Source organism: Streptomyces chumphonensis (assembly GCF_014779715.1).
GTDB lineage: Bacteria > Actinomycetota > Actinomycetes > Streptomycetales > Streptomycetaceae > Streptomyces > Streptomyces chumphonensis.
Genome location: NZ_JACXYU010000009.1, coordinates 170,372 through 226,853, shown reverse-complemented (window position 1 = coordinate 226,853; position 56,482 = coordinate 170,372). Strand labels below are relative to the sequence as shown.

At 74.1% G+C, this 56,482-nt stretch carries 54 protein-coding genes and 1 riboswitch (2 of these 55 cut by a window edge); of the genes, 29 read left to right on the top strand and 25 right to left on the bottom strand.

All coding sequences use genetic code 11. From position 1 onward, the window contains the following. The 4 genes from IF129_RS18030 to IF129_RS18015 all read right to left on the bottom strand — a co-directional run. A protein-coding gene (locus IF129_RS18030; protein WP_191210722.1) for a hypothetical protein crosses the window boundary here: on the bottom strand, positions 1–355 show its 5' portion. Its footprint begins 101 nt before the window's first position; the window shows 355 of its 456 coding nt (coding positions 1–355); its start codon is at positions 353–355; the stop codon falls past the left edge of the window. 176 nt (positions 356–531) lie between these two features. Continuing rightward, a complete protein-coding gene (locus IF129_RS18025) occupies positions 532–1,377 on the bottom strand; it encodes an oxidoreductase (protein ID WP_318153816.1) in 846 nt (281 codons plus the stop codon). Then, positions 1,374–2,315: an aromatase/cyclase gene (locus tag IF129_RS18020; RefSeq protein WP_191210721.1), complete on the bottom strand. Its 942-nt coding sequence runs from the start codon at positions 2,313–2,315 to the stop codon at positions 1,374–1,376. The genes IF129_RS18025 and IF129_RS18020 overlap by 4 nt, the downstream gene beginning before the upstream one ends. Positions 2,316–2,341: 26 nt before the next feature. Next, positions 2,342–3,127: a 3-oxoacyl-ACP reductase gene (locus tag IF129_RS18015; protein ID WP_191210720.1), complete on the bottom strand. Its 786-nt coding sequence runs from the start codon at positions 3,125–3,127 to the stop codon at positions 2,342–2,344. A 232-nt stretch (positions 3,128–3,359) separates the two neighbouring features. Here IF129_RS18015 and IF129_RS18010 point away from each other — a divergent pair, with 232 nt between their 5' ends. The 14 genes from IF129_RS18010 (at position 3,360) to IF129_RS17945 (ending at position 18,190) form a co-directional block, all read left to right on the top strand. Further along, positions 3,360–4,511: a DegT/DnrJ/EryC1/StrS family aminotransferase gene (locus IF129_RS18010; protein ID WP_191210719.1), complete on the top strand. Its 1,152-nt coding sequence runs from the start codon at positions 3,360–3,362 to the stop codon at positions 4,509–4,511. Beyond that, positions 4,508–5,488 carry a dTDP-glucose 4,6-dehydratase gene (rfbB, locus tag IF129_RS18005; RefSeq protein ID WP_191210718.1) on the top strand — a complete coding sequence of 327 codons (981 nt, stop codon included), beginning with the start codon at positions 4,508–4,510 and terminating at the stop codon, positions 5,486–5,488. Before IF129_RS18010 ends, rfbB begins: the two co-directional genes overlap by 4 nt. After that, entirely contained in the window at positions 5,481–6,221 is a 741-nt protein-coding gene (locus IF129_RS18000) for a thioesterase II family protein (RefSeq protein ID WP_191210717.1), read from the top strand. The genes rfbB and IF129_RS18000 overlap by 8 nt, the downstream gene beginning before the upstream one ends. Further along, a complete protein-coding gene (locus tag IF129_RS17995) occupies positions 6,218–7,495 on the top strand; it encodes a beta-ketoacyl-[acyl-carrier-protein] synthase family protein (RefSeq protein WP_191210716.1) in 1,278 nt (425 codons plus the stop codon). Before IF129_RS18000 ends, IF129_RS17995 begins: the two co-directional genes overlap by 4 nt. Further along, positions 7,492–8,772, top strand: a complete 1,281-nt coding sequence (locus tag IF129_RS17990) for a ketosynthase chain-length factor (protein WP_191210715.1) — start codon at positions 7,492–7,494, stop codon at positions 8,770–8,772. The genes IF129_RS17995 and IF129_RS17990 overlap by 4 nt, the downstream gene beginning before the upstream one ends. A gap of 106 nt (positions 8,773–8,878) precedes the next feature. After that, positions 8,879–9,133, top strand: coding sequence for an acyl carrier protein (locus IF129_RS17985; RefSeq protein WP_191210760.1), 255 nt, complete (start codon positions 8,879–8,881; stop codon positions 9,131–9,133). A 186-nt stretch (positions 9,134–9,319) separates the two neighbouring features. Then, positions 9,320–10,252, top strand: a complete 933-nt coding sequence (locus tag IF129_RS17980) for a pseudouridine-5'-phosphate glycosidase (protein WP_191210714.1) — start codon at positions 9,320–9,322, stop codon at positions 10,250–10,252. After that, positions 10,249–10,950, top strand: a complete 702-nt coding sequence (locus IF129_RS17975; protein ID WP_191210713.1) for an HAD family hydrolase — start codon at positions 10,249–10,251, stop codon at positions 10,948–10,950. Before IF129_RS17980 ends, IF129_RS17975 begins: the two co-directional genes overlap by 4 nt. Before the next feature lie 50 nt (positions 10,951–11,000). Next, positions 11,001–11,801 (top strand): cupin domain-containing protein, encoded by an 801-nt coding sequence (locus IF129_RS17970; RefSeq protein WP_191210712.1) that lies wholly within the window; start codon positions 11,001–11,003, stop codon positions 11,799–11,801. Positions 11,802–11,808: 7 nt separating this feature from the next. Then, positions 11,809–13,638: an asparagine synthase (glutamine-hydrolyzing) gene (gene asnB / locus IF129_RS17965; RefSeq protein WP_191210711.1), complete on the top strand. Its 1,830-nt coding sequence runs from the start codon at positions 11,809–11,811 to the stop codon at positions 13,636–13,638. After that, positions 13,635–14,684: a PrpF domain-containing protein gene (locus IF129_RS17960; RefSeq protein WP_191210710.1), complete on the top strand. Its 1,050-nt coding sequence runs from the start codon at positions 13,635–13,637 to the stop codon at positions 14,682–14,684. The genes asnB and IF129_RS17960 overlap by 4 nt, the downstream gene beginning before the upstream one ends. Next, entirely contained in the window at positions 14,663–15,808 is a 1,146-nt protein-coding gene (locus tag IF129_RS17955) for an acyl-CoA dehydrogenase family protein (RefSeq protein ID WP_191210709.1), read from the top strand. Before IF129_RS17960 ends, IF129_RS17955 begins: the two co-directional genes overlap by 22 nt. A gap of 128 nt (positions 15,809–15,936) precedes the next feature. Beyond that, a complete protein-coding gene (locus IF129_RS17950) occupies positions 15,937–17,421 on the top strand; it encodes a dihydroorotase (protein WP_191210708.1) in 1,485 nt (494 codons plus the stop codon). A 112-nt stretch (positions 17,422–17,533) separates the two neighbouring features. Further along, a complete protein-coding gene (locus tag IF129_RS17945) occupies positions 17,534–18,190 on the top strand; it encodes a DsbA family oxidoreductase (RefSeq protein ID WP_191210707.1) in 657 nt (218 codons plus the stop codon). Positions 18,191–18,301: 111 nt separating this feature from the next. Here IF129_RS17945 and IF129_RS17940 read toward each other — a convergent pair whose 3' ends face one another. The 3 genes from IF129_RS17940 to IF129_RS17930 all read right to left on the bottom strand — a co-directional run bounded on the left by IF129_RS17940 (position 18,302) and on the right by IF129_RS17930 (position 22,761). Beyond that, positions 18,302–19,711, bottom strand: coding sequence for an NAD(P)/FAD-dependent oxidoreductase (locus tag IF129_RS17940; RefSeq protein WP_191210706.1), 1,410 nt, complete (start codon positions 19,709–19,711; stop codon positions 18,302–18,304). A 428-nt stretch (positions 19,712–20,139) separates the two neighbouring features. Beyond that, positions 20,140–21,810: an AMP-binding protein gene (locus tag IF129_RS17935; RefSeq protein ID WP_191210705.1), complete on the bottom strand. Its 1,671-nt coding sequence runs from the start codon at positions 21,808–21,810 to the stop codon at positions 20,140–20,142. 48 nt (positions 21,811–21,858) lie between these two features. Next, a complete protein-coding gene (locus tag IF129_RS17930) occupies positions 21,859–22,761 on the bottom strand; it encodes an MHYT domain-containing protein (RefSeq protein ID WP_191210704.1) in 903 nt (300 codons plus the stop codon). 100 nt (positions 22,762–22,861) lie between these two features. On the opposite strand from IF129_RS17930, the gene IF129_RS17925 reads away from it, so the two are divergent. Further along, the gene (locus IF129_RS17925) at positions 22,862–23,131 is read left to right on the top strand and encodes a hypothetical protein (protein ID WP_191210703.1); all 270 of its coding nucleotides are present in this window, start codon (positions 22,862–22,864) and stop codon (positions 23,129–23,131) included. Then, complete coding sequence (locus tag IF129_RS17920; protein ID WP_191210702.1) at positions 23,128–23,397, top strand: type II toxin-antitoxin system RelE family toxin; 270 nt, start codon at positions 23,128–23,130, stop codon at positions 23,395–23,397. The genes IF129_RS17925 and IF129_RS17920 overlap by 4 nt, the downstream gene beginning before the upstream one ends. Positions 23,398–23,407: 10 nt before the next feature. Here the strand turns inward: IF129_RS17920 and IF129_RS17915 are convergent, their stop codons facing one another. From IF129_RS17915 to IF129_RS17885, 7 genes are all read right to left on the bottom strand, one after another. Next, positions 23,408–24,358 carry a Ppx/GppA phosphatase family protein gene (locus IF129_RS17915; protein ID WP_191210701.1) on the bottom strand — a complete coding sequence of 317 codons (951 nt, stop codon included), beginning with the start codon at positions 24,356–24,358 and terminating at the stop codon, positions 23,408–23,410. Further along, positions 24,355–24,936 (bottom strand): DUF501 domain-containing protein, encoded by a 582-nt coding sequence (locus IF129_RS17910; protein WP_191210700.1) that lies wholly within the window; start codon positions 24,934–24,936, stop codon positions 24,355–24,357. The genes IF129_RS17915 and IF129_RS17910 overlap by 4 nt, the downstream gene beginning before the upstream one ends. Positions 24,937–25,008: 72 nt before the next feature. Beyond that, complete coding sequence (locus IF129_RS17905; RefSeq protein ID WP_191210699.1) at positions 25,009–25,500, bottom strand: FtsB family cell division protein; 492 nt, start codon at positions 25,498–25,500, stop codon at positions 25,009–25,011. Between the two features lie 108 nt (positions 25,501–25,608). Continuing rightward, positions 25,609–26,889: a phosphopyruvate hydratase gene (eno, locus tag IF129_RS17900; RefSeq protein ID WP_191210698.1), complete on the bottom strand. Its 1,281-nt coding sequence runs from the start codon at positions 26,887–26,889 to the stop codon at positions 25,609–25,611. A 289-nt stretch (positions 26,890–27,178) separates the two neighbouring features. After that, positions 27,179–27,883 (bottom strand): transglycosylase family protein, encoded by a 705-nt coding sequence (locus tag IF129_RS17895; protein ID WP_191210697.1) that lies wholly within the window; start codon positions 27,881–27,883, stop codon positions 27,179–27,181. 6 nt (positions 27,884–27,889) lie between these two features. Continuing rightward, positions 27,890–28,054: riboswitch (cyclic di-AMP (ydaO/yuaA leader) on the bottom strand. Positions 28,055–28,310: 256 nt separating this feature from the next. Continuing rightward, the gene (locus IF129_RS17890) at positions 28,311–29,375 is read right to left on the bottom strand and encodes a LysM peptidoglycan-binding domain-containing protein (RefSeq protein ID WP_191210696.1); all 1,065 of its coding nucleotides are present in this window, start codon (positions 29,373–29,375) and stop codon (positions 28,311–28,313) included. 114 nt (positions 29,376–29,489) lie between these two features. Then, complete coding sequence (locus IF129_RS17885) at positions 29,490–30,734, bottom strand: cytochrome P450 family protein (protein WP_191210759.1); 1,245 nt, start codon at positions 30,732–30,734, stop codon at positions 29,490–29,492. Between the two features lie 179 nt (positions 30,735–30,913). On the opposite strand from IF129_RS17885, the gene wsfD reads away from it, so the two are divergent. Then, positions 30,914–32,491 carry a glycan biosynthesis hexose transferase WsfD gene (wsfD, locus tag IF129_RS17880; protein ID WP_191210695.1) on the top strand — a complete coding sequence of 526 codons (1,578 nt, stop codon included), beginning with the start codon at positions 30,914–30,916 and terminating at the stop codon, positions 32,489–32,491. Here the strand turns inward: wsfD and IF129_RS17875 are convergent. Further along, entirely contained in the window at positions 32,433–33,791 is a 1,359-nt protein-coding gene (locus tag IF129_RS17875) for a glycosyltransferase family 2 protein (protein ID WP_191210694.1), read from the bottom strand. The genes wsfD and IF129_RS17875 overlap by 59 nt on opposite strands. Before the next feature lie 152 nt (positions 33,792–33,943). Beyond that, positions 33,944–35,257, bottom strand: a complete 1,314-nt coding sequence (wecB, locus tag IF129_RS17870) for a non-hydrolyzing UDP-N-acetylglucosamine 2-epimerase (protein WP_318153814.1) — start codon at positions 35,255–35,257, stop codon at positions 33,944–33,946. 280 nt (positions 35,258–35,537) lie between these two features. On the opposite strand from wecB, the gene IF129_RS26485 reads away from it, so the two are divergent. Genes IF129_RS26485 through IF129_RS26985 form a run of 5 tightly spaced genes read left to right on the top strand, consistent with a single transcriptional unit; the run spans position 35,538 to position 41,002 of the window. Beyond that, complete coding sequence (locus tag IF129_RS26485; protein WP_318153813.1) at positions 35,538–36,548, top strand: 3-oxoacyl-ACP synthase III family protein; 1,011 nt, start codon at positions 35,538–35,540, stop codon at positions 36,546–36,548. Next, entirely contained in the window at positions 36,545–37,288 is a 744-nt protein-coding gene (locus IF129_RS26480; protein WP_318153812.1) for a glycosyltransferase family 2 protein, read from the top strand. Before IF129_RS26485 ends, IF129_RS26480 begins: the two co-directional genes overlap by 4 nt. Beyond that, on the top strand, positions 37,285–38,478 hold the full coding sequence (locus IF129_RS17860) for a cytochrome P450 (RefSeq protein ID WP_191210693.1): 1,194 nt from the start codon (positions 37,285–37,287) through the stop codon (positions 38,476–38,478). Before IF129_RS26480 ends, IF129_RS17860 begins: the two co-directional genes overlap by 4 nt. Further along, the gene (locus tag IF129_RS17855; protein ID WP_318153810.1) at positions 38,475–40,118 is read left to right on the top strand and encodes a class I adenylate-forming enzyme family protein; all 1,644 of its coding nucleotides are present in this window, start codon (positions 38,475–38,477) and stop codon (positions 40,116–40,118) included. Before IF129_RS17860 ends, IF129_RS17855 begins: the two co-directional genes overlap by 4 nt. Then, positions 40,115–41,002: an NAD-dependent epimerase/dehydratase family protein gene (locus IF129_RS26985; protein ID WP_191210692.1), complete on the top strand. Its 888-nt coding sequence runs from the start codon at positions 40,115–40,117 to the stop codon at positions 41,000–41,002. The genes IF129_RS17855 and IF129_RS26985 overlap by 4 nt, the downstream gene beginning before the upstream one ends. Positions 41,003–41,012: 10 nt before the next feature. Here IF129_RS26985 and IF129_RS17845 read toward each other — a convergent pair whose 3' ends face one another. The 5 genes from IF129_RS17845 to IF129_RS17825 form a co-directional block, all read right to left on the bottom strand. Further along, a complete protein-coding gene (locus IF129_RS17845) occupies positions 41,013–41,396 on the bottom strand; it encodes a DUF6479 family protein (RefSeq protein WP_191210691.1) in 384 nt (127 codons plus the stop codon). A gap of 60 nt (positions 41,397–41,456) precedes the next feature. Then, positions 41,457–42,515 carry a nucleoside triphosphate pyrophosphohydrolase gene (locus IF129_RS17840; protein ID WP_191210690.1) on the bottom strand — a complete coding sequence of 353 codons (1,059 nt, stop codon included), beginning with the start codon at positions 42,513–42,515 and terminating at the stop codon, positions 41,457–41,459. Between the two features lie 33 nt (positions 42,516–42,548). Continuing rightward, positions 42,549–43,193, bottom strand: a complete 645-nt coding sequence (locus IF129_RS17835; protein ID WP_191210689.1) for a SurA N-terminal domain-containing protein — start codon at positions 43,191–43,193, stop codon at positions 42,549–42,551. 130 nt (positions 43,194–43,323) lie between these two features. Further along, positions 43,324–43,539, bottom strand: a complete 216-nt coding sequence (locus IF129_RS17830) for an EF-hand domain-containing protein (RefSeq protein ID WP_191210688.1) — start codon at positions 43,537–43,539, stop codon at positions 43,324–43,326. Between the two features lie 160 nt (positions 43,540–43,699). Further along, entirely contained in the window at positions 43,700–44,569 is an 870-nt protein-coding gene (locus tag IF129_RS17825) for a helix-turn-helix domain-containing protein (protein ID WP_318153809.1), read from the bottom strand. A 713-nt stretch (positions 44,570–45,282) separates the two neighbouring features. Here IF129_RS17825 and IF129_RS17820 point away from each other — a divergent pair. The 4 genes from IF129_RS17820 (at position 45,283) to IF129_RS17805 (ending at position 49,112) form a co-directional block, all read left to right on the top strand. Continuing rightward, positions 45,283–46,287, top strand: a complete 1,005-nt coding sequence (locus IF129_RS17820; RefSeq protein ID WP_191210686.1) for a siderophore ABC transporter substrate-binding protein — start codon at positions 45,283–45,285, stop codon at positions 46,285–46,287. A gap of 92 nt (positions 46,288–46,379) precedes the next feature. Beyond that, positions 46,380–47,342 carry an iron chelate uptake ABC transporter family permease subunit gene (locus IF129_RS17815; RefSeq protein WP_191210685.1) on the top strand — a complete coding sequence of 321 codons (963 nt, stop codon included), beginning with the start codon at positions 46,380–46,382 and terminating at the stop codon, positions 47,340–47,342. Then, positions 47,335–48,357, top strand: coding sequence for an iron chelate uptake ABC transporter family permease subunit (locus IF129_RS17810; protein ID WP_191210684.1), 1,023 nt, complete (start codon positions 47,335–47,337; stop codon positions 48,355–48,357). The genes IF129_RS17815 and IF129_RS17810 overlap by 8 nt, the downstream gene beginning before the upstream one ends. Beyond that, complete coding sequence (locus IF129_RS17805) at positions 48,354–49,112, top strand: iron ABC transporter ATP-binding protein (protein ID WP_191210683.1); 759 nt, start codon at positions 48,354–48,356, stop codon at positions 49,110–49,112. Before IF129_RS17810 ends, IF129_RS17805 begins: the two co-directional genes overlap by 4 nt. Positions 49,113–49,155: 43 nt before the next feature. Here the strand turns inward: IF129_RS17805 and IF129_RS17800 are convergent, their stop codons facing one another. Beyond that, entirely contained in the window at positions 49,156–50,601 is a 1,446-nt protein-coding gene (locus IF129_RS17800; RefSeq protein WP_191210682.1) for an MFS transporter, read from the bottom strand. Positions 50,602–50,705: 104 nt separating this feature from the next. Between IF129_RS17800 and IF129_RS17795 the strand changes: the two genes are divergently transcribed. After that, complete coding sequence (locus IF129_RS17795; RefSeq protein ID WP_191210681.1) at positions 50,706–51,287, top strand: helix-turn-helix domain-containing protein; 582 nt, start codon at positions 50,706–50,708, stop codon at positions 51,285–51,287. A 73-nt stretch (positions 51,288–51,360) separates the two neighbouring features. Here the strand turns inward: IF129_RS17795 and IF129_RS17790 are convergent, their stop codons facing one another. Then, entirely contained in the window at positions 51,361–51,789 is a 429-nt protein-coding gene (locus IF129_RS17790; RefSeq protein ID WP_191210680.1) for a peptidoglycan-binding domain-containing protein, read from the bottom strand. 284 nt (positions 51,790–52,073) lie between these two features. Here IF129_RS17790 and IF129_RS17785 point away from each other — a divergent pair, with 284 nt between their 5' ends. Further along, complete coding sequence (locus IF129_RS17785) at positions 52,074–52,661, top strand: chloramphenicol phosphotransferase CPT family protein (protein WP_191210679.1); 588 nt, start codon at positions 52,074–52,076, stop codon at positions 52,659–52,661. A gap of 479 nt (positions 52,662–53,140) precedes the next feature. Here the strand turns inward: IF129_RS17785 and IF129_RS17780 are convergent, their stop codons facing one another. Then, complete coding sequence (locus IF129_RS17780) at positions 53,141–54,271, bottom strand: acyltransferase family protein (RefSeq protein ID WP_191210678.1); 1,131 nt, start codon at positions 54,269–54,271, stop codon at positions 53,141–53,143. A 325-nt stretch (positions 54,272–54,596) separates the two neighbouring features. Between IF129_RS17780 and IF129_RS17775 the strand changes: the two genes are divergently transcribed. After that, entirely contained in the window at positions 54,597–55,712 is a 1,116-nt protein-coding gene (locus IF129_RS17775) for an acyltransferase (protein ID WP_191210677.1), read from the top strand. A gap of 103 nt (positions 55,713–55,815) precedes the next feature. Here the strand turns inward: IF129_RS17775 and IF129_RS17770 are convergent, their stop codons facing one another. Then, positions 55,816–56,482: the end of a glycosyltransferase gene (locus tag IF129_RS17770; RefSeq protein ID WP_191210676.1), read on the bottom strand. The gene runs 1,688 nt beyond the window's last position; the window shows 667 of its 2,355 coding nt (coding positions 1,689–2,355); its start codon lies off the right edge, out of view; the stop codon is at positions 55,816–55,818.

Sequence of the window (56,482 nt, the reverse complement as noted above, 5' to 3'; positions counted from 1 at the left end):
AGCGCAGGACGGTGGCGGCTTCGCTCCAGGCGGCGTCCGGCAGCGACGTCCAGCCGCTGGGGAGCCACAGCAGGGCGACGGCCAGGGTGGGGACGCTGACGGCGGCGGCCGCGAGGGCGGCGAGCACGACGAAGACCAGCCGGTCGGTCAGTTCGGAACCACCGGCGGCCCGGCTCGCCCGCCCGCCGACGCGTCGGGCCAGCGCGGCGGCGGCCGCCAGCGCCGGGAGGAGCAGGTACAGCGCCACGGCGGCCAGGGCGAGGTAGGCGCCCGCGCCGCCTTGGCCGCCGGCGGCGTGGCCGTGGGCCTCGCCGCCGTGCCACCACATGTGGTCGCCGTCCTGGCTGCGTGTCACGGTGTATCCGTACGCCACGAGCGCCACCAGAGCCGCCTGCACGGAGGCGAACACGCCGAGTGCACCCGGACGCACGCACGTCGGCCACGCGGGGCCGCGCCTCCCCGCCCGGCGCCGGGGCGCACGGGAGCGCGACGACGCCGGGTGCGGGGCGCGTGACGGCGCCGTGGCGGCGCTCACCGGTCGTGGTCCGTGGTGCGGGCGAGGGCGTCCCAGCGTTCCCATTCCGCGAGCCGCTCGCGGAGCAGGCGCGGGGCGAGGTCGGCGGCGCTCGTCCCGAGCAGGAGGCGCAGCGGGGGCTCGTCGGCGTCGACGAGCTTCAGCAGCGCCTCGCCCGCCTTGCGCGGGTCGCCGGGCTGGAGGTGGGCGTAGGCGCCGGACATGCCGTGCCGGCGCTTGGCCAGCACCTCGTCGTACTCCGGCATGGGGGTGGCCCGCACCATGGAGCCCGCGCTCCAGTCGGTGCGGAATTCCCCGGGCTCCACGAGCGTGACGCGGATGCCGAAGCCCGCGACCTCCTGGGCGAGCGCCTCGCTGAGCCCTTCCAGCGCCCACTTGCTCGCGCAGTACAGGCCGAGGTTGGGGTAGGTGGCGATGCCCGCGATGCTGGACATCTGGAGGATGTGGCCGCCGCCCTGCCGCCGCATCACCGGCAGCACGGCCTGGGTGACCCACAGGGCGCCGAACAGGTTGACGTCCAGCTGGTCGCGGGCCTGCTGCTCGCCGACCTCCTCGACGCCGCCGGAGAGGCCGTAGCCCGCGTTGTTGAGCAGCACGTCGACGCCACCGGCGCGTTCGGCGGCCTCGGCGACCACCGCGCGGACCGCCTGCCGGTCGGTGACGTCGAGCGCGAGCGGCACGACGCGGTCGCCGAAGCGTTCCACGAGCCCGGCCAGGCCCGCGGTGTCCCGGGCGGTGGCCACGACGACGTCGCCGGCCTCCAGCACGACCTCGGTGACGGCGCGGCCGAGTCCGCGCGAGGCGCCGGTCACCAGCCAGGTGCGCCGCCGGGGGGAGGTCACCGGCGGGCCTTCTCGGCGTACTCGCGGGCGTGGCCGAGGGTGGCGCGGCTGTTGGTGCCCAGGGCGTTGCGGATGAACTCCCGGGCGTCCCGGACGTCCGCGTCGGCGCCGAGGATGGCCGGGATGTTGCCCGCGTTGAGGACGACGGTGTGCTGCGAGGTGGCGGTGGTGACGCCGTCGGCGTCCTCCACGAGGTGCCAGTAGCCGGTGTGCAGCGTCATGAGGGCGGGCAGCGTCGTCTGCTTGTAGGCGATGCGGTGGTGCGGGAAGCAGACGCGCACCGACTCGGTGGTGTGGGAGGAGCCGTCCTTGGTGAGGGTGTCCATGCGCAGGATCTGCAGGCCGGGGGTGTCCTCGCGCAGGTCGACCCGGGCGACGTGCGGCAGCCGCTGCTTCCAGTGCTGGGCCTCGTTGATGAAGTCGTAGACGTCCTTCGCGGAGCCGTTGATCGTCACGGAGTCCTCGAAGGAGAGCGTCAGCTCGGCCGAGCCGGTGGCGAGCTCGACGTTGGCCTTGAGCGCGTCGAGTTCGGAGCGGCTGTTGCGGTCGACGGCCCGGTCGATCCAGGCGAGCTTGTCCGGGTCGTCGTCCACGGCGCGGTAGTCGTGCAGCAGCCGGACGCGGCAGCGCAGCGCGTCCAGGGCCTCGATGACCCAGGTGCCGCCCATCCGCGCCACCGGGGCGGCGGGCACCTCCTGACGGAAGGTGATGCGCAGGGCCTCCGGGTCCAGGGTGCGGCGGGACGTCCAGTTCTTCGCCTCGCCGTTGGCGGTGGCCCAGATGCGGATGCGCTCCTCGCGCTCGCCCTTCTCGACGTGGTCCACGTGGACCGTCGGCGGGAAGATGCGCGGCCAGTTCTCCACCTCGGCGATGAGCCGGTACACCTCGGCCGCCGGGGCGTCGATCGTTATGTCGTGCTCGACCTCTCGCACGGTCATCAAGCGCTCCTCGGGGAGAAGGGGGGTCAGAAGTTGCCCAGCCCGCCGCAGACGTTGAGCGCCTGTGCGGTGATGGACGCGGCGGTGTCGGTGACGAGGTAGCCGACGAGGCCGGCCACCTCCTCTGGGGTGGAGTAGCGGCCGAGGGGGATCTTGGCCTGGAACCTGGCCAGGATCTGCTCCTCCGTCGCGTCGTAGGCGGCGGCGTAGCCCTGTCGTACGCGCTGGGCCATCGGCGTCTCGACGTACCCCGGGCACACGGCGTTGACGGTGATACCGGTGGGGGCCAGTTCGTTGCCGAGGGCCTTGGTGAAGCCGACGACGCCGTGCTTGGACGCGGAGTAGGGCGCGCCCAGGACGACGCCCTGCTTGCCGGCGGTGGAGGCGATGTTGACGATCCGGCCCCGGTCCTTCTCCCGCATCCCGCCGGTGGTGAGCACCTCGCGGGTCATGCGGAAGACGCTGGTGAGGTTGGTGTCGATGACGTCGAGCCACAGCTCGTCGGTGAGGTCGGCGGTGGGGCCGCCGCCGGACCGGCCCGCGTTGTTGACCAGGACGTCGACGGTGCCGTAGCGGTCGACGGCGGCGCGCACGAACCGGCGGACGTCCTCGGGCGCGGTCACGTCGCAGGACGTGCCGTCGACCTCCAGCCCCTCGTCACGCAGTTCCTTGACGGTGGCGGCCACGGCGTCCGCGCCGCGGGCGCAGAGGAAGACCCGGTGTCCGGTCCCGGCCAGCAGCCGGGTCACGGCCAGGCCGATACCGCTGGTCGCGCCGGTGACGAGGGCGACCCGCTGTTCCTGCTCCGACATGAGCTCTCCTCCGGTGGGCGGTCGATGGCCGGTCGGTGCCGCGCCGCGGGGCGTGCTCCCGGCGCACTCGCGCCAGCAACGTCACAGATGCCTCTGGAACAGGGCTCGAACCGATCTGGTGTCCGAACCGAGCGCCGCGGCCCCGGCGGCGCCGGCGCGATCGCCCTTCGACGGTGCGTCGAGCGTCGCGGCCCACGGTCGAAAACGGCTACGTCCGACATGAGGGGCGATCATGATCAATCTGTTTCAGCCTCAGGTGGGCGCGGAGGAACTCGCCGCCGTCGCCGAGGTGTTCGACGACAGGTGGCTCGGCCACGGACCTCGGACGAAGGCGTTCGAGGCGGCGTTCGCCGAGCATCTCGGTGTCGACGCAGACCACGTCCTGTTCCTCAACTCGGGCACGTCCGGCCTGTTCCTGGCCCTGGAGTCGCTCGACCTCGCCGAGGGCGACGAGGTCGTGCTGCCCTCCCCCAGCTTCGTCGCCGCCGCCAACGCCGTCCTGACCTGCGGCGCCCGGCCGGTCTTCTGCGACGTCGACCCCCGCACGCTCAACCCCACCGCCGAGGACGTGGAGCGGGCGCTCACCCCGCGCACGAAGGCCGTGGTGGTCCTCCACTACGGCGGCGTGCCCGGCGACGTGGTGCGCATCGCGGAGCGCTGCGCCGCGGCCGGGATCGCCCTGGTGGAGGACGCGGCCTGCTCCGTCGCCTCCCGCGTGGACGGCCGGGCCGTCGGCACCTTCGGCGACGCCGCGATGTGGAGCTTCGACGCCATGAAGGTCCTCGTCACGGGGGACGGCGGCATGCTCTACGTGAAGGACGCGGACCGGGCCGCGCGGGCCCGGCGGCTGGCCTACCACGGGCTCGCCCAGCCCAGCGGCTTCGGCTACGCGAAGATCTCCGCCCGCTGGTGGGAGATGGACATCCCCGAGCCGGGCCGCCGCGTCATCGGCAACGACCTCACCGCCGCGATCGGCGCCGTGCAGCTGCGCCGGCTGCCGGAGCTGGTCGGCCGCCGCCGGGAGATCTGCGCCCTGTACGACCGGGAACTGCGCGACGTCCCCGAGCTGCTGCTGCCGCCCGCCCCGCCCCCGGGGCAGGAGAGCACGCACTACTTCTACTGGGTGCAGATGCCGCCCCGGATCCGCGACGCCGTGGCGTCCGACCTGTACGGCAAGGGCGTCTACACCACCTTCCGGTACGCGCCGCTGCACAAGGTGCCCGTCTACGGCGGCCGGGACGCGCACCTGCCCGGCACCGACCGGGCGGCGGAGCGCACGCTGTGCCTGCCGCTGCACCCGGGGCTGAGCGACGCCGACGTCCGCGAGGTCGCCCGGCTGCTGCGCGCGGCGGTGGGCGAACGGCTCGCGGCGGTGCCGGCATGAGGATCCTGGTCACCGGCGGGGCCGGCTTCATCGGCTCGCACTACGTGCGCACGCTGCTCGCCGACGGGTACCCGGGGTACGAGGGGGCCCGGGTCACCGCCCTGGACAAGCTGAGCTACGCGGGCAACACCGACAACCTGCCGATGGACCACGAGCGCCTCACGTTCGTGCACGGGGACGTGTGCGACCAGGAGTTGCTGCGGCAGGTGCTGCCCGGCCACGACGCGGTGGTGCACTTCGCCGCCGAGTCGCACGTGGACCGCTCGGTGGACGGCGCGTCCGCCTTCGTCGTCACCAACGTGCTGGGCACGCAGAGCCTGCTCGACGCCTGCCTGCACACCGGGACCGGTCCCGTCGTGCACGTCTCCACCGACGAGGTGTACGGCTCCATCGCCTCGGGCGCCTGGACGGAGGACGAGCCGCTGCTGCCCAACTCGCCCTACTCCGCCTCCAAGGCGGGCAGCGACCTGCTGGCACGCGCCTACCACCGCACCCACGGGCTGGACGTGCGCGTCACGCGCTGCTCCAACAACTACGGGCCGCACCAGCACCCCGAGAAGCTGATCCCGCTGTTCGTCACGCGGCTGCTGCGCGGACTGACCGTGCCGCTGTACGGGGAGGGCGCCAACGTCCGGGAGTGGCTGCACGTGGAGGACCACTGCCGGGCGATCCAGCTCGTCCTCACCGGCGGCCGGGCCGGCGAGGTCTACAACATCGGCGGCGCGACGGCCCTCAGCAACCGGGAGATGACCGAGCGGCTGCTGGAGCTGTGCGGCGCCGACCGGGACCGCGTCCGGCGGGTGGCCGACCGCAAGGGCCACGACCTGCGGTACGCCATCGACGACGCGAAGATCCGCGCCGAACTGGGCTACGCGCCGCGCCGGTCGCTGGACGAGGGCCTGGCCTCCGTCGTCGAGTGGTACCGCGCCCACCCCGGCTGGTGGAAGCCGCTCGTGGAGGGGGACGGCGATGGGTGAGCCGGGGCCGGGGCCCGTGCCGCTCTACTGCGTGCCGCACGCGGGCGCCGGCACCTCGGCCTTCGCCCGCTGGTCCGCCTCCCTCGGCCGGGGCGTGGAGCCGCGCCCGGTGCTGCTGCCCGGCCGCGACCGCCGGCGCCGCGAGCCCCGGGTGACCGGGGCCCGCGCCCTCTTCGCCGACCTGCTGCGCCACAACGGCCCGCCGCCGCAGGGGCCCTACGTCCTGTACGGGCACAGTCTGGGCGGGCTCGTCGCCTACTCGGTGGCCCGCGCCCTGCACCGGGCGGGCCGCCCGGGACCGGCGCTCGTCGCCGTCGGGGCGTGTCCGCCGCCGGACGCGGCCGTGGCGCTGACCGACGCCGCCGACCTGCCCGACGAGGAGCTGCTCGCCGTCCTCACCGGCCTCGGCGCCGTGCCCCCGGAGGCGCCGGCCGGGGGTATCTGGCGGCGCTCGGCCCTCGGCGTCCTCCGCGACGACCTGCGGCTGGCCACCGCGCTGCGGGCGGGCGCCGACGGGCCGCTGGACGTCCCGCTGCTGGCCGTCTCGGGTGACGGGGACGCGCTGGCGGGCCCGGAGGTGATGGCGGGCTGGCGCCGCTGGACCACCGGGCGGTACGCCGAACGCACCGTCACCGGTGACCACTTCTTCGTCCGTGACGCGGCGCTGCCCCGGCTGCTCGGCCGGGCCTGCCGCGTCGTCCTCAGGAGTTCCGCCGTGGAGGGAAGCCGATGAACCGACGTGTCGCCATCACCGGGATCGGGGTGGTCGCCCCAGGTGGGGTGGGGACGAAGGAGTTCTGGTCCCTGCTGACGGCCGGACGGACCGCGACCCGGGGCATCTCGCTCTTCGACGCGGGCGCCTTCCGCTCCCGCATCGCCGCCGAGGCCGACTTCGACCCGCTCGACCACGGCTTCACCGCCGAGGAGGCGCGGCGCCTGGACCGCGCGGCCCAGTTCGCCGTCGTCAGCTCCCGGGAGGCGCTGGCGGACAGCGGCCTCGGGGACGCCGCCGACCCCGTCCGCCTCGGGGTGACGCTCGGCAGCGCGGTGGGCTGCACGATGGGGCTGGACGTCGAGTACAACACCGTAAGCCGGGGCGGTTCCGGCTGGCTCGTCGACCACGAGCTGGCCGTCCCGCACCTGTTCGACTACTTCGTGCCCAGCTCGATGGCGGCCGAGGTGGCCCGGCGCGCGGGCGCCCAGGGGCCCGTCTCGCTGGTCTCCACCGGCTGCACCTCCGGGCTGGACGCCATCGGCCACGCCGTCGAGCTGATCCGCGAGGGCAGCGCCGACGTCATGGTGGCCGGGGCCACCGAGGCGCCGATCTCCCCGATCACGGTGGCCTGCTTCGACGCGATCAAGGCGACCTCCCCGCGCAACGACGACCCCGGGACGGCCTCCCGCCCCTTCGACCGCACCCGCAACGGCTTCGTGCTCGGCGAGGGCTCGGCCGTGCTCGTGCTGGAGGAGCTGGCCGCGGCCCGCCGCCGGGGGGCGCACGTCTACGCCGAGATCGCCGGGTTCGCCAGCCGCTGCAACGCCTACCACATGACCGGGCTGCGCAAGGACGGCGCGGAGATGGCCGAGGCCATCCGCGTCGCCCTGGACGAGGCCCGGCTGGACCCGAGCGCGGTGGACTACGTCAACGCGCACGGCTCGGGCACCAAGCAGAACGACCGGCACGAGACGGCCGCCTTCAAGCGCAGCCTCGGCAGCCACGCCCACGCGGTCCCGGTCAGCTCCATCAAGTCGATGATCGGGCACTCGCTGGGTGCCATCGGTTCCCTGGAGGTCGCCGCGAGCGCGCTGGCCATCGAGCACAACACCGTGCCCCCGACGGCGAACCTGCGCGAGCCCGACCCCGAGTGCGACCTCGACTACACCCCGCTCACCGCCCGCGAGCAGCGCACCGACACCGTGCTGAGCGTCGGCAGCGGATTCGGCGGGTTCCAGAGCGCCATGGTCCTCACCCGCCCGCGTCCCGCCGAGCCCGGAGAGCCCGCATGACCCTCACCGAGACCCACCCGCGCGGCGCCGCCGCGCCCGGCCCGGACGGCCCGGACGGCAGCGGCGCGCAGGCCGTCGTCACCGGCATCGGCGTCGCGGCACCGAACGGCCTGGGCACCCGGGCGTGGTGGCGGGCGACCCTCGCCGGGGAGAGCGGCATCGGCCCGCTGACCCGCTTCGACGGGGAGCGCTACCCCGCCACCCTGGCCGGGGAGGTGCCCGGCTTCGACCCGGCCGCACACGTCCCCAGCCGGCTGCTGCCGCAGACCGACCACATGACGCGGCTCGCGTTCGCCGCCGCCCGGGAGGCGCTGGACGACGCGGGCGTGGACGCCGCCGCACTCCCGGAGTACGGCGCGGGCGTGGTGACGGCCGCCTCGGCCGGGGGCTTCGCGTTCGGCCAGCGCGAGCTGGAGGCGCTGTGGAGCCGGGGCGGCGCCCATGTGAGCGCCTACCAGTCCTTCGCCTGGTTCTACGCCGTCAACACCGGCCAGATCTCCATCCGGCACGGGCTGCGCGGCCCGAGCGGGGTGCTCGTCACCGAGCAGACGGGCGGCCTCGACGCGCTCGCCCAGGCCCGGCGGCAACTGCGCAAGGGCATCGGCGTGCTGGTCACCGGGGGCGTCGACTCCTCGCTGTGCCCGTGGGGCTGGGCCGCGCACCTGGCCGACGGCCGGCTGAGCACGCGCCGCGACCCCGCCACCGCCTACCTGCCGTTCTCCGCCGACGCGAACGGGCACGTCGTCGGGGAGGGCGGCGCGCTGCTCGTCCTGGAGGACGCCGCCGCCGCCCGCGCGCGCGGCGCCGAGGTCTACGGCCGCGTGAGCGGCTACGCGGCGACGTTCGACCCCGCGCCCGGCACGGGCGGCGCCCCCCGCCTGCGGGACGCCGCCGCCCTCGCCCTGGCCGACGCCGGACTGGCCCCCGGCGACGTGGACGTCGTCTTCGCCGACGCGGCCGGAGTGCGCGCCGACGACGTGGCCGAGGCCCGGGCCCTGGCCGAGCTGTTCGGCCCGCGCGGCGTGCCGGTGACGGCGCCGAAGACCATGACCGGACGCCTCGCGGCGGGCGGCGGCGCGCTGGACGTCGCGGCCGCCCTGCTCGCCCTGCGCGACCAGGTCGTCCCGCCGACCGTGCACGTGGCCGCACCGGCCGAGGACTGCCCCCTGGACCTCGTCACCACCGCCCGGCCCCTGCCGCTGCGCACGGCCCTGGTGCTGGCGCGCGGCCGGGGCGGGTTCAACGCCGCCACCGTCCTGCGCGCCCCGGCCGGCTGAGCCACCGGGCCCGGACGGCGGGCCCCGGCCCACCGGACGCCCCGCCCACCTTCAGCTCCCTTCCTCCACCTCCCACCCATCAGAAGGAGCGACCACCGTGCCCGAGATGTCCATCCACGACCTGACCACCCTGCTGCGCGAATGCGCGGGCGAGGACGAGAGCGTCAACCTCGAGGGCGACGTGCTCGACACCCCGTTCGCCGACCTCGGCTACGACTCCCTGGCCGTGCTCCAGACCACCGGCCGGATCGAGCGCGACTTCGAGCTGACGCTGGACGAGGACGCCGTGGCCGAGGCGGAGACGCCGCGCGAGTACCTGGCGGTCGTCAACCACCAACTGACCGACCGCAGCAACGCCTGACCGGCCGCCCGGCGCGTGGCCCCGCCCGCGCCGGGCCCCGGGCCCCGGCGCCCGAAGAGCACACCGGCCGCACCGGCCGTCGCACGCGGCGGCACGCGCACGACTGAACAGACCTTCAGCGCCGGGACACCGGCGGAATCCGGGCGGGACGGACGAGGGAACCCCCCACAGGAGAGGAGTGGCCGGGTGCATGCCCTGGTCGAGATCCACGAGGAGGTGCACGAAGCGCTCCTGGAGCGGCGGCCGATCGTCGCCCTGGAGTCGGCGACGCTCGCCCACGGGCCGCCGTCCCCCGGCCCGGTCGAGACGGCTGCCGCCGTCGAGAAGGCCGTCCGGGAGGCCGGCGCGATCCCCGCGACCGTGGGCATCGCCGACGGCCGCTTCGTCATCGGCATGGACGGCGTGGACATCGAGCGCTTCGCCACCGCACCGGCCGACCGCGTCGCCAGGGTCGGCAGCGGGGGCATCGGGGCCGCCATCGCCTCCGGAGGGCTCGGCGCGACGACCGTCGCCGCCGCCCTCGTCGGTGCCGAACTGGCCGGCATCCCGGTGTTCTCCGCCGCCGGGGTCGGCGGGGTGCATCCGGGCGCGGGCGGGACGTTCGACGTCTCGGCCGATCTCACCCAGTGCGCCCGCACCAAGGTCGCCGTCGTGTGCGCCGGGGCCGAGAACGTCCTGTGCGCGCGGCCGACGCTGGAGTACCTGGAGACCCTCGGCGTGCCCGTCATCGGCTACCGCTGCGCGGACTTCCCGGCCTTCTACTGCCGGTCGAGTGGCCTGCGCAACCCTCAGCGCATGGATGATCTGGCCGACATAGCCCGCGCCCTGCGCACCCACTGGGACCTGGGCCTGCCCGGCGGAGCCCTCGTGACCACCCCGATCGACGAGGCGCACGCGCTGGACCGCGACGCGGTGGCGAGCGTGCTGCGCCGCGCGCTGGCCGACGCCGACCGGTCCGGCGTCACCGGCCCCGGGATCACCCCGTACCTGACGAAGGCGGTCGCCCGGGCCACCGGCGCCGCCGGGGACGAGGCCCACCGCGCCGTCCTGGTGAGCACCGCCCGCACGGCGGGGGACCTGGCCGTCGCCCTGTCCCGTACGCCCGGAGCGCGGCCGTGAGCGCCCACGGACGGGTCGCGCTCCGCGCCGCCCTGTTCGACCTCGACGGAACGCTCGCCGACACCCCGTGCGCGATCGGCCGGCTCCTGGTCCGCGTCTGCGCGGAGCACGGCCGGCGGGTCACCCCGGAGCGGGCCCGGCCGACCATCGGCACCCCGCTGGAGGCCGCCTTCGCCGAGCTGCTCGCCCTGCCCGCCACCGACCCCGAGATCTGCCGGGCCGTACGCCGCTACCGGGCCCTGTTCGAGGAGGACGTGCTCGGCTCGGGCCGCTGGCTCGTGCACGCCGGGGTGCGGGAAGGGCTGGAGCGGCTCCACGAGGCGGGCCTGCCGCTGGCCGTCGCCACGTCCAAGATCGCCGGAAGTGCGCACGCGCTTTTGGACGCCATGGAGATCTCCGCGCACTTCCCCGTCGTCATCGGCCAGGACATGGTCGGTCGGGGCAAGCCGGACCCGGAGATGGGGCTCGCGGCCGCGACGGCCCTGGGCGTCCCGGCCGACCGGTGCGCCTACGTCGGCGACACCACGACCGACCTGCGCATGGCACGGGCCGCCGGGATGCTGCCCGTCGGCGTGACCTACGGCATCGGCGGGCGCGCGGAGCTGACCGCGCTCGCGGCACCGGCGGGCGGGGCCGTGCACGACAGCTTCGAGGACGTCGTCGACACCCTCCTGCTCGCGGAGCGGGCGGCGGCATGAGCGGCCCGGCTCCCGGCTCCCCGGTACCCGAAGAACGAGAGGAACTCGCCATGACGCCCACCAGTACCGCAACGGCACGGGGTGCCGTGATCTCCGCGAGCGCGCTGGAGTTCCAGCCCCGTGAGGGCTGCTCCGTCGCCACCGCGGTCGGCCCGCACCTGGGCGCGCGGATCGTCCGCCTGGACGTCGTGCGCATACCGCCGGGCGGTGCCTGGCGACCGGAGGAGTCGGTCGCCGAGGAGAACGTCGTCGTGGTGTTCGCCGGCTCCGGCACCGCCGCGTCCGGTGCGGCGGAGCAGCGCGTCGAGCGGGCCGACACCGTCTACGCGCCGACCGGGGACGCCTACGGGCTGACGGCCGAGGACGCGGGCCTGACCGCCTACGTCTGGCACACCACCCTGCGCGCGGACCGCTCCCCCGGCACCGCGCCGCGCCGCTTCTCCCGGCTGTGGAACGAGGAGACCCAGCTGAAGGGCTTCACCGGCGTCGGGAACGACGAGGCGTCGGAGAAGACCGCCACGATGAACTTCCTCTTCTGGCCCGGCACGGGCTCGCCCCAACTGTGCCTGCACTGCGGCTTCATGCAACCCGGCGAGTACTTCAACGTGCACGTCCACCCGGAGAGCGAGGAGGCCTTCTTCGCCTTCGAGGGCGAGGGGCAGCTGCACCTGGACGGCGCGTGGTACGACGCCCGGCCCGGCGACGTGCTCTACGCGCCGCCCGGCGTGCCGCACGGCACGCGCCATCCCGTCGACGACCCCTCGGCCCCGCGCTTCGCCACCTGCGGCGGCCCCACTCCCTTCGACCCGGTCCTCTACGAGCGTGCCGGTGTATCGACAAAGGTTCGGTGATTGACAGATGTGCAGGATCTTCGGCCATTTCGACGCCCAGGCCACGCCCAACGAGTTGCGCGCCGTCGCCGCCGCCCAGCGGCACGGCGGGCCGGACGCCCAGACCCACCGCTGCGGCCAGGGCTGGGCACTGGGCAACAACCGCCTGGCCATCATGGACCTCGACGGCGGCGACCAGCCCTACACCCTGGGCCGGGACGTCATCGCCGTGTTCAACGGCGAGATCTACAACCACCACGAGCTGCGCGAGAAGCTGCGGGCCCGGGGCCACCACTTCACCGACACCTGCGACGGCTCCGTCATCCCCGCCCTCTACGCCGAGTACGGACCGGACTTCGCCGAGCACCTGGACGGCATGTACTCGATCGCGCTGGTGGACCTGCGCGGCGAGCCCACGCTGTGGCTGGTGACCGACGAGGTCGGCATGAAGCCGCTGTACTACCACTGGGACGCCGCCCGCCGGCACCTGTACTTCGCCTCCGAACTCCCGGCGCTGCTGTCCTTCCGCACCGTGCGCGCGACGCCGTGGGAGGGCGGGCTGGACGCCTACCTCGCCACGAAGACGCCGTTCGGCGAGCAGACCATGTTCGAGGGCGTCCGCGTGCTGCCGCCCGCCGTGACGGTGAAGGTGACGCGCGACGGCGGCCTGAACATGACCACCCGGGCGGTCACCGGAGCGGCCCGCTCCCCGCACTGCTCGGAGCCGGAGGCAGCCGCCCACGTCCTCGACCTGCTGCGCACCGAGACGCACCGGCTCACCGAGGCCGACGTCCCCGTGTCCGCCATCACCAGCGGCGGCCTGGACTCCAGCTTCGTCACCGTGCTGGCCGCCGAGAAGGTGCGCGACCTGCACTCCTTCAACATCGCCTACACCGGCACCTGGCCGTCCGACGAGCGGGCGTTCGCCCGTGAGGTGGCCGAGTACGCCGGCACCCGGCACCACCAGGTGGAGATCGACCCGGCCACCTTCCCGTCGCTGCTCGCCGACGTCGTCTGGCACCTCGGCCAGCCCAACGCCGACCCGATCACCCTGAGCACCCACGCGCTGTTCGCCGCCGTGCGCGACGCCGGGTTCAAGGTCGCCATCACCGGTGACGCCGCCGACGAGCTGTTCGGCGGCTACGACCGCATCTACAAGGCCGTCCACGCCCCCTTCGGCACGGACTGGGTGCCCGCCTACGTCGAGGCGCTGGCGGCGGTGCCGTCCACGCTGCGGGAGCGGCTCTACACCTCCGACTACCGGTCCTTCGTCGCGGACCACGGCTCGGTCTCGGAGGAGATCGCCGAGGAGCTGCGGGCGAGCACGGAGCCGGACACGATGTCGACGCTCACCGCGTTCGAGATCGGCCGGCGGCTGCCGTCCTACCACCTGCGCCGCGTCGACCACCTGAGCATGTCCGCCTCCGTCGAGGTGCGGCTGCCGTTCTGCCAGCCCAGCGTCGTGCGCTACGCCCGCACCCTGCGGGCCGGCCTCAAGGTGGCCGACGGCAAGCGCAAGCGCGTCCTGTACGCGGCGGCGGACGGGCGGCTGCCCGCCTCCGTCATCAACCGTCCCAAGCAGCCCTTCACGCTGCCCGTCACCGCGATGCTCCAGCCGGGCCAGGCGCTCATGGAGTACGCGCGCGACCTGCTCGCCCCCAGCCGGCTGCGCCACCGGGGCCAGCTCGACCCGCAGCAGGTCGAGGCCCTCTTCCAGGCCCAGGCGACGACCCCCAACGACCGGGCCTCGATGGCGATCTGGTCCCTCATGGTCCACGAACTGTGGCTGGAGCAGTTCTGCTCGGCCACCCCCGCACAGCGCGTGCTCGACGACCGAGTCCCGGAGGTGGCGGTGTGATCGGATACATCGCGCGTGCCGTGGGAGCCCCCACTCCCACGCTCGTGCTGGACCAACGGCAACTGCCCAAGGACAACGCGGAGCTGCGCCCGGTGCTCACCCGCGTGCGCGAGTGGCTGGAGGAGCACGGACGCGAGGACATCCTGAAGTTCGCCCTGGTCGCGCCGTCCGAACACCCCCTGTACGACCTGGACTACCGGTTCGTGCAGGGGCTGCCGACCGGCGTCGACCGGTTCGACTTCAACGGCAACTGCGGCCACTCGATCCTGGCGTCGGTGGTCGCGGCCGACGGCCAGGCGTGGCTCCCCCGGCTCGCGCCCGGCGGCCGGGTCCGGGTGCGGGTGCTGAACAACGGCGACCAGGTCGTCGTCGAGGTCGACGAGGCGCGGCGGCGCAGCGGCAGCTTCACCGTGCACTTCCTCCAGGACGCCGGGGCCCGGCTGGACGACCTCCTGCTCACCGGCAACCCCGTCGACCAGCTCCTGACGCCGAGCGGCGTCCAGGCCGCGTCCCTGGTCTCCATGGGCAACCCCTACGTCTTCGTCGACGCCCGGGAACTGGGCCTGGACACCGAGGAGAAGCTCTTCGGCGCCGGCGACGAAACGTTCGCCCAGATGCTGGAGATCCGCGTCGCCGCCGCCGAACTGCTCCAGTGGCCCACCGACGGCGTCTTCCCGAAGATCGCCGCCGTCGGCGGATACACCCCCGGACGGCTGGCCGTCCGGGCGATCTCGGTGCCCAAGTGGCACCCCAGCATCGCCCTGACCGGCACCACCTGCCTGGCCGGCGCCGCCAGCATCCCCGGCACCGTGCCCGAGCGGCTGGCCCGCGAGGCGGGGCTCCAGCGCGGCGTCATCGAGATCGACACCCCCGGCGGGTCCACCGCCGCCGCCGCGTCCGTGGCCGGGCGGGGGGACGGCGCCGACACCCTGCACTGGGTCAGCGTCAGCCGCAAGCTGGCCCAGCTCGACGAGCCGCACTGCATCGGCTCGCTGAAGAACTACGACTACAAGGAGGAAACGGCATGGCAACCGCTGACGGTCTGACCCGGCCGGCCGTCCCCAGCCGGACGGAACTCGCCGGGCGTTACGCGGAGCTGTGCGAGACCCTGCGGCGCTGCGCGCCGCAGGCGGACACCGACGACGCCCTGCCGGAGGCGGTGTTCGAGGCACTGCGCTCCTCGGGAATCCTCGGCGCCGCGATCGCCACCGAGTACGGCGGCCACGGCGGGGACGCCGAGCTGACCAACCGGCTCATCGAACTCGTCGCCACCGCCGACCCGTCGGTCGCCATCATCCTGTTCCAGCACTACGCCGTGAGTGCCCGCATCAGCGAGTGGGGCACCCCCGCGCAGCGGGACCGGTACCTGCCGAAGCTGGCGGACGGCTCCTGGATCGCGGCCTCCGCCTGGAGCGAGTCGGGCGCCGGAGCCGACAAGCGCAACCTGGCCACCCGGGCGCGCAGGGTGGACGGCGCCTGGGTGCTCGACGGCGCCAAGACCTTCACCACCGGCGCCGGCCTCGCCCAGGTCTACCTCGTGCTCGCCCAGTCCTCAGAGCCGACGCGGACGATCTCCACCTACGGCAGCGACGGGCAGACCTTCTACCTCATCGAGGCCGACAACCCCGGACTCGTCGCCAACACGGGCATGGACCTCGTCGGCATGCGGGCCTCCGCCACCGGCTTCGTCGAGCTGGCGGGCTGCCGGGTGGCCGACTCCGCCGTCCTCGGCCCGGTGGGCGACGCGGTGCGCATCATCGCCGGCGTCCGCGAGTCCGGGGCCACCCTCGGCGCGGTCTCCCTGGGCATCGCCGAAGCGGCGTACCGACTCGCCTACACACACGCCGTCCGGCGGGGCCTCGACGGCCAACAGGCCGTCCGCTTCCGGCTGGTGGACCTGGAGGCCAAGGTCTGCGCCGCCCGTGCGCTGGTGGACAGCTCCGGCCGCCGGGACACCGCCGACCCCGGCGTCACCACCCTGCACAGCAAGCTGCACGCCTCCCAGGTCTCCGAGGAGGTCACCGCCGAGGCGCTGCGGCTGCTGGGCAGCGCCGGGTTCCTGCGGGACCACCCGCTGAACAAGCTGGCCCGGGACGCCCGCGCGGTGGGCCTGATGGGACCGATCAACGACCTCTGCCGGGAGCTGGTGAGCGCCCCCTGGACGTCCTGACGCCCTGACGCCCCGCGCGGCCGCGCGTCCACACGTCCGCGCGGGAACGGCACCAACCGCACGAGACCCGCACCACGACACGGAACGCCGAACGGCGGGCGCGCCCGCCGCACACGACAGGAGGAGCGGTGAGCACTAACCACGATCTCGTCATCACCGGTGCACGGGTGGTGACACCCGACGGGGTGCACGACGGTGGAGTGGCGGTGTCGGGGGAGCGGATCGCCACGATCTTCGCCGCCGGCTCGGCCCCGACGGGCGAGCGGACGATCGACGCGGGCGGCCGGTACCTGCTGCCCGGACTGATCGACTCGCACGTCCACTTCCGCACCCCCGGTCTCACCCACAAGGAGGACTGGGCGCACGGCAGCCGGGCCGCCGCGGCGGGCGGCGTCACGACCGTGATCGACATGCCCAACACCGAGCCGCCGCTCGTCGAGCCGGAGGCGGCGGCGGACAAGGCGGCCCTGGTCGCGGGCCACTCGCTCGTCGACTACCGGTTCCACATGGGCGTCACCGTCGACAGCGTGGAGAACCTGCGGCGGCTCGAACCCCGGCAGGCCACCACGGTCAAGGTCTTCATGACCGGCCACCACACCGCGCCCAACATCATCCGCGACCCGGTGGTGCTGGACCGCATCTTCGCCATCGCCGCCGAACACGGCATCCGGCTGGTGCTGCACGCCGAGGACGACGGCGTCTTCTCGCTGATCGACGAGTCCCAGGAGCCCCCGGCCGGCTACGACGCCTACGAGTCCGCGCACCCGCGCAGCGGCGGCATCGTCGCCTCCTCCCGCGTCATCGACCTCGTCCGCAAGTACGGCACCGCGGCGCACATCCTGCACGTCTCCTCCTCCGAGGAGTCGGACATGCTGAAGGCCGCCAACCGGATCGGCCTGCCGATCACCTACGAGGTCACCCCGCACCACCTGTCCTTCTCCGCACCCGACACCCAGCGGCTGGGGGCCCGCATCCGACTGCGCCCCGCGATCCGCTGCCTGAAGGACCAGGGACGGCTGTGGGAGGCCGTCATGGACGGCGGCGTCGCCACCATCGGCAGCGACCACGCGCCGCACACCAAGGAGGAGAAGGTCCTCGCCGTCGCGGACGCCCCGCCCGGGCTGCCCGGCACCCAGGAGATGCTCCTCGCCCTGCACACCGGCATGCGGCGCCGCTACCCGGAGATGCCGCAGGACGAGGTCATGGTCCGCATCGCCCGGGTCGCCGCCGAGCGTCCCGCCGAGCTGTTCGGGCTGACGGCCCGCAAGGGCCGCATCGCCGTCGGGCTGGACGCCGACTTCTCGGTCTTCGACCCGGACACGACGTGGATCATGTCCGCCGAGCACGCCCAGGCGAAGGTCGGCTGGTCGGCGTACGAGGGCTGGACCTTCACCGGCCGCCCCGAACTGACCGTCCGGCGCGGCGAGATCGTCTACGACGGCCGGGAGGAGACGCCCCGCTTCGGCACCCCGACCGGGATCTGGCTGGACGCCGAGCGCCCCGTCCTCCCCGACCCGGTGCCCTCCGAGCACGCCACGGCCGTCCCGCCGCCGCCCCCGGCCCAGCCGCGCGCGGCGGAGTCGGCGGCGGACACCGACCGCGTCAGGCTCTGACGCCCACCCTCCCGGCCACCCTCCCCGGCCGGGCCGCGCGCCGTCGCGGCGGACCCCGCTCCGCCGCGACGGCGCGCGCGGCACGTCACCCCCACGCCGAACAGGAGCACCGATGCGTACCGACGCCCACCGCATCACCGTCTACTCGGACATCGGCTGCCCCTGGGCCTCCCTGGCCCTGCACCACCTGCGGCGGGCCGCCCGCGAGGAGGGCGTCGAACCGGCCGTCGACCACCGCGCGTTCCCCCTGGAGCTGTTCAACGCCCGCCCCACGCCCAAGCACATCCTCGACCCGGAGGTCGCCGCCGTCGCGGCGGTCGAGCCCGCCCTGCGCTGGCGGCCCTGGAGCCGTCCGGACGCCGAGTACGCCGTGACCACGCTGCTCGCCATGGAGGCCGTGCAGGCCGTCAAGCACCTCGACGGGTACGCCGCGAGCGACCAGCTCGACGCCGCACTGCGGCACGCCCTCTACGCCGAGTCCCGCTGCGTCAGCGTGCACACCGAGGTCGTCGCCGTCGCGGCACGGTGCCCGCTCGTGGACGCCGCACGCCTGGAGGACGCGCTGCGCCGGGGCACCCACCGGGCCGACGTCTTCGCCCAGTGGGAGGAGTCCCGGAGCCCGGCCGTCCAGGGCAGCCCGCACCTCTTCCTCCCCGACGGCTCCGACGTCCACAACCCCGGCATCGCCTTCACCTGGCCCGACGGCGCCCCCGCCCCCGTGATCACCGCCTACGACCCCTCGGTGTGGAACCGCCTGGTGAAGCGCTGAGCACCCCGGGCACGCCGCAGGGGCCGCCCTCCCCACGGATGGAGGGCGGCCCCTGCGGGCGTGCTGCCGGGCTCTGCGGCTCCGGCTCCTCGGCTCTCTCGCCGCGCGCCGCTACGAGGCGCGGGCCTTGGTGCGGTCGGCGTCCTTCGCCCCGGCGTCCTTCGCTCCGGCGGACGCCGCGGCCGGAACCGGGCGGGCGGCCTCGTAGAACTCCTCGCGCGGGTTCTCCATCGCGCCGAGCGAGACGACCTCGCGCTTGAGGAACATGCCGAGCGTCCAGTCGGCGAAGACGCGGATCTTGCGGTTCCACGTCGGGACGGCCATGCCGTGGTACGCGCGGTGCATGTACCAGGCCAGGCGGCCCTTGAGCCGGATCTTGGACTTGCCGACGACGATCATCGCGACGCCCTTGTGCAGGCCGAGACCGGCCACCGCACCCTTGTTGGCGTGCTTGTAGTCGCCCTGCGGGAAGCCCCGCAGCCCCGAGATCACGTTGTCGCCGAGCACCTTGGCCTGGCGCAGCGCGTGCTGGGCGTTCGGCGGGCACCAGGCGTTCTCGACGCCCGCCGCGCGCGCGGCGAGGTCGGGGATCTGCGCGTTGTCGCCGGCGGCCCAGATGTAGTCGGTGCCGGTGACCTGGAGGGTCGGCTGGGTGTCGACGTGGCCGCGCGGACCGAGCGGCAGGCCGTAGCGGGAGAGCACCGGGTTGGGCTTGACGCCGGCGGTCCACACGATGGTGTTGGAGTCCGCCTCCAGGCCGTTGTTCAGGACCACGTGACCGTCGACGCAGGAGTCCATGCCGGTCTTGAGGTAGACCTCGACACCGCGCTTCTGGAGGTGCTCCAGGCCCCACGTGCCGAGCTCCGGGCCGACCTCGGGGAGGATCTTGTCGGCCACGTCGACGAGGATGAACCGCATGTCCTCGCGCTTGATGCTCGGGTAGTACTTCGCGGCGTCCCGTGCCAGGTCCTCGACCTCGCCGACCGTCTCGGCACCGGCGAACCCGCCGCCGACGAAGACGAAGGTCAGCGCCTTGCGGCGGATCTCCTCGTCCTGCGTGGAGTCGGCCTTGTCGAGCTGCTCCAGGACGTGGTTGCGCAGGCCGATGGCCTCCTCGACGCCCTTCATGCCGATGCCCTGCTCGGCCAGACCGGGGATCGGGAAGGTGCGGGAGACGGCGCCGAGCGCGACGACGAGGTAGTCGAAGGGCAGCTCGTAGGCCTCGCCGACCAGCGGGGTGACGGTGGCCGCCTTCCGGTCCTGGTCGATCTCCGTCACCCGGCCGGTGAGGACCTCCGCCTTGGGCAGCACGCGGCGCAGCGGCACCACGACGTGGCGGGGGGAGATGGAGCCGGCGGCGGCTTCGGGGAGGAAGGGCTGGTACGTCATGTAGGAGCGCGGGTCGACGACGGTCACCGTCGCCTCGCCGTACCGCATCTTCTTCAGTATGCGGCGCGCTGCGTACAGACCGACGTACCCACCACCTACGACGAGGATTCGAGGACGCTCCGTGGTGCTCATGCCATCGAGTATCCAGCACCTGATCGGGCCACGCTCGTGAGCCCCTTCACAAGCACTTCCGCCGGTTCTGCTACACTCCGCCGCCCCGTGACCGGAGCCACATCCGGACCCGGGAACCCACCGATCTCACCGCACGTTGCACCCCCGCCGTGAGCTGCGAGATTGCCGCCGCGAGGCGCGGAACCCCGGTCAGCGGAAACGGACTTCCACACCTGCGAAACGCAGCCGACCGCCGTCCGCGACCTCCACAAGAGCGCTCAGCACTCCCCGAAATCAACGATTCCGGCCCCGCAGGGCACTTTTCCTTGTGAAGAACTTCACGAACTTTCCCGCGCGGACGGGCGCGGCGGCGTCCACGAGCGGCCGACGGGACGCCTCCGGCGCCCTCCCGTACCCCTCCCCGATCCGTACCCGGGCCCCACCACCGCTCAGACCTCGCCCTCGCGGTACTCGGCCTCCGAACCACGGGCCGTGGCCTCCCGCAGCTCCACCCGGCGGATCTTCCCCGAGACCGTCTTCGGCAGCTCCGCGAACTCGATGCGCCGGACCCGCTGGTACGGCGCGAGCACCGCGCGGGAGTGCGCGAACAGCGCCCGCGCCGTCTCCGGACCGGGCTCCCAGCCCGCCGCCAGGACGACGTACGCCTTCGGCACCGCCAGCCGCACCGGGTCCGGCGCGGGCACGACGGCCGCCTCCGCCACCGCCTCGTGCTCCAGCAGCGCGCTCTCCAGCTCGAAAGGACTGATCTTGTAGTCGGACGCCTTGAACACGTCGTCCGCCCGGCCCACGTACGTCACGTAGCCGTCGGCGTCCCGGGCCCCGATGTCGCCCGTGCGGTAGAAGCCGTCCGCCATGACCGAGGCCGTGCGCTCGCCGTCCCCGTGGTAGCCCGTCATGAGCCCGACGGGCCGCCGCGCGAGATCCAGGGCGATCTCACCCTCCGCCGCTCCCGGCTCCCCGGTCACCGGGTCGAGCAGTTCCACCGCGTAGCCGGGGCACGGCCGTCCCATCGACCCCGGCTTGAGCCGCTGGCCCGGGGTGTTGGCGACCTGCACCGTGGTCTCCGTCTGCCCGAAGCCGTCCCGGATGACGACGCCCCAGCCCCGCCGCACCGCCTCGATGACCTCCGGGTTGAGCGGCTCCCCGGCCGCCACCACCTCGCGCGGGGGCGTTCGCAGCAGCCCCAGGTCCGCCTGGATGAGCATGCGCCACACGGTGGGCGGCGCGCAGAAGGACGTCACCCCGACGCGGTCCATCTCCGCCATCAGCCGGACCGGGTCGAACCGGCCGTAGTGGTGGATGAAGACCGTCGCCTCGGCGTTCCACGGCGCGAACAGGTTGGACCAGGCGTGTTTCGCCCACCCGGGCGAGGAGATGTTGAGGTGCACGTCCCCCGGGCGCAGCCCGATCCAGTACATCGTGGACAGGTGGCCCACCGGGTAGGAGACGTGGGTGTGCTCCACCAGCTTCGGCCGGGACGTCGTCCCCGAGGTGAAGTACAGCAGCAGCGGGTCGTGCGCGTGGGTGACGCCGTCCGGCTCGAAGGCGTCCTCCGCCGCCTCCGCCTCCGCGTACGACCGCCACCCCTCGACGGGCGCCCCCGTCGCGACGCGCGTGTACGCGCCCGGCACGGCGTCGAACTTCCCGGCGTCCTCCGACCGCACGACGACGTGCCGCACCCCGCCGCGCGCGACCCGGTCCCGCAGGTCGGCGGGACCGAGCTGCGGAGTGGCCGGGATGACGACCGCGCGCAGCTTCATCGCCGCCAGCGCCGTCTCCCACAGCTCCACCTGGTTGCCCAGCATGACCAGCACCCGGTCCCCGGCCGCCACCCCCACGCCGCGCAGCCAGTTGGCCACCCGCGCCGAGCGGCGGGACATCTCCGCGAAGGAGACCCTGACCTCGCTGCCGTCCTCCTCGACGACGTGCAGCGCCGTCGCCCCGTTGCCCTCGGCGATGACGTCGAACCAGTCCAGCGCCCAGTTGAACCGCTCCGGACGCGGCCACCGGAACCCCGCGTACGCCGCCGCGTAGTCCTCCCGGTGTCGCAGCAGGAAGTCCCGCGCCGCCCGGAACTCCCCCGTCACCCCGTCACCCATACGCCCTCCTCGTCCCGTCGGCCTACGCCGGCACCACGAGGAATGCTCTCACCGCGGGGCTCTCTGGTCGTGGGTGGCGTTCCGGTCCGGCCGGGGCGACCAGGCGGGCCGGTTGTCGCGCTCGGCGCGGTGCGCGCCGGCCCGCGGACGCGCCGGGGCCGACTCCGGGCCGCGGCCCCGGGAGGCCGCGCTCGGCGAACCGTTTCTTCTGCCGTCGGTGTCGCCGGCGACGAACAGGGGATCCATGACGACGATGGCCGTGGCCAGGATGAGGAAGACGACCGGGCCCAGCAGCATGGGCAGCAGCAGCGACACCGGCGTGGCCCCGTCCCCGGTGGCGGGGGCGTTGTGGAGGTGGACGCTGACGGCCGCCATGCCGGTGTAGTGCATGCCGGAGATGGCCACACCCATCACCAGGCTGGCGCCGAGCGAGGAGGCGAAGCCCCGGATGGACACGGCCGCCCACAGCGCGGCGATGGCGGCGCCGAGGGCGATGGCCACCGACAAGGCGACGATGAACGGGTCGTACCGGAGGCTCCCCGGCAGGTGCATGGCGTACATGCCGAGGTAGTGCATGGCGGCCACGCCCAGGCCGGTGATCGCTCCGGCCGACACGAGCGTGACGACCCCCGCGCCCCGGTAGCCGACGATGAACACGCCGATGCCGACCACGACGATCGCCACGGCCAGACTCAGCACGGTCACCGCCACGTCGTAGCGGATGGGTGCTTCCTCGATCTGGAAGCCGGTCATGGCGATGAAGTGCATCGTCCAGATGCCGCAGCCGATGCAGGCCGCCCCCAGCGCCAGCCACCCGGGCTTCCAGCCCTGCTGGTAGTGCACGCACCGCGCCACGCACCGCAGGCCCAGCGCGCTGCCCAGCACGGCCATCAGGTACCCGGCGACCGGGGTGACGGCGCCGTAGCTGAAACCGTCGATCGTACCGTTCATGATCCCTCTCAGCTTTACTTTCCCTTGGGGAAATCTCACGCATTCCGCAGAGCAGCGGAAGACCCGACCGGCAAAAATAGGTGAATGTTGTACTAACGTGATGGATGAGCGCGCGTCAGCGCACAACTCCCGCGACACGGACGGCGACCCGGTGCCGGTCGGCACCACTGCGCGGACCTCGGCGAGCCGCCGCAACGGTGTTCCGGTTGCCGCAGTCGTGCCGATCGCCGACTTCCAAGCCTTGGAAGACGCGGCCGACGTGTTGCCGGCCCGCGAAGCGGAAGCGGTTCTGGCCGGTGGCGAACCCACCATCTCCATGGCCGAGCTGCCGGCGGACCTGTTCAGCGAGCGCGGTGAAGGCGCCGCGTGACGTACGCGTTCCGGTTCACCACGGCGGCACAGCGGCAGATCCGGGCCGTCGACCGGCCCGAAGCCATGCGCGTCCTGACCGCACCGACCGCTCTGGGCGACGATCCGTACCGCGAGGACGCCGACGTCAAGAAGCTGGCCGGCCCCTCGGGGCTCGACCGGCTCCGCGTCGGCAACCACAGGGTCGCGTACCAGATCAACGACGGTGAACTCATCGTCCTCGTCGTCAAGGTGGGCGACCGGCGGGACGTCCACCGCAATCCGTAGCGCCCTCCTCCTACCGCGCGTCGAGTGCCGTGTGGAAGGCGATGCCGTCGAGGATGTCGTGTTCGGAGACGACGACCTCCTCGGCGCCGGAGCGCTCCATGACCGCCTGGAGGATGACGGCGCCGGCCGCGATGACGTCGACGCGGCCGGGGTGCATGACGGGGATGGCGGCGCGCTCGGCGTGGGTGGAGTGGACGAGCCGGTCGGTGATCTCGCGCACCCGGTCCAGGGAGACGCGGGCGTGGTGGGTGGCGGCCGGGTCGTAGGCGGGGAGGTCCAGGGCGATGGCGGCGACCGTGGTGACGGACCCGGCCAGGCCCACCAGGGTGCGGGCGGAGGTCAGCGGGACGGTCTTCTCGGCGGTGGTGAGGGCCGCGTCCACGTCGGCCCGTATGGCGGCGATCTGCTCGGCCGTGGGCGGGTCGGTGACGGCGCCGTCGCGGACGAGGTGACGCTCGGTCATGCGGACGCAGCCGATGTCGACGCTGCGGGCCGCGCTCACCCCGTCGGTGCCGACGACGAGTTCGGTGGAGCCGCCGCCGATGTCGGTGACGAGGTAGGGCGTGTCCAGGCCCGCGCCGGTGAGCTCCTTGGTGGCGCCGGTGAAGGAGAACGCGGCCTCCTGATCGCCGGTGACGACCTCGGGTTCGACGCCGAGGATGTCGACGACGCCGCGCACGAAGGCGTCGCGGTTCTCCGCGTCGCGGGAGGCCGAGGTGGCGACGAAGCGGACCCGGGCGGCGTCCAGGGAGCGGATGACCTCGGCGTACTCGCGGCAGGCGGCGAAGGTGCGCTCCAACGCCTCGGGGGCGAGCCGGCCGGTGCGGTCGACGTCCTGGCCGAGCCGGACGACCCGCATGCGGCGGTCCAGCTCGGTGAAGGCGCCGGTGGCGGGGTCGAGGTCGGCGACGAGCAGGCGGATGGAGTTCGTGCCGCAGTCGACGGCGGCGACGCGGGTCATCGGTCGCTCCCCTCGGAGTCGGACGCGGAACCGGAGTCGGGTGCGGGGCCGGTCCCGCCCGCCGGGGCGGCGGGGACGCAGGAGCCCTTGCGCCACCACTCCGGGAGCATGGCCAGGGCCTCGTCGCCCAGCGGGTTGACGCCCGGACCGGCGGCGAGGGAGTGGCCGACCAGGACGTGCAGGCACTTGACCCGGTCCGGCATGCCGCCCGCGCTGGGGAAGCCCTCCAGGACCTCGATGGCGTCGCGGCGGGCGAGGTAGTCCTCGTGGGCGGCGCGGTAGGCGGCGGCCAGCTCGGGGTCGGTGGCGAGGCGCGCCGTCATCTCCTTCATGACGCCCTCGGCCTCCAGCGTGCCGATCGCGGAGGCCGCGCGGGGGCAGGTCAGGTAGTACGTCGTCGGGAAGGGGGTGCCGTCCTCCAGCCGGGGGGCCGTCTCGACGACGTCGGGCTGTCCGCAGGGGCAGCGGTGGGCGATGGCCCGCAGGCCGCGCGGCGGCCGGCCGAGCTGCGCCTTGAAGGCGGCGACGTCCGCCTCGGTGGGCGGCGTGGGTTCGGTCGGGGGCGGCGGAGTGTCCATGGCGGGCGGCGCGTCTTTCCGGCGTGGGCGGTCGGGTGGTCGGGTGGGGCGGCGGGTCGGGAGACGGCGGGGTCAGGGGCGGTCGGCGCGGTCGAGGCCGTCGAAGAAGGTGCGGTACCAGGCGCGGTCGGCCGTCTCGCGGTCCGCTTCCTGCCGCTCGCGGCGGTCGGCCTCGTCGTCGGCGTTCCCCTGGACGATGTAGCCGGTCTCCCCGGCTCGGACGTAGTGCAGGTGCTCGCGCGCGAGTCGTTCGACGTAGGCGGGGTCCTGGAGGCGGGCCTTCAGCTCGCGCAGCTCCGCGACGCGTTCCTCGGTCTCGCTCAGCTTGCGGCGCTCCTCGGCGATGTCGGAGCGCTGGGAGACGTAGGTGCGCGTGGGGTAGGCGAGCGCGACGACCAGGGAGCACAGGACGAGCGCGAGCAGCGCGGCGCGGCCGGTGAGCCGGCTGCGCCGCGGACCGTGCCGCAGCCGCCGGTTCTGCGCGCGGTAGACCCGCGCGGCGGCCTGCTCGCCCAGGGCCCTGAGCCGGGTGGCGGTGGAGAACCGTTCCCGTTCCGCGGCCACGTCGCCTCCCGAGGGTCGCGTGCGGATGGTGCGTGCGAGCGGCCGCGTCCCGTCCCGCCGGCGGTGGCCGGGGAACGGGACGCGGCCGCGGGTCCGTCCCGGTGCGGGTCAGCCCTTGAAGCGCGGGAAGGCGCTGCGGCCGGCGTAGACGGCGGCGTCGTCGAGGATCTCCTCGATGCGCAGGAGCTGGTTGTACTTGGCGACGCGCTCGGAGCGGGCCGGGGCGCCGGTCTTGATCTGGCCGCAGTTGGTGGCGACGGCCAGGTCGGCGATGGTGACGTCCTCGGTCTCGCCGGAGCGGTGCGACATCATGCACTTGAAGCCGCTGCGCTGGGCCAGTTCGACGGCGTCGAGGGTCTCGGTGAGCGAGCCGATCTGGTTGACCTTCACCAGGAGGGCGTTGCCGGCCTTGTCGTCGATGCCGCGCTGGAGGCGCTCGGGGTTGGTGACGAACAGGTCGTCGCCGACGAGCTGGACCTTCTCACCGAGCTGGGCGGTGATGGTCTGCCAGCCCTCCCAGTCGTCCTCGAACAGCGGGTCCTCGATGGAGACCAGCGGGTAGGCGTCGACGAGCTCGCCGTAGTAGGCGGTCATGTCGGAGGCGCTGCGGGACTGGCCCTCGAACTGGTAGGCGCCGTCCTTGTAGAACTCGGAGGCGGCGACGTCCAGGGCGAGCGCGATGTCGCGGCCGGGCGTGTAGCCGGCGGCCTTGACTGCCTCCAGGATGAGGTCCAGGGCCTCGCGGTTGGAGCCGAGGTTGGGCGCGAAGCCGCCCTCGTCGCCGAGGCCGGTGGACAGGCCGCGCTCCTTCAGGACCGCCTTGAGGGCGTGGTAGACCTCGGTGCCCCAGCGCAGCGCCTCGGAGAAGGACTCCGCGCCGATGGGGGCGATCATGAACTCCTGGATGTCCACGTTGGAGTCCGCGTGCGAGCCGCCGTTGAGGATGTTCATCATCGGCACGGGCAGCAGGTGCGCGTTCGGGCCGCCGAGGTAGCGGAAGAGCGGCAGGTCGGACGCCTCGGAGGCGGCGTGCGCGACGGCGAGGGAGACACCGAGGATGGCGTTGGCGCCGAGCGAGGACTTGTCGGCGGTGGCGTCCAGGTCGAGCATGGCCTGGTCGATGAGGCGCTGCTCGGTGGCGTCGTAGCCCACGAGCTCGGGGCCGATCTGCTCGATGACGGCGAGGACCGCCTTCTCGACACCCTTGCCGCCGTAGCGGGCCTTGTCGCCGTCGCGGAGCTCCAGTGCCTCGAAGGCGCCGGTGGACGCACCGGAGGGCACGGCCGCGCGGCCGGTGCTGCTGTCGTCGAGGCCGACCTCTACCTCGACCGTGGGGTTGCCTCGCGAGTCGAGGATCTCGCGGGCTACGACGACGTCGATGGACGGCACGAGGGTCTCCTTCGTGTGGGTCGGTCTTCCTGAGGCAGGAGCCTAACGGTCCCGGGGGCGGGCGTGGGCCTTCGGCCCGCCTCCGGCGCGCGGTGCGGCGGTGAAAGCGCAGCTCAGCGAGGTGGCACCAGTTTGTTCAACAACTGAAGATAAGGGTGCGGGAAGCCGACGTCTCGCCGTACGGACGGGTTCGGCCGCAGCGGCCGACGCCCCGGTGCGCGGGGGGGATGCGCACCGGGGCTCGCGGGGCGTGTACCCGCCGGACGGCTCGGGATGCGCGTCCGGTCGGTCACACCGCCAGACGCTGGCCGGGGAAGATGAGGTTCGGGTCGCCACCGACGACGGAGCGGTTGCGCTCGTAGAGCTCCTGCCAGGTGGTGCCGTGCCGCTGGGCGATGTCGGCGAGGGTGTCGCCGGGCCGCACGACGTAGGTGCCGCCGTCGCCCGCCTGCTGCGAGTGCTGCGGCCGGACCTGGTGCTGGTGCTGGGACTCCTCCTGGTGCTGCACCCGGGGGGCCGTCTCGGGCGCCTGCCGCTGGGGCTGCGGACGCGAGGGACGGTCCGCACCGGCGGTGGAGCCCCCGGGGTCGACGTTCGCGGGCGGGGCGCCGGCGGTGAGACCGCCCTCCTCGGCGCAGGCCCAGGCGCCCGGGCCCTGCATGTCGAGCAGCCGCTCGGCGACGGCGATCTGCTGCTCCTTGGTGGCCAGGTCGGCGCGCGGCGCGTAGCGCAGGCCGCCGGCCGCCTCCCAGCTGGACTGGGCGAACTGGAGTCCGCCGTAGTACCCGTTTCCGGTGTTGATGCGCCAGTTACCGCTCGACTCGCACTCGGCGACCTTCTCCCAGGTCTCGACGGAGGCGGCCTGCGCGCTGCCCGCCATGACGACCGGACCGCCGACGGCGGCGCCGGCGAAACCGGCGAGCGAGGCGGCGAGGCGGACGACGACGGGCTGGCGGTTGCGACTCCGCTCGGAGCTCTTCTCGGTGAACAGCATGGACGGTCTTCCTCACCGGACGCCTACGGGGTGAGCTGTCGGGTTCGGGCGGGTGAGCCGCCCGGCCCGGTGCGGTCCACCCGCTCCGGACTTCACCCCTAGCCGCTCGCACGGCACGTGCCTGGTTCCCCCGCTCCTGCCGGCGGTTCGCGGACGCGACGATGTTCCCGTTGTCCGTCGGCAGGATTCGGCGTGACGGTCAACGGGCCCGCGGTAGCGGGCGATGTGACGGTAAGCACACCGCAATAATCCGATCAAACACCTCGGAATCAGCCCCTATGGGACGATTTGACGCCCTATCGGAAGAATCCGCCCAGGTCTACGCATCGATGGACGGGAGCCGCAACCGGGAACACGCCGAACGGGAATGTGACGATCGTCACACTGGGTCCGTTCGGGTGACGCTCCGCGCTCGACAGCCGGCCGACTAGCGCTGCTCGCCCGGGAGTTCCAGGCTCTGACCGGGAAGGATCAGATCCGGGTCGGCGCCGACGACGGAGGCGTTGGCCTCGTACAGCGCGGGCCAGCCGCCCTCCACCCCGCGCTCGGCGGCGATGCCGGACAGGGAGTCGCCCGGGGCGACGCGGTGCTCCTCGGCGGCACCGGCCGGGCCGGTGCGGTCGGCGGGGGCCGCGTGCCGCGCGGCGCCCCGGTCCGAGCGCCCGGTGCCCTCGGGGTCCGCCTCGCGCGGGTCCGGGGCGCCCCGGTGGCGCCCGGGCCCCTCCCCGGCCGCGCCGCCGGACGCGGCGTCGTCCGGGAGGGCGGCCTCGTCGGAGGGCGAGGCCTCCGGCTCGGCCCGGTCCTCGGAGGCGTCCGTCGCCGGGCCGCCCGTCCCCTCGGGGTCGGCGGAGGGGGCCGCGTCGACGTCCGGGGCGTCGGAGGGGTCGGGGCGCTGCGGGTCGGCGGCGTCGTCGGCGGCGGTGTCCGAGGGGTCTGCGGCGTCCGCGGCGTTCGGAGTCTGCGTCACGCCCCGCTGCTCCGCACGGTCCGAGCCGCGCGCGCCGTCGGACGCGTCCGAGCCCGCGGAGCCGCCCCGGTCACCGGAGCCGTTCCCGCCGTCGGCGGAGCCGGACCGCTCGTCGCCGGGGACGCCCGGTGCCTCCACGACCCCGTTGACGGACGCGGTCAGACCGCTCGTCACGGCACAGCCGGGCCAGGCGTCGGGGCCCTCGGCGGCGAGGATCGCCTCGGCGACGGCGATCTGCTGGCCCCGGCTGGCGAGGTCGGGGCGGTCGGCGTGCTCCGTGCCGCCGTACTCCGCCCAGGTGTCGAGCGTCAGCTGGAAGCCGCCGTAGTAGCCGCTGCCGTTGTTCGCGCTCCAGGCGCCGCCGCTCTCGCACTCGGCCACGCGGTCCCACACCGCGCCGTCGGCGGCCTGGGCCCCGGAGGCGGCCAGGAACGGCAGGGCGATCCCCGCCCCGGTCACCCCCGCGGCGACGACGACGGCAGGAGCCTGACGGGGGCGGCGGTGCCGCCCGGTCCCGGAACGCATGCGGTGATCTCCCCAGTGACAGCGGGCACGGCCCGGAAGGGGGCCGGCTGACGGCAGAACGTAGCGTCGAACGCCCGTCCGTCACAAGTCAGTGTCGCGGATATCACGCGACGGTCACGGCGGCTCACTCTCTGACGCGGCCTCAGGGGTGAACGCGACGGGGAGCGTGCGCAGCCCGCGCATGATGAGCCCGCCGCGCCAGCGCAGTTCGGCCGGATCGGCGTCAAGTCGCAGGTCCGGCAGGCGGCGCAGCAGCGTGGCGAGCGCCGTCCGCCCCTCCAGGCGGGCGAGGGGCGCACCCAGACAGTAGTGGATGCCGTGCCCGTAGCCGAGGTGGTTGTTGTCGCTGCGGGAGAGGTCGAGGACGTCGGGCCGGTCGAACTTCGCCGGGTCGCGGTCGGCCGCGGCGAGGACGACGAGCACCGGGTCGCCCGCCGCGACGCGCTGCCCGCCCAGGGTCAGCGGCTCCGTGGCGAAGCGCCAGGTGGCCAGCTCCACCGGTCCGTCGTAGCGCAGGAGTTCCTCGACACCCGTCTCCAGCAGGGCGGTGTCGCCCGCCGCGAGAGCGGCCTGGAGGCGGTGGCGCTCCTCCGGGCGGCGCAGCAGCGTGTAGGTGCCGTTGCCGATGAGGTTCACGGTCGTCTCGAAGCCCGCGAAGAGGAGGATGAACGCCATGGCGGCGGCCTCGTTCTCGGTCAGGTGCTCACCGTGGTCGCTCGCCCGGATCAGCCCGGAGATGAGGTCGTCCCCCAGGTCGTCCCGCTTGCGGTGGATCAGGTCGGCCAGGTAGCCGCGCATCTTCTTGACGGCGCGCCCCACCCCGCCGCGCGGGCCGCCGCCGTGGCGCAGCATCATGCCGGCCCAGTCGCGGAAGTCGTCCTGGTCCTCGGCGGGGACGCCGAGGAGGTCGCAGATGGCGTAGATGGGCAGCGGGAAGGCGAACTCGTGGATGAGGTCGGCGCTGCCGCGCGCCGCGAAGCCGTCGATGAGGTCGTCCGTCAGCTCCTGCACGCGTGGGGCGAAGGCGGCCACGCGGCGCGGGGTGAAGGCACGGGCGACGAGCCGGCGCAGCCGGGTGTGGTCGGGCGGGTCGATGCTGAGCAGGTGGGTCATGAGGTTGGCGCCGCGCTCGCCGGGGATGCCCACCTTGCCCTTGCCGTGCGCCCGCTCGCTGTGGGCGCTCGGGTTCTTGCTGAGGCGGGTGTCGGCGAGGGCCTGGCGGGCGTCGTCGTAGCGCGTCACCAGCCAGGCGGAGACGCCGCTGGGCAGTTCCGCCCGGTACACCGGCGCGTGCTCGCGCAGCCAGGCGTAGGCCGGGTAGGGGTCGGCGGCGAACTCCCAGGTGAAGAGGTCGGGCATCGGGGGGCGGTCGTTCACGTCCACCCGAGGACGCTATCCCGGCCCGCGCGCCGGGGACGTCGGCCCCCGGCGCGCGGACGTCCGTCGGCGACGACGTCGAGGGGTTGCGGGGTGTCCTGCTTGCCGGGACGGGTGCCGAGCGCTGAAGTGGCCCCATGAACGGCACCATCCGGAAATCCATGCTCCATTCCCCCCTCCGGTTCCCGCTGTGCGCCGGGATCGCGGCGGGTGTCCTGATGGCGGTGCGGCTGTTCGTGCCCTCCCCCGTCGGTCTGGCCGACAACGGTGACGGCTTCCGCCGGATGTGCTCCCTCGACCTGGTGACGCAGGTCCCGCCCGGGGTGCCCCAGTGGCTGGAGTTCGCCCACTTCACGTACACGCACGCGCCGAAGGACGGCTGCGACCCCGATCAGGTCTACCGCAGCAGCGGCACCTGGCTGCTGCGGGCGGCGCAGCCGCTCGACGGCCTCCTCGGGCTGCCCGGTGTCTTCGACCTGCGGGCGCTGGCGGTGCTGTTCTGCCTGCTGACGGCCGGCGCCTTCGCGGTGTTCGCGGCGGCGCTGCGCGGTGGCCGCGTGCGCAGGGCCCTGGTGTGCTCGGCCCTGTTCGTCGTGGTCGGGGACAGCGCGTTCGCCGGGTACGCGGCCTCCCCCTACGGCGAGTTGGCCGGGTTGACGGGCATGCTGTGGGCGCTCGCGGGCGCGGTGCACCTGGGCGGCTCGCCGCGCGCCCGCCGGTGGGGCCTGCTCGCCTGCACGGCGGGCGCGGTCCTGGCCGTGACCGCCAAGACCCAGACGGCGACGATGGCGGTGGCCTTCGTCGTCCTGCTGTGCCTGGCGCGGGTCCCGGTGGGGCGGTGGAGCGCCGGGTGGCGGAGCCGGACGGCCCCGCTGGTGGCCGCGGCGCTCGTCTGCGGCGCGGCGGTCGCCGAGATCACCGCGCAGCCGGCCGAGTACCGCCGGATCAACCCCACGGAGACGGCCTTCGTCGGGCTGCTCCCCCACAGCTCCGACCCCCGGGCCGCCGCCGTCGACCTGGGGCTCCCGGCGGACTTCGCCCGGTACGCCGGGCGCAGCTGGTGGGCCGAGGAGCCGCCGCACGGCGATCCGCGCTGGGAGGCGTACGAGCACCGGATGACCTACCCCGTCATCGGCGCCTTCCTGGTGACCCACCCGGACGTGACGGCCCGCATCGCGGTGGGCGCGCTGGACGACTTCGCCGCCGTCACCCCCGACTACCTGGGCTCCTACCCGGTGGACGCCGGGCTGCCCCCGGGTGAGCGGGAGAGTCGGCTGGCGCTGTTCGGGCTGCTCGTGCGCGATCTCGGCGGGGGTCTGACGCTGGGCCTCGTCACGGTGCTCGGCGTGACGGCCGTGCCGTGGTGGCGGCGCACGAGCGACCCCCGGCGACGGGCCTGGGTGGCCGCGGTGCTGTGCGCGGCGGCGCTGACGTGGACGCAGTTCCTGACCGCCGTCTACGGGGAGGCGATCGAGAACACCAAGCACCTGGTGTTCGCCCTGTGCGCCGCCGGACTCACCCTGGTGCTGTGCGCGGCCACCGTCGCCTGCGCCCCCGGCGGCCGGGGCGGCCGGATCGGCCCGGAGGCGGACGACGCGACACCGGGCCGCCCGGTGGACGGGGGGGCGGGAGCCGGTGGCCGGGGAGGAGGCGCCGGCGGGCGGGGCGCGCCGGTGACGGTCAGCGGGCGGGGGCCTCGACGTTGCGGCGGGTCTTGGCCCACGCGGTGCGTCCCTTGACGTGCCGGGCCAGGGCGCGCCACGTCACCGGTGCGTAGCACCCGACGTAGACGGCGTACGCGAGGCCCCAGCCCGCGCTGCGCCACCACGAGGCCCCGGGCTCGCACTTCGCCCGGTACAGCGGCCCCCAGACCCCGAACTGGACGAGCGCGAGGAGCAGGAAGCCGAGCACGGGCACCCAGCGCGTCGCCGAGGGGGAGGACGCGGCCTCCCCGGCGCCGCCGACGGCGTGGCCGAGGGCGAGGAGCAGGAGCAGGGGGCAGACGGCGCTGACACACAGCTGGAACCACGGCTGGAGCAGCGAGTAGCTGATCTCGGCCACGGCCGCCGGCGCGAGGCGGCGCGAGCGCCACACGGCGGGCAGGTGGCGTGTGCACTGCATGGTGCCCTGGCTCCAGCGGGTGCGCTGGGTCAGGAGGCGGCGCGCGTCCCACAGCGCCTCCTGTTCGACCCAGGTGTCCCGGGTGAAGGCCGTGGTCCGCCCCGCGAGGGCCAGGTGGAGGCCGAGTTCGTAGTCCTCCAGCAGGGAGCCCCGCCAGGGGCCGCCCCGCTCGGGCCCGTGCAGCGCCATGAGCGCGTCGAGCCGCACGAACTGGCCGTTGCCGCCCAGGGAGACGGTCCGGGTGGCGGACCGCCCGGTCTGGACGGCGGGGACCACCGCGCGGAACTCGATGTCCTGCATCCGCACCAGGGTGCGGGCGACCAGGTTCCGGACCCGGCCCGCGTCGGGCAGGGGCCGCCGCCGGTCCCGGTCGCGCATGCGGACCTCGACCTGGACCGCGTCCACGGCGCGGTCGCCGAGGAGGTGGGGGGAGGCGACCACGTCCAGGCAGTCCGGTGCGAGCACCCCGTCGGCGTCCAGGACCCCGATCACGACGTCGGCGGGCGCCGTGGCCTCGGGGAGCTGGGCGACCACGGCGCGGTAGGCGGCGTTGAGCGCGTCGCCCTTGCCGTTGCGCGCGTGCGGCAGCCGCCGGGAGACCAGGTGCACGCGCGGGTCGCCCTCCCGGCGCCGGGTGACGAGAGCGGCGGTGGCGTCGTCGGAGGCGTCGTCGACGACCCAGACGTGGGCGAGTGGGAAGGTGCCGCGCAGCCGGTCGAGCGTGTCCCCGATCACCGCCGCTTCGTTCAGGCAGGGCACGAGGATGTGCCACGTGAGGCGGTCGGCCTCGCCGGGCTCCCGGGGCGCGGTGCGCAGGAACGGCACGACGAGGGCGGCCAGGTAGCAGACGGACACCACGGCGAGCAGGAAGAAGAGGGCCATCGTGGCGGTGAGGACAACGCTGGGGGAAGCGCCCATCTGAGGGGTCCTTCGGGTGGTCGGCGGCCGGTGCGGTTCGGCCGCCGACGGGCGGAGTGGGTCGGTGGCGTACGGGACGGGTCAGACGTCGGCGGAGCGGTGACGCACCGTCAGGACGGTCCAGGCGACGCCCACGGCCAGGAGCAGGGCGATCAGCGGGACGAGGGGGAGCAGGGCGCCGGTTCCTCCTGCGGCGGCGAGGGTGCCGACTGCTGCGGCACCTCCGGCGTGGGACGGTCGATACACGGATGACCTCCGGGGTGAGGGGATGCGGCCGGCACCGGGGCGGCGCCGGAGGACGTGGCGGGGACGGCGGCGGGCCGGGCGGGCGCCCGGCCTCCGTCCGGCCGTTCCCCGGGGGGCCCGTCCGCCGCGACGAGGCGGCGGACGAGCGCGACGATCCGCTCGCTGGCCGAGCCGTCCCCGAACGGGGAGGGCGTCGCGGCCAGCCGGGCCGCGAGACCGGTGTCCGCGAGCGCCGCCCGCGCGGAACGGCCGAGGCCCGGCCCGGGGGCGACGAGCACGGCGAAGCCGCTCTCCATGGCCTCGGGGCGCTCGGTGCTGGTGCGGACCACGATCAGCGGCTTCTTCAGGACCGTGCACTCCTCCTGCACGCCGCCGGAGTCCGAGACGAGCAGCCGCGACCCGTCCGCCAGCGCGAGGAACGTGGCATGGTCGACGGGCTCGATCGCCCGCAGCCGCTCCAGCCGGTCCAGCAGCCCGAACCGCCGGGCCCGCTCCCGGGTTCGGGGGTGGAGGGGGAGCACGACGGGCGGTCCCAGCTCCGCCAGTTCGCCCAGCAGCGTGCCGAGTCGGGCCGCGCTGTCGGTGTTCTCGGGCCGGTGCACGGTGGCGAGGACGTAGCCGCCCGGGGTGAGACCGTGCCGCCGCAGCACCGCGGCGCGGACGGCCGGGGCGGGCAGGGACGCGGTGACCGCCTCGACGACGGTGTTGCCCGTGAGGTGGATGCGGTCCGCCGCCACCCCCTCGGCCCGCAGGTACGCGGCGGCCCCCGCCGTCGGGACGCAGTGCACGTCCGCCAGCACGCCGATGACCCGGCGGTTGATCTCCTCCGGCATGGCCCGGTCGTGGGAGCGCAGCCCCGCCTCCACGTGCAGGACGCCGATCCCGAGGTAGTGGGCCGCCTGCGCCGCCGCACAGGCGGAGTCCGTGTCCCCCTGGACGACGACGAGCGCGGGACGCGCGTCCTGGAACACCCGGGCCAACGCGCCGACCATGGAGCTCATCTGCTGGGCGCGCACCGCCCGGACGGGCCGGGCGAGGCGCACGTGCGGCTTCGGCAGCCCCAGCCCCCGCAGGACGCCGTCGGCCAGCGCGTCGTCGTAGTGCTGCCCGGTGTGCACCACCAGGGCGTCGCGTCCGAGCCCGCGGATCACGCCCGCCAGCTTCACCGCCTCGGGGCGCGTTCCCCACGCCACCGCCACGGCGGCCCCGTCCCCTGCCACTGACCGTCGTCCTCCTCGCACCGGTGCGGCGCCGTCGGTCCGGGCGCCCCCCGGCAGCCAACAGAAGGGAGAGCGCTTGACGCGGCGGACATGCCCGGGGGCGGGCACGGACCACCCGTTGGACCCAAGCCGTTCCGCAGAGAAGCGGAATAAGTGATTCCGGAGGCGGACGCGGCCGGGGGAGAACCGTGCCGGATCATGGAGCGTCGTAGGAGTCGTCGCCGGGTCGTCCCGTTCCACGCGGCGACCGTGACACCGGCCGGAAGGACAGTCGAACACCGTGGCACCTCAGCACGCCCGGCTCGCCGGGGTGGCCGTCCACCTTCCGGAGAGCCGGCTCACCACCCGCGACGCCGAACACCGCGTCGCGGAGCGCAGCGCGGGCTTCCGCCCCCCACCCGGCATCGTGCGCCGGCTGACCGGGGTCGAACGCCTCCACGTCATGCCCGACGCCTGGCAGGCGTCCGACCTGGCCGCCGCCGCCGCGCGCAAGCTGCTCGCCGAGACCGGCACCGATCCCCACGACGTGGACCTGCACGTCTTCGCCGCCGCCAGCCAGGACATGGTGGAACCGGCCACGGCGCACATGGTCGCGGACCGCCTGGACCTGCGCTGCCCCTCCTTCGACATCAAGAACGCCTGCAACAGCGTCCTCAACGCGCTGGAGGTGGCCGGCGCGCTCGTCGCGGGCGGCGGCTACCGGCGCGTCCTCGTCAGCTGCGGCGAGTCGCCCTCACGGGCCGCCCGCTGGTCCGTGCCCGACCTGCGCTCCTTCCTCGCCGCGATCCCCGGCTACACGCTCTCCGACGCGGGCGCGGCCCTGCTGGTCGAACGCTCCCCGCACCCCGGCCTGCTGGGCTTCGGCGGCACCGCCGACTCCTCCGCCTGGCACGTGGGCACGCTCCCCGGGGGCGGCTCCGCGCACCCGCGCGGCGACGAGCACACCTACTTCCGCCTCGACGGCACCGGACTGCGCCGCGCCTTCGAGACGCTGGGCCTGAAGGTGCTCGACGACACGCTGACGCGGCTCGCCCTCACCTGGGACGACCTGGCCGTCATCTGCGTCCACCAGGTCTCCCTGCCGTATCTGGAGTCCTTCCGGGAGCGGCTCGGGCTGCCCGCCGACCGGCTGGTCGTCACCGTCGCCGAGCACGGCAACACGGCGGCGGCCAGCCTGCCGTTCCAGCTCCGCAGGGCGCTGGACACCGGCCGCTGCGGCCCCGGCGACCTCGTCGGACTCGTCGGGCTCGCCGGCGGCATAAGCCTGGGGATGGGGGTCGTGCGGCTGTGAGGCTCTGGGTCGTCGTACCCGCCTACAACGAGGCGGCCGGCATCACACCGACGCTGCGCGCCCTGGCCGCGCAGACCGACACCGACTTCTCCCTGGTCGTCGTCGACAACGCGTCCACGGACGGGACCGCCGACGTCGTGCGGGGCTTCGGCTTCCCCGGCGACCTGCACATCGTCCACGAGCCGCGCAAGGGCACGGGCGCCGCCGCCGACACCGGCATGCGGTACGCCATCGCCCACGGCGCCACCCACCTGGCCAGGACCGACGCCGACTGCCTCCCCGCGCCCGACTGGACGGCCCGCGTCCGTGCCGCCTTCGACGCCGGGCTGCTGCTGGTGGCCGGACGACTGCGCCCGCGCACCGACGAGTTCCCGCTCGCCCGGTGGCGCCGGGCCGTCCTGGTCGGGGCGACGGAGGCGGCGGCGTTCTTCGGCACGCTGCGCCCCGGCAACCGCGACCCCCGCTACCTGGGCCCCTACGTGATGACGCCGGGCTGCAACATGGCCGTCGAGGCCGACCTCTACCAGCGCGCCGGCGGCTTCCCCCGCACGGCCATCGAGGACGTCCACGAGGACCGCGCCCTGGTCAACTCCGTGCGCACGCTCACCACGGCCTACGGCCTGCGCCGCGACGTGCGCGTCGCCGGCTCGGCCCGGCGGGTGCGGGCCTGGGGGCTGCGCCGCACCCTCGGCTGGTACGCCGACCACCGGTACCGGCCCGAGGTGGTGGACATCCGATGAGCACCGCACACCCGCGCCACCGGGCCCGCCCCGGCGGCGAGGCCGACCGCTGGGAGGAGCGCGTCCAGACCACCGCGCACCCCGTCGCCTACCGGCTGCTGCGCGCCGTCAGCGCACGCGGGCCCGTCGTCCGGGTGCCCCGGGTGGGCGTGGTCGTCTCCGACGCCGCGCTCGCCCGCGACGTCCTCACCGACACCGCGCGCTTCACCAAGACCGGCCCCGGCTCGCCGTCCGACCTGTGGACGCCGATCCTCGGCCCGTCGGTGCTGCTCAACATGGAGGGCGCCGCCCACGCCGCGCTGCGCCGCCGGCTGGGCGGGCTGTTCACACCCGGCTACGTCGCCGCGCTGTGCGAGCGCGTCCTGCGCGAGCCGCTCGCGGAGCTGACGTCCGCCCTCGCGGCCGGGGAGGACGTCGACCTCGTCGCCGCCGTGCAGCGGTGCGCGGGCGCGGCGATCTGCGAACTGGTCGGGCTGCCACCGGACCCGAAACGTTTCAGCACCGCCTTCGCCGAGGCTTCGGCCGTCACCTCCCTGGTCCGGCTGTGGCGCTCGTCGCTGACCCCGCGCCAGGTGCGGACCGCCCGCGCCGTCCTCGGACGGCTGACGGCCGCCGCCACCGACGCCCACCGCCACGGCGACGAGACCACCGTCCCCGGACGCATGCGGGCGCTCGGCCTCAGCGCGGAGGAGACGCGCGGCGCGGTCGGCGCCTTCGTGCTCACCGGCACCGAGACCCTCGTCTCCTTCCTGCCCCGCCTGGTCGCCCTGTGCCACGACTCCGGCCGGCTGGACCGGCTGCGCGCCGACCCCGGCGGCACCGACGCCGTCGTGGAGGAGGCCCTGCGCGTGACGGTGCCCTCGCCGGTGATGCTGCGCAGCGTCGCCGCCCCCGCGACGCTCGGCGGGACGCCCCTCTCCCCCGGCGACCGCGTCGTCGTCTTCACCCTCCAGTGCGCCCGCGCCCACGGTCCGTTCGACCCCGACCGCCCGATGCCGCCGGAGCTGCGACGCCTGTGGTTCGGCGCCGGACCGCACTTCTGCCTGGGCATGCCCCTCGCCATGGAGCAGATCCGCTCGGTGCTCGCGGCCGTCCTCGCGGCCGGACCGGTCCGGGTGACCGACCGCCGCATCGCCCGGCGCGTCCTCATCCCCGGCTACGCCCGGCTGACCCTGCGGAGGTCCGCGTGAGCCCCCCGACCGACGCCCACCCCGGCGCCCACCCCGACGCCCCCGGGCGGCCCGACCTGCTGACCGCCCTGCTCGACGCGGCACGGGAGCACGGCACCCGGCCCGCGCTGACCGGGCCCGACGGCCGCACCCTCACCCACGCCGAGCTGCGCCGCGCCGTCCTGGCGACCGCCGCCGGCCTGCGGTCGGCCGGACTCGCCGACGGCGACCGGGTGCTGTTCTCCGTCCGGCCCGGCCCGAGCGCCGTCGTCCTGGCCCTCGGCATCATCGCCGCCGGCGGCACCGTCGTCTTCGCCGACCCGGGCGTCGCCCCCGAGGTGTTCGCCGCCCGCTTCGCCCTCGCGGCCCCCCGCTGGGCCGCCGCCGAGTCCCTGCTGTACGCCGCCTCCTCCCGCCTCGGACGCCCACTCGCCCGGCGGCGCGGGCTGCTCCTGCCCGACTACGGCGCCCTCGGACTGCGCCACATCCGCGCCGGGCGCCGGCTGCCGGGCGTCCCGCGCGGCGCGCTGTCCGCGCGGGCCCTGGCCGCCGGGGCGGCCACCGGAGGGGAACCCGCGCCGCGCCCCGACCAGGAGGCCCTGGTCGTCTTCACCTCCGGCACGACGGCCGCCCCCAAGGCCGTCCTCCACACCCGGGGGTCGCTGGGCGCCGGGCTCGCCGGATGCCCGCACCTGCTGCGCCTGGGCGAGCACGCCACCGTCCACACCGACCAGCTGATGATCGGCGTCCCGGCGCTGGTGGCGGGCGCGCACTGGACCATGCCGCCCCACGGCCTCGCCCCGGCCGTCGACCCGGCCCGCTTCGCGGCCGGACTGGCCGGGGCCACCCACGCCTTCTGCGTCCCCGCCGACCTGCCCCGGGTCCTCGCGGCGGTCGCCGACGGCAGCGTGCGGATGCCCTCCTCGCTGCGGCACCTCGTCCTCGGCGGCGCGCCCGTGCCGCCCGGCCTGCTGCGCCGGGCCGCCGAGGTGCTGCCCGACGTCGAGGCGCTCGTCGTCTACGGCATGACGGAGATCGTGCCGGCCGCCATCGCCACCGGCCGGCAGAAGCTGGCCCACACCGGCAGCGGCGACCTCCTCGGCGAACCCGTGCCCGGCGTGCGCGCCCGCGTCGCCGACGACGGCGAGCTGCACCTGTCCGGCCCCAACCTCTGCCGGGGCTACCTGGGCGAACCGCCGCTGACGGAGGTGGCCACCGGCGACCTCGCGCGGCTGGAGGACGACGGCCGACTCGTCCTGGAGGGCCGCAGGAAGGACATGATCATCCGAGGCCGCACCAACATCTACCCCGGCCTGTACGAACCGGCGCTCGCGGCGCTGCCCGGCGTGCGGGAGGCCGCCCTCGTCGGGGTGCCCGGCGCGGACGGCGACGAGCGCGTCGTGCTCGTCGTCACCCCCGGCCCCGCGCCGCCCCCCGGCGGCCGGGCGGCGCTGCGGGCCGCCGTGCGCTCGGCCCTGCCCGGTGTCGTGGACGCCGCCGCCCTGCCCGACGACGTGCGCGTGCTCGACCACGTCCCCGTCGCCGGACGCGGCCGCAAGCCCGACCGCGCCGCCCTCCGCGCCCTCCTGACCGAGGGACACGCCGAGGGACACGCCAGGGGACGCCGCCGGGAACACGTCGAAGAACAGGAGACCGCATGAAGATCGCGGTGACCGGGGCCGGGGGCTTCGTCGGCGCGGCCGTGTGCCGCGCCGCGCGGGCGGCGGGCTGGAGCGTCCACCCGCTCACCCGCGCCGACTGGGACCTGACGCGGCCCGCGCCACCGGGCCTGCCCGCCGTGGACGCCGTCGTGCACGCGGCGGCGGCGGTGGCCGACTGGGGGCCACCGGAGCCCGTCTGGCGGGCGAACCTCGACGGGACCCGCCACGTCGCGGACGCCTTCCGCGGCACCCGACTGGTGCACGTCTCGACCGCCAGCGTCTACGACCCCTTCCGGCCGACCGTCCGGGGGCGGGAGGAACAGGCACCCGTGCGCCGCTACCTGACGCCCTACGCGGCCTCCAAGGCCGCCGCCGAACGCGCGCTCGCCGACCGGCCCGACACCGTCGTCCTGCGCCCGCACGCCGTCTACGGGCCGGGCGACCGCACGCTCCTGCCCCGCGTGCTCGACGCCGTCCGGGGCGGCGTGCTCCTGCTGCCCGGCGACGGGCGCGCCGCCCAGTCCCTCACCCACATCGACCACCTCACGGCGGCCGTCCTGCTCGCCTGCGACCCCGCCGCCCCGCCCGGCACCTACAACGTCGCCGACGCCGCGCCCGTCCCCGTCGGCGACGCGCTGGCCGCGCTCCTCGCCGAGCGGGGCCGGACCGTGCGGGTGCTGCCCGTGCCGCTCACCCTGGCCGGGCCCGCCGCGACCGCCGCCGAGACCGCCTGGCGGCTGCTGCGCCGCCCGCACCCGCCCCGGCTGACCCGCTACGCCCTCAGCCACCTCGCCGTCGAACGGACCCTCGACCTCGGCGCGGCACGGCGGGACCTCGGCTTCGATCCCGGCCCCACCTCCTTCGCGGGCGCCGCCCACTGGTGACCCGCGCGGCTCACTTCGGGGTGCCGCCGCCCCGGCTGCCGAAGTCCCAGCGCCGCCGCCCGTCCGTCCGGCCCCGGTGGGTGCCGTGGTTGCCGATCTCGTACGGCATCCGGCGCCGACCGTCGCGCGGCAGCTCGTCCGGCTCCCGCAGCTCCCGCTCGTGCCCCGAGGCGCCGGTGACCTCGGCGCCGTGCCCCGTGGCGTCCCGGCGGCCCGGGTGCTGGATCGGCGGCTGGGACCGTCCGACGCTGCGGCGGACCTTGTGGACACCCAGCGTCACGGTGAGGATCAACAGCACGACGATGATGATCCCGAAGCCCAGCGGAGCCAGCCCCACCAGATGGTCGTCCGCCGCCATCGTCTCGCCCAGGCGCGTCGCAAACGTCTCGTTCATGCGCGCCGGGTACCCAGCGGGGCCGGGCTTACGCGGGCGGTGTCCACCCCGCCGACGGGCTCACGCCCCCGCGTCCCCGGAATCCGTCCCGGCGCCCTCGCCCGCGCGGCGGCGCTCCTCGGCCAGCACGGCGTCCCGGTAGGCGCGCGCCGCCACCCGCAGCGCCGTCTCCGGGTCCACGCCCTCCGCCTCGGCCCGGGTGGCCAGCGCCAGCAGCTCGTACCCGACGCCCTCGCCCTCGGCCCGGACCTCCAGCCCCGCCGTCCGGGCCCGCCCCGCGAGCTTCGCCGCCAGCGCCAGCGCGGGCTGCCCCAGCGGCACGCCCTCCGTCACCGACGTCCGCCGCTTCTCGACGGCCTTCGTCCGCAGCCAGTGCGCCTTGACGTCCTCCGGCGTCTCGGCCGTCTCGTCACCGAAGACGTGCGGGTGCCGGTGCACGAGCTTGGTGACGATCCCGGCGGCCACGTCGTCCACGGAGAACGGCTCGTCCGGGTCGTCCTCGGCGATGCGGGCGTGGAAGACCACCTGGAGCAGGACGTCGCCCAGCTCCTCGCGCAGCTCCGCGCGGTCCCCCGCCTCGATCGCCTCGACCAGCTCGTACGCCTCCTCCAGGCCGTACTTCACCAGGTCCTCGTGGGTGCGCGGGCCCGTCCACGGGCACACCCGGCGGATGCGGTCCATGACCTCGACGACGTCCAGCAGCCGCGCGCCGGGCAGGTCGTAGGAGCCCGGCAGCAGCTCCAGGTCCGGCATCGGCTCCCCGCCGCCGCCCGCCAGCCGGGCCAGCCCGTCCGTGAGCTCCGGCTCGCCCTCGGCTCCGGCGACGACCACCACGCTGCGACCGCCCGCACACCAGGTGACCAGCTCACGCGCCGAGGGCGCGGCGACCTCCACGCCGACGCCCGCCTCCCGCAGGTAGGGCAGCTGCGGGTGCCCGGCGTCCGCGCACAGCACGCGGTCGGCGCCGCGCAGCGCCTGCCAGGCGGGCCAGGACAGCAGTCCGGGCGCCACCCGGTGGCTCGTGGTGAGCAGCACGACGCGCCCGGTGCCGTCGGAGCCGGGCGCGTCGGAAGCGGAGGGGCCGGAAGCGGAGGTGGGCTGTTCGGGGGAGGTCGTCACCCGTCGAATCTAACGCGCGGCCGACGCCACCGGTCAGGCCGGTTCCTGCGGCACCGGCGCGGGCTTGATCCACGGCTCCGTGCCCCCGGTCAGCGACACCATCTCGACGTTCCACTCGCCGTAGCGCGGGTTGACGTCGATGTCGAGCGCCTGAGCCGTCTCGACGAACTCGGCGTTCAGCACCTCGTCCGCGTTCGGCGTCTGCGGCCCCACGCCCAGCTTCTGCGCGATCCGGTCGATCAGCAGCTGCATCCGCAGGACGGTGTCGATCTGGTCGGGCGCGACCGTCTGCTGGAGCATGAACGCCTCGTACGCCTCCGGGCCGCCCCGCGCGTTCTCCTGCTCGGTGCGGAACTTCTGCACCTCACGCCGGGTGAGGTCGTCCACCCCCAGGTTGGCGGCGGTCTCCTCCACGACGCGTTCCCGCAGCATGTAGTTCAGCGTGTACCGGGGCAGCGGGCCCGTCTGCTCCAGAAGCCGCTCACCGTTCGGAACCGCCCGCTGCGCGTCCCGGACGGCCTCGGCACGCGCCTGCACCGAGGAGACCTCGATCCGGTCGCCGTCCACCAGGGCCGCGGCCCCCGGATGCGCCTCACTGCCACAGCCCGCCAGCAGGGGCACACCACCCAGCAGCAGAGCTGCGGCGGAGAGGGAGAGTGCGGACCGACGGCGGTGCATGGGGGCCTCCTGGCTGGGCCGGCTGGGCCGGAAACGACGACGTTTCGTCCTGCAAGGTGATCGTAAGGAGTGGGACCCCCGTTTCACCACTGTTTCGCCACACCCGTCGAGGCCCCCGCACCGGTCGGCGTCACTCCTTGCGCAGCGCGTTCCAGAACTCCTCGAACGACATCATGCCGTCCTCGTCGGTGTCCCGCTGGGCGATGAGCGTCTCGGCGACGGGGACGGTGACGTAGGGGTCACCCATCTCGGCCATGGCGCGCTTGTACTCCTCCGCCGTCACCAGGCCGTCCTTGTCGGCGTCGAACCGGTCGAACGACGCCCTGGCTTCTTCGATGCTCGCCACTCCGGGAGCCCCCTTCACGTCACTGCTCAGCACTGCTCGTACCGGGCGCCGGACCGGCACACGGCGGCACCCGAGGGCGCCAGGCATACAGTAACGGCCCCCGCCCGGCGGGACGTTGAGCGGCCGGGAAGCGGTGCGTCGGCGCGGGGACGGGACGGGTTCAGGCCGTCCCCCGGCGGCAGTCGGCGCAGCGGCCGGGGCGGGGTGCGCGGAAGGCGCGGTCGCAGCCGTCGCAGTTCCGCAGCGGATCGGGACGCGCGGACGGCGGATCGTCCACGGCCCGCAGCACCGGCGGCAGCAGCGCCGTCAACCGGTACCGCAGGAGCCCGGCCGGGCGCGTCAGCGGCTCCGGCAGGTTCGCGGTCAGGGTGGTCCGCAGCGCCTCCGGGCTCGCACCGCGCTCGAACCAGGCCGCCACGGCCGGGGTCAGCCGTCCCACGTCCGCCTCGGACAGCAGCAGCCGCGTGTCCCGCCGCCGCAGCGTGACGAGGAAGTCCCGCGCCGCCCGGTAGGGGGCCAGCTCCGGCCGCCTCGGCTCCGGCAGCGGCGGCGCGGGGTGCCGGGGCGCCCGCGCGGGCGGGGACGGCCGGGGCGCGGCCTCGGGGCCGGACGGCGCGGAGCCGGACGGCGGGAGGCCGACATCCGGCGGCCGCACGTCCACGACCGGGCCCGCCACCGCCCTCGGGCCCGGCCCACCGCGTCCCGGTCGCACCCGCCGCACGCCCGGCGCTCCGACGTGACCCGGCCGGTGGTGGCACGTCGTGAGCGTGACGATGCGCCCGCTGGGCAGCCGTCGACGCCGCCGCGTGAGGTAGCCGTGCTCCTCCAGCTCCCGGAGCGCCGCCGCGACGCTGACCTCGCCCTCCGGGAAGCGTGCGGCGAGCGTCCTGATGTCCACCCGGGCCCCCTCGGGCAGCGACTGGATGTGCACCGCGAGGCCGATGGCCTTCAGGCTCAACTGCCCGTGCTGGGCGAGGTGGTTGCCGACGACGGTGAAGCACTCGGTGTGCCGGGCCCGTTCGTGTGTCACTCCTCGGCGTGGAACGCCGGAATCCGCGCACGGGGGCGCGTTAAGCTGCTGCTCAGCCATCGGGAAGTCCGTTTCTTCCTCGGTGGTCAGGCCCTCGATCGGGATTGCCGTCCCGGCCGGGGGCCGTCGCATGTGTGGAGGTGTATGCCCGGAGCCTATGCCCGCTCCCGCCGCGCCTGTCCAGCCCGTTCGCACCGCATCACCCGTTCGGGTCACGAGGGTGGGGTCGGGTCGGGGTGAGTCCTTTCCGCAACGTCCTTGGGTCGGTTGACCCCGTGCCCCACCACGACCCCGCCCACCGCATCGCGCCCCGCCACGACCCGGTCACCGCCACCCGCCCCGGACACGCCACCCGTTGTCCGGCCGGACCGACGTGACGCCGCCGCCCGCAGGGACGTTGGGCCCGGGGACGACGGAAGGCGGGTGGCATGGACGCCGAGCACCATGCGGCCGGGGACGACATCGCCCTTCATCCCCGGACGCCGCCCTGCGGCAGCCCTGCCCCCGGCGCTTCCGGCGGTCGAGGAGTCGTCGTGCGCGCTGCTCCGTTCACCGGGAAACCGGCACCGCGGTGACGTCACGGGGAACGCACATCGCCCCCCGATGACAACCATCCGACAATACTTAGGTTAGGCTAACCATGGTTACATGCTCAGTGTGGCCGCGCGATCACGCGTTGTCGGTCGCGCCGTCCTTCTCAGGAGTCATTCGTCGTGCGTTCCATCCGTTTCCAGAAGACCTTCGTCGCGACCAGTTCGGTCCTGTGCGCGGGCTTGCTGCTCAGCGCGTGCGGCGATTCCGAGGAGAACCAGGCAGGTACGGCCAAGCCCGAGAAGAAGGCCGCCGGCACCGTCACCATCCCCACCGCCGAGGGCGACCTCGAAGTCCCGCTGAAGCCCGTTCGGGTCGCAGCGCTGGACAACACCTCCTTCGCCACGCTCAAGGCGCTCGGCGTGAAGCCCGTCGCGGTGCCGAAGGGCCTGCTACCCGACGCGGGCTACGAGGACTGGCAGAGCGACTCGTCCATCAAGGACGCGGGCATGCACTTCGAGCCGAAGTTCGAGGCGATCAACGCTGCCGAGCCTGACCTGATCATCGGCGGCTACCGCTTCACCGAACACCACGACAAGCTGTCCAAGATCGCCAAGACGGTCGACATCGCCCCTTCCGACGAGGCCGAGGGCGGATACGTCAACTCGCTGAAGACCCAGACCGAGTCGCTCGGCAAGATCTTCGGCGCCGAGGACCAGGCCAAGGAGATCGTCGCCGCCCTGGACCAGGCGCAGGAGGACGCCGCCAGCGCCACCAAGAGCGAGAAGGTGTTCCTCGGTGTCGTCAGCGCCGGAAAGGTCGACAACGGCGCCAGCCGCATCGGTCGGCTCACCGAGCCGCTGAACCTGGTGAACGTGCTCAGCGCCGAGGGCGAGGACAGCACTTCTGTGCACGACGACTCCGGGCTCGCCCCCGAGACGATCGCCGAACTCAACCCCGACTGGCTGATCGTGCTGGACCGTGACGCCGCCGTGGGCACCGAGGACGGCGCCGAGGCCGTCGCCGCGAAGAAGGTCGTGGACGGCACGGAGGCGTGGGACAAGACCACCTTCCGCAAGCAGGACCAGGTCATCTACCTGGGCAACGACTTCTACCTGACCGAGGGCATCCAGGCGTACACCGACGCCTTCGACCAGGTGGCCACCGCGTTCAAGGCAGCCGGCTGATCAGCGGCAGCGGAGCGGCCCCGCCAGGTGCGGGGCCGCTCGTTCCTCCTCCCACCCGGTCCTCACCCACCACGGGACGCCCCGGAAGCTCCATGCGCCGACTCTCACTGCCGCTCGCCGTCCTCGGCGTTCTGGCTCTGGTCACCGTCTCGCTGTTCGTCGGTGGGTACGACATCGACCTGCGCTCCCTGTTCACCGACCCCGACGACCGGCGGATGTTCCTGATCTCCCGGGTGCCCCGGACGCTGGCGCTCATGCTCGCCGCCGCAGCGATGGCCGTCTCCGGCGTCATCATGCAGATGCTGGTGCAGAATCGGTTCGTCGAGCCGACCACCACCGGTACCAGCGAGTGGGCCGCGCTGGGCGTCCTCCTCCTCACCCTGCTCGCACCGGCCGCCTCGCCCCTGGTCAAGATGGGGGCCGCCGGTGCCTTCGCCTTCGTCGGGGCGCTGGTCTTCCTGTTCGTGCTCGGGCGGATCGCGCTCAGGTCCCAGGTGATCGTCCCGATCGTGGGCATCATGCTGGGCGCGCTGGTGAGTGCGGTGACCCTGTACATCGCCTCCACCACCAACCTGCTGCAGACGCTCGCCACCTGGCGCTCGGGCGGGTTCAGTTCCGTGGTGCGCGGCACCTACGAACCGCTGTGGGTGGTCGGGGCGATCGTCGTCGGCCTGTACGTCGCGGCCGACCGCTTCACCATCGCAGGCCTCGGCCGCGACACCGCCGTCAGCCTCGGCCTGCCCTACCGGCGCATCCTGTTCATCGGACTCACCATGGTCGCGCTGGCCACCGGTGTCACCACCGTCGTCGTCGGTTTCATCCCCTTCCTCGGACTGATCGTGCCCAATCTCGTCTCCATGGCCCGCGGCGACGACGTCCGCACCAACCTGCCCTGGGTGGTGCTCAGCAGCATCGCCCTGATGATCGCCTGCGACCTCGTCGGACGAGTCGTGGTCTTCCCCATGGAGATCCCGGCGACGGTGGTGCTCGGAGCGGTCGGCGCGCTGGTGTTCGTCACGATGATCCTGCGTCAGCGAGGGAAGGTCCATGTCTGACACCCCCATGACCGCTCCCTCCCTCGCGCCCACGTCCGCCGCCCTGACGAAACAGGCCCGTCGCGGGATGCCTGTGGCGGCCCGGCTCGCGGTGGCCGCGGCCCTCGCCGCCGCCTCGGTGGCGGCCTTCCTGCTGCTGTTCATCGAAGGCTCCTTCGACTTCGCCTTCGAGCGCCGGCTGACCGTCTTCGGCACCATGGTTGTGGTCGCCTTCGCTCAGGCGGTGGCGACGGTGGTGTTCCAGACGATCACCCACAACCGGCTGCTCACCCCCTCGATCATGGGCTTCGACGCCGTCTACATCCTGATGCAGACGCTGCTGGTGTCCGTCTTCGGCGGCAGAGTCCTCGCCGCCACCGACGGATTGCCGAAGCTGATCACCCAGACGCTCCTGATGGTCGCCTTCACCATGCTGCTCTTCGGCTGGCTGTTCTCCGGGCGCCGCGGCAGCCTCCACGTACTGCTGCTGGTCGGCGTGGTCCTCGGGCTCGCCTTCCGCAGCCTGTCCGACTTCCTGCAACGGCTGCTGTCCCCCGCCGAGTACGACGTCCTGTCGACCCGGTTGTTCGGCCGGCTCAGCACCGCCGAGCCCGAGTACCTGCCCCTGGCCGGCGGTGTGTGCCTGGTCGTCGGCGCGGTCATCTGGTGGCGCCGGTACCGCCTCGACACCCTGCTGCTCGGCCAGGAGACCGCCACCAACCTGGGCATCACCCACAAGCGGGAGTTGACGGTGCTGCTGCTGCTGGTCTCGGTACTCATCGCGATGTCGACCGCACTCGCCGGACCCATGACCTTCTTCGGGTTCCTGACGGCGATGCTGGCCTACCAGTTCGCGGGCACCCACCGGCACCTGATCGTGCTGCCCATGGCCTTCCTCATCGGACTGATCACCCTGACCGGTGGCCAGTTCGTCATGGAGCACGTCTTCTACGCCTCCGGCATGCTCACCGTCGTCATCGAGTTCCTCGGCGGGGCGATCTTCCTCGCGCACCTTCTCCGTAAGGGCAGCCTGTGATCGAGTTCACCGACATCCGCAAGAGCTACGGCCAGGACACCGTCCTCGGCCCCGTCTCCGGGCAGATTCCCGCAGGCGGCGTGACCTCGCTGGTCGGCCCCAACGGGGCCGGCAAGTCCACCCTGCTGACCATCATCGGTCGGCTCACCGAGCCGACCTCGGGCAGGGTCACCGTGGACGGACTCGACGTCCATCGTGCCAAGTCCCAGGAGGTGGCTCGAACCCTGTCCGTCCTACGGCAGGAGAACCACTTCACCGCCCGGGTCACGGTGCGCGAACTGGTCGCCTTCGGCCGCTTCCCGCACAGCCGAGGCCGCCTCACCCCCGCGTGCGTGGCGAAGATCGACGAGGCGCTCGAATTCCTCCACCTCGGCGATCTCCAGCACCGCCACCTCGACCAGCTCTCCGGCGGTCAGCGCCAGCGCGCCTACGTCGCCATGGTGGTGGCCCAGGACACCCAGTACGTGCTGCTGGACGAGCCCCTCAACAACCTCGACATGAAGCACTCGGTGCGGATGATGGGCCAACTGCGCCGAGCCGCCGACGAACTCGGCAAGACGGTCGTCCTCATCGTGCACGACATCAACTTCGCCGCCACCTACTCCGACCGGATCGTTGCCCTACGCGAGGGGCAGATCGCCGCCTCCGGCACCGTCGACGCGATGATGCGCGCCGAGGTGCTCACCGAGGTGTTCGATACCCCGGTCCAGATCCACGAGGTCGACGGCAACCGGACGGCCGTGTACTTCCGCTGACGTCCGCGGCCCCGGCCCGGCCCGACGGCCCGGAGCACGGACATCACCTGCCCCGACCCGCGGCGCGTTCCGCCGGGCCCGGGGCGGGCGCGGGCGGCGGGGCGTCCTGCGGCGGGCGTGAGGCGCGGGCGACGAGGCACAGGATCGCGCCGCAGGCGGCGACCAGCACCCAGCCGGGCCGGGACGCCTCGGCGAGCCCGACCGGGGCGACGCCGGTCACCAGGACGCCCGCGAGGGCGACGCCCACGGCCGCGCCGAACTGGCGCGCGGTGGAGGTGATCGCCCCGGCGACCCCGGCGCGGCCGGGCGGCAGCCCGCTGACGGCCGTGTTGGTGAGGGGGGCGTTGGCGAAGCCGATCCCGGTGCCGACGCACAGGTAGGCCAGCATCAGCCAGGGCGTTGCCGTGTGCTCGTCGAGCCGGACCAGGCACAGTCCGCCCGCGGCGAGGAAGCCGCCCGCCAGGAGGAGCGGGGGGCGTGGTCCCGCGCGCGCGACGAGTCGACCCGCGATCGGGGCGCAGACGGTGGCCGCCAGCGCCAGCGGCAGGGTCGCCGCCCCGGCGGCCAGCGGTGTGAACCCCCGGGTGTGCTGGAGGTAGAAGGTGTTGAGCAGCAGCGTCACGTTGAGGGCGACGAAGACCGCCACCGCGCCGAGCACCGCACCGGCGAAGGCCGGGCGCCGGAAGAGCGCGGGCTCGATCAGCGGCTCGCGCCTGCGGGCTTCGACGCGTACGAACGCGGCCGTCGCCACGACGGCGGTGGCGTACGCGACCAGCGCCGGGGGCGAGGTCCAGCCGATGCGCGGGCCTTCGATGAGGACGCCGACCAGGGCCCCGATGACGACGATGAGCAGCGCCTGACCCGGCAGGTCGAGACGCCGCACCCGCTCGGCCCGGGACTCGGGGACGAACACGGTGGTGAGCACCAGGGCGACCGCGATGACCGGCACGTTGATCCAGAACACCGAGCGCCAGCCGAAGGCGTCGATCAACGCCCCGCCGGTGACCGGGCCGACGGCCATGCTGAGTCCGAAGACGGACGCCCAGACGCCGATCGCCTTCGCGCGCTCCCGCGCGTCGGGCATCGCGTTCACCACGATGGCCAGCGCCACCGGGCTGAGCATCGAGGCCCCGACGCCCTGGAGGGCGCGGGCCGCGACCAGCGTGCCCACGGAGCCGGCGAGCGCGGCGGCCAGCGAGGCGGTGCCGAAGAGGGCCAGCCCGAGCCGGAAGATCCGCCGGCGGCCGAACCGGTCCGCGAGCGCGCCGGAGGAGATCAGCAGCCCGGCCAGGACGAGGGTGTAGGCGTCCACCGTCCACGCCAGACCGTGCGTCCCGATGCCCAGGCCCTCGCCGATGGCGGGAAGCCCGACGTTGACGATGGTGGTGTCCAGGCCCACCAGGAACATGCTCAGGCAGCACACGGCCAGCACCGTCCAGCGTCTCCGTGCGCTGAGAACGGGCTGATCGGGGGGAAGCGTCGTGGTCACGGCCGACCTTTCACCGGGGGCGTCTGTCCGGCCAGCCTCCGTCCCGGCGGACTTCTCCGACCACGCTTTTTGCGAACATCGCAAAATGCCCCAGACTGGGACCCGTGGACGCCGAACTGGAACAGATCCTCGACGACATCGGCCCGCGCCTGCGCGCACTGCGCCGGGACCGCTCACTGACGCTGGAGTCGCTGGCCGCCACGACCGGGATCTCCGTCAGCACGCTGTCCCGTCTCGAAGCGGGCAAACGGCGCCCGACCCTCGACCTGCTCATCCCGCTCGCGCGGGCCCACCGCGTCGCACTCGACCAACTCGTGGCCGCGCCCGCCACCGGGGACCCCCGCGTGCACCTCCAGCCCGTGCGCCGCAGGCACGGCAGCGTCCTGGTGCCCCTGACGCAGTACCCCGGCCGCGTCCAGGTCTTCAAACACGTGCTGTCGCCCCGCGAGCCGAAGCTGGTCACCCACGAGGGGTACGAGTGGCTCTACGTCCTCGCGGGCGAGCTGCGGCTCATCCTCGGCGAGCGTGAGTGCACGCTGCGTCCCGGCGAGGTGGCGGAGTTCGACACCCGGGAACCGCACTGGTTCGGACCGGCGGGCGGCGACACGGTGGAACTCCTGCACCTGTTCGGACCGCGCGGCGACCAGGCCGTCGTCCGCGCCCCGACTCCGTCGACCACGGCGTGAGCCCCGGACGGCGCTGCGGCCGGGGGCGGCCTCCCCGTACCCGCCCCCGGCCGTCCGCTCGGCCCCTCGCGGCTCAGACCGCCGGGCGGAAGCAGATGCCCGTGTTGGTGCGCCACTTCATCGCCTTGCGGGTCAGCGGCCCGTAGACGCCGTCGATGTCCTGGCTCGCGAGCCCCTCGAACTGCTGGACGTACCGGACGGCGTTCCTGGTGTTCGCCCCGTAGACGCCGTCGATGCCGATGTCACGGTTGTAGCAGTGGACGAGGACGTACTGAAGCCGCCGGACCGCGCCGTTGTCGGCACCGACGCCCATGACGCAGTTCCGGGAACCCGTGCCCGTGTAGTAGGGCTGGCGGACGGTTCCGTGGCTGGTGTCGATGGCCTTGCTGCTGTTGCACTTCGGGTAGGCGGCGTGCGCGGTACCCGCGGGCAGCACGACGAGGGTGGTGGCGGCGACCGCCGCCACCCCGAGGACGGACACGGACTTGGCGCGGAGATTCATGGTGCTCCTGTCGGTACGGCCGGGTGTGCGGAGGGCTCCGCCGGATCGTCGGGCCCGTCACGAGCCTGCTGAGCTGCGGAACGCGGTCGCAACCCCTGCCGGGCAGATGACGCCGACGTGGGACGTCCCACGCGCTGACCTGCGAGAACACCATGCGATGGGATATCCCGCCCCCACCGCGCACCTACCCCGCCTGAACGCGTGACGACTCCCGAGTGAACCCCGCGTTTCCCAAGGTTGACGCTCGACGCAGCGCGCGTGACGGCTGTCGGTATCGTGCGGTGATGAGCGAAGCCCCCATTGTTCCGGCCGGCCGGATCGTCCTGCTCAACGGTGCGTCGAGTTCGGGGAAGTCGAGCATCGCGAACGCCTTGGTGACGCTCTTCGACGAGCCGCACCTGCTGATGAGCGTCGACCGCTTCTACGCCATGCTGCCGCGCGCCGGGGCCGCGCTCTCCGGACCGGTGTCCGAGGAGGAGGCGGTACGCCGGACGCAGGCCGGGTTCCATCGAGCGGTCGCGGGTATGGCGGCGGCGGGCAACCACCTCGTCATCGACCAGGTGCTCAGCCGTCCCTGGCGGCTGCCCGACCTGCTCAGCGTGCTGGACGGCTTCGCCGTGACGTTCGTCGGCGTGCACTGCCCGCCGGACGAACTCGCCCGTCGGGAACGGGCCAGGGGCGACCGGCGCGTCGGACAGGCCGCCGCCCAACTCCCCGTCGTCCACGCGCACGGCCTCTACGACGTCGAGTGCGACACGTCCGTGCTCACTCCGCAGGCGTGCGCCGAGCACATCAAGCGGCAGATGGACGGCCGTACCACGCGCCGCGCCTTCGACGTGCTGCGGGACCGGGTGGCATCGGGGGAGGGGTGATGCGCTGGGGGCGTCCGGCCCCGGCCCTGGTGGGCTCGCGTATTCAACGGTCGCCAGTCGTCCGAGGAACCCGACCGGTTTGGCGACTGGTCGTGATCGCTAGCGGTATCGGTTCCATGGCCGCCCGTCTCGTCGCAGCCGGGTGGTCGTCACTGAACGGACCGACCCCCTCGCCCGCCGATGTCGAAGGCTTGCGGAACCGGCCATACCGGTGTGAAAGCAGCCGCAGCCCCTCCTCGGGACGGCGGTCGTTCGAGGTCAGCCGCTGAACCTCGGACGCTGGAGCGGGTCATGCCCACGGGAGATTTCGGGGCCTCGTCGAGAACGACGCCCTGCCGGGCGTGACCCCCCAGTGACTGCGGAGCCGAGCCGATGCCTGGCCCTCACCGTGAAGCCGGGGTCCGAGCCGACGGCCTCGGCTCATCGGCCAGGGGCCCCACGGGCATGAGCGTGAAGTCACGGGCGGCGTGACCTCCGGCTCAGCGGTGGGTCACCGGGGTCGGGGGGCCGGGGGCAGGGAGCGGCGGCGGGGCGGGGCTCGACGGGGTGGCGGGCGGGTGCGGGGCGGGCTCGGGGGGTGGGGGTGCGAAGAGGCGGGTGATCGGGGGGCGGACGAGGGGGCGGGCCAGCCACCGCACCGGGGGCGAGCCGAGGACGGCGGCCAGGGCGACCGCGCACAGGACCAGGCCGACCTGTTCCCACGGCGTGTTGACGCGCGCGATCCAGCCCGTCTCCCGGAACGGGAGGATGACCAGCGGGTGCAGCAGGTAGATGGTGAACCCGGCGCTGCCCAGCGTGGAGACGAACGGCAGTCTGCGGCGCGGCGTCACCCGTAGCAGGCACAACACCAGGGCCGCCGCGACGGCAAGGACGGCCAGCCGGACGACCCACGCCCACTCCAGGCCGAGCGGTTCGGCCGTGTACGGGTGGCGCATCGACAGCCACGTCCCCGACACGTCGCGGTGCCAGGCCAGCCCGGCCAGGCCGGAGGCCAGCAGACCGGCGGCGGCGACGGGCAGGCTCCAGCGGGCGGTGAACCAGCCGCGCAGCGCGCCCTGTCCGAGGCGCCAGCCGAGGTAGAACAGCGGGAGGTAGACGACGGTCCGGCTGGCCGAGTAGGCCATCCCCAAGGTCTCCACGTACCCGGCGGCGAGTGCGGCCACCGAGGTCATGAGCAGGGGGTGGCGCAGCTGCACGACCAGTGGGAGCAGCAGCCGCCAGCAGAACAGGGACATCAGGAACCACAGCGTCCACGGCAGTTGGGTCACGTGCAGCCGGAACGTGCCGCCCAGGGCCACGACCTCCAGGGAGTACAGGAGGCTGAACAGCGCGGCGGGGACGGCGATCGACTGCGTCAGCCCGCGCAGCCGCCGCCCGCCGAGCGGCCCGCCGCTGCTGAACACCCCGGCCAGGACGACGAAGACGGGGACGCGCAGCGCCCAGGTGGCGACGCTGAACGCGTGCAGCGTCTCGTGGCGCGCCATGATGCTGCCGACCGTGTGCAGGACGACGATCAGCGTGGCGGCGATGAAGCGGACGTTGTCCCACCAGGGGTCCCGGGCGGTGGCGGGGGCGGGCGACGACGGCCGGGGGTGGGAAGGGACGCTCATGCGGCTCGCGGGCTCCAGGCACACCGGGGACGGAGGACTCCACCGGCCGTCCGGACCGGCCGATGCACTGTGCCGCGCGTCGAGGTGCCGGAGATGGCGCACGTCCGGCCACCGGGTGAACGGCGGGTACACGTGCGGTGGTCCGAGCGGCGGGTGCGGCCGGGGACCACCCGGCGTTCGCCCGCCGGTCGGCGGGGAGAAGCCCCCGCACACCCCGCGTTCACCCGGGGGCCACGCGCAGGGTCCACGGCGTTCCGGCGGGGCGGCTACTCCTTCGGGGAGTTGGTTTCCCACCCGCCCACTCCCCCAGGACCGGCACACGACGATGGCATCCAGATCCCTCACCGCCCGCCCGGACGACGCCGCCCCGGCGGCCGAAGCGAGCGAGGTCGGACACGGCCCGCCCGCCGCGACGACGCGGGGGCGCGAGCACCGGTTCGACGTGGACGTGCTGCGGCTGCTGGCGTCGTGCACGGTGATGCTGGGGCACGTGGCCGCGACCTTCATCCACGCGGTGGACGACGACCGGTCCAACGGCGCGGGCGCCTACTGGACGGGCCACTTCTTCGAGGCCGTCAACTCCTTCGCCGTCCCGGTGTTCTTCGCCATCGCCGGGTGGGGCGTGCTGGTCGGCGCGACGCCCCGGAACGAGGGGCGGATGTGGACGCGCATCGTCCGCACCGGCGTGCCGTTGTTCGTGTGGACGGGCGTCTACCTGGTGTGGGCGTGGGCGCGGGACCGCAACGACGACCCGGTGGTCGATCTGGCGGTGGACTCGCTGTTCGCCTCCGTGCAGCCCGCCTACCACCTGTGGTTCCTCTACGCCTACCTGCCGGTCGTCGCCGTGCTGGCCTTCGCCGTGCTGCTCAGGGACGGGCAGCGGCCCTGGAAGCTCGGGGTCGCGCTGCTGGCGGTGGCGGTGGCGCCGAGCACGCTGTCCACGGTCGGGGAGGTCACCGGCTGGGCGGTGCCGCGCGTCGGCTGGGGGTTCGGCACGTACTCGCTGGTGTACGCCGTCGCGGGCGGCCTGCTGATCGCGCTGCCCGGGTCCGTCCTGCGCGGCCGGCGGTGGCCCTTCGCGGTGCTGCTGCCGCTGACGATGGCGGGCTGCCTCTGGTACCACACGCAGATCCACTACGTGATCCCCAACGCGCATCTGTTCGTCGGGCTCATGACGGCGTGCGTGCTGCTGCTCGTCAGCCGCAGGCGCGTGCCGGAGCGGCTGCGGGGGCCGCTGCGGCGGCTGGCGGACGCGGCGATGGGCGCGTACATGGTGCACGTGCTGTTCGTGGAGGAGCTGGTGCGTCCGCTGGTGTCGGCGGACCTGGGCGGCGCCGCCGCCGTCGGCACGCTGCTCGGGCTGCTGGGCGCGGTGATCGCCCTGTCCTACGGTGCCAGCCTCCTGTGGGGACGGCTGGGCCTGCGGCGGTTGCTGGGCTGACGGCCGACCGGGCGGAAACGGCCGACCGGCCGCGGGTGGACCCCCCTGTGGTCCGCCCGCGGCCGGTCGTGGCGCGTGGTGCCGGGATCGTCCGGCCGCCGGGCTACCCGGCCGTCTCCCCGAACGCCTTGCGGATGGCCGCCATGTTGTCCCGCGTGGTGCGCCACAGCTGCTCTTGGCGCCCGTGGACGTCGGCGACGACGGCCGCGTGGTCATCGAGGATGCCCACGGCCCGTTCGGTCAACAGGGCGCCGAGGTCCCGCTCGTGCACGGAGACGCCCCACTGGGGGCGCTCGATGTCGGCCAGGAAGTAGGCCATCTTCGGGTGCGAGATGAGGCTGATGACGGGCGTGCCGCAGCCGAACGGGATCATGCCCGCGTGCCCGCGCATGCCGATGACGAGCCGGGTGCGGGCGTACTCGGCGCGGATCGCGTCGCAGTCCCAGTCGTACATCGGGACGACGGGGAGGGAGATCCCGTGGGCGCGCCGCAGGTCGAACGCGATGCGCTCGTCCTCCAGCGCGTGGGCGACGCACCGCACCTCCGCGTGCTCCCCGATCGCGCGGACGGCCTTCGCCGTCTCGGCCAGGAAGTGCTCGTAGTCGTGGCCGAAGCGCAGCCCGGCACGGTCGTAGGCGGCGTTGAGGAGGACGGTGTCGGCGCGCTCGGCCGGGTCCTGCCAGCCGGGGACGAGGTGGCGGGTGACCGTCGTCGGGCACGGCTGGTAGCGGACGCGGTCGCGCAGCTCGGCGGGGAGCAGGTCGCGCACC

Excerpts from the sequence above, each read along its gene's own strand:
- IF129_RS18020 (WP_191210721.1), bottom strand. The coding sequence starts at position 2,315 with ATGACCGTGCGAGAGGTCGAGCACGACATAACGATCGACGCCCCGGCG.
- IF129_RS18015 (WP_191210720.1), bottom strand. The coding sequence starts at position 3,127 with ATGTCGGAGCAGGAACAGCGGGTCGCCCTCGTCACCGGCGCGACCAGC.
- IF129_RS18010 (WP_191210719.1), top strand. The coding sequence starts at position 3,360 with ATGATCAATCTGTTTCAGCCTCAGGTGGGCGCGGAGGAACTCGCCGCC.
- rfbB (WP_191210718.1), top strand. The coding sequence starts at position 4,508 with ATGAGGATCCTGGTCACCGGCGGGGCCGGCTTCATCGGCTCGCACTAC.
- IF129_RS18000 (WP_191210717.1), top strand. The coding sequence starts at position 5,481 with ATGGGTGAGCCGGGGCCGGGGCCCGTGCCGCTCTACTGCGTGCCGCAC.
- IF129_RS17995 (WP_191210716.1), top strand. The coding sequence starts at position 6,218 with ATGAACCGACGTGTCGCCATCACCGGGATCGGGGTGGTCGCCCCAGGT.
- IF129_RS17990 (WP_191210715.1), top strand. The coding sequence starts at position 7,492 with ATGACCCTCACCGAGACCCACCCGCGCGGCGCCGCCGCGCCCGGCCCG.
- IF129_RS17985 (WP_191210760.1), top strand. The coding sequence starts at position 8,879 with ATGTCCATCCACGACCTGACCACCCTGCTGCGCGAATGCGCGGGCGAG.
- IF129_RS17970 (WP_191210712.1), top strand. The coding sequence starts at position 11,001 with ATGACGCCCACCAGTACCGCAACGGCACGGGGTGCCGTGATCTCCGCG.
- asnB (WP_191210711.1), top strand. The coding sequence starts at position 11,809 with ATGTGCAGGATCTTCGGCCATTTCGACGCCCAGGCCACGCCCAACGAG.
- IF129_RS17955 (WP_191210709.1), top strand. The coding sequence starts at position 14,663 with ATGGCAACCGCTGACGGTCTGACCCGGCCGGCCGTCCCCAGCCGGACG.
- IF129_RS17945 (WP_191210707.1), top strand. The coding sequence starts at position 17,534 with ATGCGTACCGACGCCCACCGCATCACCGTCTACTCGGACATCGGCTGC.
- IF129_RS17940 (WP_191210706.1), bottom strand. The coding sequence starts at position 19,711 with ATGAGCACCACGGAGCGTCCTCGAATCCTCGTCGTAGGTGGTGGGTAC.
- IF129_RS17935 (WP_191210705.1), bottom strand. The coding sequence starts at position 21,810 with ATGGGTGACGGGGTGACGGGGGAGTTCCGGGCGGCGCGGGACTTCCTG.
- IF129_RS17930 (WP_191210704.1), bottom strand. The coding sequence starts at position 22,761 with ATGAACGGTACGATCGACGGTTTCAGCTACGGCGCCGTCACCCCGGTC.
- IF129_RS17925 (WP_191210703.1), top strand. The coding sequence starts at position 22,862 with ATGGATGAGCGCGCGTCAGCGCACAACTCCCGCGACACGGACGGCGAC.
- IF129_RS17915 (WP_191210701.1), bottom strand. The coding sequence starts at position 24,358 with ATGACCCGCGTCGCCGCCGTCGACTGCGGCACGAACTCCATCCGCCTG.
- IF129_RS17910 (WP_191210700.1), bottom strand. The coding sequence starts at position 24,936 with ATGGACACTCCGCCGCCCCCGACCGAACCCACGCCGCCCACCGAGGCG.
- IF129_RS17895 (WP_191210697.1), bottom strand. The coding sequence starts at position 27,883 with ATGCTGTTCACCGAGAAGAGCTCCGAGCGGAGTCGCAACCGCCAGCCC.
- IF129_RS17890 (WP_191210696.1), bottom strand. The coding sequence starts at position 29,375 with ATGCGTTCCGGGACCGGGCGGCACCGCCGCCCCCGTCAGGCTCCTGCC.
- IF129_RS17885 (WP_191210759.1), bottom strand. The coding sequence starts at position 30,734 with ATGCCCGACCTCTTCACCTGGGAGTTCGCCGCCGACCCCTACCCGGCC.
- wsfD (WP_191210695.1), top strand. The coding sequence starts at position 30,914 with ATGCTCCATTCCCCCCTCCGGTTCCCGCTGTGCGCCGGGATCGCGGCG.
- IF129_RS17875 (WP_191210694.1), bottom strand. The coding sequence starts at position 33,791 with ATGGGCGCTTCCCCCAGCGTTGTCCTCACCGCCACGATGGCCCTCTTC.
- IF129_RS17860 (WP_191210693.1), top strand. The coding sequence starts at position 37,285 with ATGAGCACCGCACACCCGCGCCACCGGGCCCGCCCCGGCGGCGAGGCC.
- IF129_RS26985 (WP_191210692.1), top strand. The coding sequence starts at position 40,115 with ATGAAGATCGCGGTGACCGGGGCCGGGGGCTTCGTCGGCGCGGCCGTG.
- IF129_RS17845 (WP_191210691.1), bottom strand. The coding sequence starts at position 41,396 with ATGAACGAGACGTTTGCGACGCGCCTGGGCGAGACGATGGCGGCGGAC.
- IF129_RS17835 (WP_191210689.1), bottom strand. The coding sequence starts at position 43,193 with ATGCACCGCCGTCGGTCCGCACTCTCCCTCTCCGCCGCAGCTCTGCTG.
- IF129_RS17815 (WP_191210685.1), top strand. The coding sequence starts at position 46,380 with ATGCGCCGACTCTCACTGCCGCTCGCCGTCCTCGGCGTTCTGGCTCTG.
- IF129_RS17810 (WP_191210684.1), top strand. The coding sequence starts at position 47,335 with ATGTCTGACACCCCCATGACCGCTCCCTCCCTCGCGCCCACGTCCGCC.
- IF129_RS17790 (WP_191210680.1), bottom strand. The coding sequence starts at position 51,789 with ATGAATCTCCGCGCCAAGTCCGTGTCCGTCCTCGGGGTGGCGGCGGTC.
- IF129_RS17785 (WP_191210679.1), top strand. The coding sequence starts at position 52,074 with ATGAGCGAAGCCCCCATTGTTCCGGCCGGCCGGATCGTCCTGCTCAAC.
- IF129_RS17780 (WP_191210678.1), bottom strand. The coding sequence starts at position 54,271 with ATGAGCGTCCCTTCCCACCCCCGGCCGTCGTCGCCCGCCCCCGCCACC.
- IF129_RS17775 (WP_191210677.1), top strand. The coding sequence starts at position 54,597 with ATGGCATCCAGATCCCTCACCGCCCGCCCGGACGACGCCGCCCCGGCG.